At 69.7% G+C, this 56069-nt stretch carries 54 protein-coding genes, 2 pseudogenes and 1 riboswitch; of the genes and pseudogenes, 30 read left to right on the top strand and 26 right to left on the bottom strand.

Annotated features, from left to right (window positions below; all coding sequences use genetic code 11):
* The first annotated feature begins 24 nt into the window (after nt 1–24).
* Genes ACGFY9_RS31040 through ACGFY9_RS31025 form a run of 4 tightly spaced genes read left to right on the top strand, consistent with a single transcriptional unit; the run spans nt 25 to nt 5603 of the window.
* Nucleotides 25–1554, top strand: a complete 1530-nt coding sequence (locus tag ACGFY9_RS31040; RefSeq protein WP_393759628.1) for a GMC family oxidoreductase — start codon at nt 25–27, stop codon at nt 1552–1554.
* A 59-nt stretch (nt 1555–1613) separates the two neighbouring features.
* On the top strand, nt 1614–2681 hold the full coding sequence (locus tag ACGFY9_RS31035; RefSeq protein WP_393759626.1) for a glycine betaine/L-proline ABC transporter ATP-binding protein: 1068 nt from the start codon (nt 1614–1616) through the stop codon (nt 2679–2681).
* The gene (locus tag ACGFY9_RS31030) at nt 2681–4645 is read left to right on the top strand and encodes an ABC transporter permease (protein ID WP_393759624.1); all 1965 of its coding nucleotides are present in this window, start codon (nt 2681–2683) and stop codon (nt 4643–4645) included. The genes ACGFY9_RS31035 and ACGFY9_RS31030 overlap by 1 nt, the downstream gene beginning before the upstream one ends.
* Nucleotide 4646: 1 nt before the next feature.
* The gene (locus tag ACGFY9_RS31025) at nt 4647–5603 is read left to right on the top strand and encodes an ABC transporter substrate-binding protein (RefSeq protein WP_393759622.1); all 957 of its coding nucleotides are present in this window, start codon (nt 4647–4649) and stop codon (nt 5601–5603) included.
* A gap of 6 nt (nt 5604–5609) precedes the next feature.
* On the opposite strand, the gene ACGFY9_RS31020 is transcribed toward ACGFY9_RS31025, so the two are convergent.
* Both ACGFY9_RS31020 and ACGFY9_RS31015 read right to left on the bottom strand, forming a co-directional pair.
* On the bottom strand, nt 5610–6332 hold the full coding sequence (locus tag ACGFY9_RS31020; RefSeq protein WP_393759620.1) for an isocitrate lyase/phosphoenolpyruvate mutase family protein: 723 nt from the start codon (nt 6330–6332) through the stop codon (nt 5610–5612).
* Nucleotides 6333–6378: 46 nt separating this feature from the next.
* Entirely contained in the window at nt 6379–6876 is a 498-nt protein-coding gene (locus ACGFY9_RS31015; RefSeq protein WP_393759618.1) for a carboxymuconolactone decarboxylase family protein, read from the bottom strand.
* Between the two features lie 46 nt (nt 6877–6922).
* Between ACGFY9_RS31015 and ACGFY9_RS31010 the strand changes: the two genes are divergently transcribed.
* Entirely contained in the window at nt 6923–8314 is a 1392-nt protein-coding gene (locus ACGFY9_RS31010; protein WP_393759616.1) for a PLP-dependent aminotransferase family protein, read from the top strand.
* A gap of 29 nt (nt 8315–8343) precedes the next feature.
* Here ACGFY9_RS31010 and ACGFY9_RS31005 read toward each other — a convergent pair whose 3' ends face one another.
* Complete coding sequence (locus ACGFY9_RS31005; RefSeq protein ID WP_393760012.1) at nt 8344–9189, bottom strand: hypothetical protein; 846 nt, start codon at nt 9187–9189, stop codon at nt 8344–8346.
* 101 nt (nt 9190–9290) lie between these two features.
* Nucleotides 9291–10496 (bottom strand): ornithine--oxo-acid transaminase, encoded by a 1206-nt coding sequence (gene rocD / locus ACGFY9_RS31000; protein WP_393759614.1) that lies wholly within the window; start codon nt 10494–10496, stop codon nt 9291–9293.
* Between the two features lie 91 nt (nt 10497–10587).
* Nucleotides 10588–10677: riboswitch (ZMP/ZTP riboswitch) on the top strand.
* A gap of 31 nt (nt 10678–10708) precedes the next feature.
* On the opposite strand from rocD, the gene ACGFY9_RS30995 reads away from it, so the two are divergent.
* On the top strand, nt 10709–12163 hold the full coding sequence (locus tag ACGFY9_RS30995; protein WP_393759612.1) for a glycine hydroxymethyltransferase: 1455 nt from the start codon (nt 10709–10711) through the stop codon (nt 12161–12163).
* Between the two features lie 40 nt (nt 12164–12203).
* Here the strand turns inward: ACGFY9_RS30995 and ACGFY9_RS30990 are convergent, their stop codons facing one another.
* From ACGFY9_RS30990 to ACGFY9_RS30975, 4 genes are all read right to left on the bottom strand, one after another.
* Complete coding sequence (locus ACGFY9_RS30990) at nt 12204–12893, bottom strand: hypothetical protein (protein WP_393759610.1); 690 nt, start codon at nt 12891–12893, stop codon at nt 12204–12206.
* A 27-nt stretch (nt 12894–12920) separates the two neighbouring features.
* Complete coding sequence (locus ACGFY9_RS30985) at nt 12921–13784, bottom strand: hypothetical protein (RefSeq protein WP_393759608.1); 864 nt, start codon at nt 13782–13784, stop codon at nt 12921–12923.
* 99 nt (nt 13785–13883) lie between these two features.
* Entirely contained in the window at nt 13884–14849 is a 966-nt protein-coding gene (locus tag ACGFY9_RS30980; protein WP_393759606.1) for a hypothetical protein, read from the bottom strand.
* Complete coding sequence (locus ACGFY9_RS30975; protein ID WP_393759604.1) at nt 14836–15396, bottom strand: RNA polymerase sigma factor; 561 nt, start codon at nt 15394–15396, stop codon at nt 14836–14838. Before ACGFY9_RS30975 ends, ACGFY9_RS30980 begins: the two co-directional genes overlap by 14 nt.
* 142 nt (nt 15397–15538) lie before the next feature.
* On the opposite strand from ACGFY9_RS30975, the gene trpS reads away from it, so the two are divergent.
* Together trpS and ACGFY9_RS30965 are read left to right on the top strand one after the other, a co-directional pair.
* On the top strand, nt 15539–16552 hold the full coding sequence (gene trpS / locus ACGFY9_RS30970) for a tryptophan--tRNA ligase (RefSeq protein ID WP_393759602.1): 1014 nt from the start codon (nt 15539–15541) through the stop codon (nt 16550–16552).
* A 174-nt stretch (nt 16553–16726) separates the two neighbouring features.
* Nucleotides 16727–17308, top strand: a complete 582-nt coding sequence (locus tag ACGFY9_RS30965; RefSeq protein ID WP_393760010.1) for a 2'-5' RNA ligase family protein — start codon at nt 16727–16729, stop codon at nt 17306–17308.
* A 32-nt stretch (nt 17309–17340) separates the two neighbouring features.
* Here the strand turns inward: ACGFY9_RS30965 and ACGFY9_RS30960 are convergent, their stop codons facing one another.
* Nucleotides 17341–18084: a decaprenylphospho-beta-D-erythro-pentofuranosid-2-ulose 2-reductase gene (locus ACGFY9_RS30960; RefSeq protein ID WP_393759600.1), complete on the bottom strand. Its 744-nt coding sequence runs from the start codon at nt 18082–18084 to the stop codon at nt 17341–17343.
* 160 nt (nt 18085–18244) lie between these two features.
* Here ACGFY9_RS30960 and ACGFY9_RS30955 point away from each other — a divergent pair, with 160 nt between their 5' ends.
* Nucleotides 18245–19195 (top strand): YihY/virulence factor BrkB family protein, encoded by a 951-nt coding sequence (locus tag ACGFY9_RS30955; RefSeq protein ID WP_393759598.1) that lies wholly within the window; start codon nt 18245–18247, stop codon nt 19193–19195.
* On the opposite strand, the gene ACGFY9_RS30950 is transcribed toward ACGFY9_RS30955, so the two are convergent.
* Nucleotides 19146–20456 carry a D-alanyl-D-alanine carboxypeptidase family protein gene (locus ACGFY9_RS30950; RefSeq protein ID WP_393759596.1) on the bottom strand — a complete coding sequence of 437 codons (1311 nt, stop codon included), beginning with the start codon at nt 20454–20456 and terminating at the stop codon, nt 19146–19148. The genes ACGFY9_RS30955 and ACGFY9_RS30950 overlap by 50 nt on opposite strands.
* Before the next feature lie 91 nt (nt 20457–20547).
* Here ACGFY9_RS30950 and ACGFY9_RS30945 point away from each other — a divergent pair, with 91 nt between their 5' ends.
* The 4 genes from ACGFY9_RS30945 (at nt 20548) to ACGFY9_RS30930 (ending at nt 24344) form a co-directional block, all read left to right on the top strand.
* Entirely contained in the window at nt 20548–20787 is a 240-nt protein-coding gene (locus ACGFY9_RS30945; protein ID WP_033280279.1) for an SCO4848 family membrane protein, read from the top strand.
* A gap of 4 nt (nt 20788–20791) precedes the next feature.
* Nucleotides 20792–22060 (top strand): metallophosphoesterase, encoded by a 1269-nt coding sequence (locus ACGFY9_RS30940; RefSeq protein ID WP_393759594.1) that lies wholly within the window; start codon nt 20792–20794, stop codon nt 22058–22060.
* 196 nt (nt 22061–22256) lie between these two features.
* Nucleotides 22257–23813 (top strand): ABC transporter substrate-binding protein, encoded by a 1557-nt coding sequence (locus ACGFY9_RS30935; RefSeq protein WP_393759592.1) that lies wholly within the window; start codon nt 22257–22259, stop codon nt 23811–23813.
* A gap of 126 nt (nt 23814–23939) precedes the next feature.
* Nucleotides 23940–24344, top strand: coding sequence for an ATP-binding protein (locus ACGFY9_RS30930; protein WP_393759590.1), 405 nt, complete (start codon nt 23940–23942; stop codon nt 24342–24344).
* Nucleotides 24345–24357: 13 nt separating this feature from the next.
* Here the strand turns inward: ACGFY9_RS30930 and ACGFY9_RS30925 are convergent, their stop codons facing one another.
* Nucleotides 24358–25812, bottom strand: coding sequence for a sensor histidine kinase (locus ACGFY9_RS30925; protein ID WP_393759588.1), 1455 nt, complete (start codon nt 25810–25812; stop codon nt 24358–24360).
* The gene (locus ACGFY9_RS30920) at nt 25809–26495 is read right to left on the bottom strand and encodes a response regulator transcription factor (protein ID WP_366489322.1); all 687 of its coding nucleotides are present in this window, start codon (nt 26493–26495) and stop codon (nt 25809–25811) included. Before ACGFY9_RS30920 ends, ACGFY9_RS30925 begins: the two co-directional genes overlap by 4 nt.
* Nucleotides 26496–26683: 188 nt before the next feature.
* Between ACGFY9_RS30920 and ACGFY9_RS30915 the strand changes: the two genes are divergently transcribed.
* A complete protein-coding gene (locus tag ACGFY9_RS30915) occupies nt 26684–29086 on the top strand; it encodes an MMPL family transporter (protein ID WP_393760008.1) in 2403 nt (800 codons plus the stop codon).
* Nucleotides 29087–29090: 4 nt separating this feature from the next.
* Here the strand turns inward: ACGFY9_RS30915 and ACGFY9_RS30910 are convergent, their stop codons facing one another.
* From ACGFY9_RS30910 to ACGFY9_RS30895, 4 genes are all read right to left on the bottom strand, one after another.
* Nucleotides 29091–29891 carry a TetR family transcriptional regulator gene (locus ACGFY9_RS30910; RefSeq protein WP_393759586.1) on the bottom strand — a complete coding sequence of 267 codons (801 nt, stop codon included), beginning with the start codon at nt 29889–29891 and terminating at the stop codon, nt 29091–29093.
* Between the two features lie 11 nt (nt 29892–29902).
* Nucleotides 29903–30424: a thiol-disulfide oxidoreductase DCC family protein gene (locus tag ACGFY9_RS30905; protein ID WP_393759584.1), complete on the bottom strand. Its 522-nt coding sequence runs from the start codon at nt 30422–30424 to the stop codon at nt 29903–29905.
* On the bottom strand, nt 30421–30828 hold the full coding sequence (locus ACGFY9_RS30900) for a hypothetical protein (protein ID WP_393759582.1): 408 nt from the start codon (nt 30826–30828) through the stop codon (nt 30421–30423). Before ACGFY9_RS30900 ends, ACGFY9_RS30905 begins: the two co-directional genes overlap by 4 nt.
* 96 nt (nt 30829–30924) lie before the next feature.
* Nucleotides 30925–31335 (bottom strand): VOC family protein, encoded by a 411-nt coding sequence (locus tag ACGFY9_RS30895; RefSeq protein ID WP_393759580.1) that lies wholly within the window; start codon nt 31333–31335, stop codon nt 30925–30927.
* Between the two features lie 96 nt (nt 31336–31431).
* Here ACGFY9_RS30895 and ACGFY9_RS30890 point away from each other — a divergent pair, with 96 nt between their 5' ends.
* Nucleotides 31432–32154 carry a hypothetical protein gene (locus ACGFY9_RS30890; RefSeq protein ID WP_393759578.1) on the top strand — a complete coding sequence of 241 codons (723 nt, stop codon included), beginning with the start codon at nt 31432–31434 and terminating at the stop codon, nt 32152–32154.
* Nucleotides 32155–32161: 7 nt separating this feature from the next.
* Here ACGFY9_RS30890 and ACGFY9_RS30885 read toward each other — a convergent pair whose 3' ends face one another.
* From ACGFY9_RS30885 to ACGFY9_RS30860, 6 genes are all read right to left on the bottom strand, one after another.
* Complete coding sequence (locus ACGFY9_RS30885) at nt 32162–33178, bottom strand: hypothetical protein (protein ID WP_393759576.1); 1017 nt, start codon at nt 33176–33178, stop codon at nt 32162–32164.
* Nucleotides 33179–33722: 544 nt separating this feature from the next.
* On the bottom strand, nt 33723–34502 hold the full coding sequence (locus ACGFY9_RS30880) for a succinate dehydrogenase iron-sulfur subunit (RefSeq protein WP_043677140.1): 780 nt from the start codon (nt 34500–34502) through the stop codon (nt 33723–33725).
* Complete coding sequence (sdhA, locus tag ACGFY9_RS30875; RefSeq protein ID WP_393036195.1) at nt 34502–36256, bottom strand: succinate dehydrogenase flavoprotein subunit; 1755 nt, start codon at nt 36254–36256, stop codon at nt 34502–34504. Before sdhA ends, ACGFY9_RS30880 begins: the two co-directional genes overlap by 1 nt.
* A gap of 30 nt (nt 36257–36286) precedes the next feature.
* On the bottom strand, nt 36287–36769 hold the full coding sequence (locus ACGFY9_RS30870; RefSeq protein ID WP_026150201.1) for a succinate dehydrogenase hydrophobic membrane anchor subunit: 483 nt from the start codon (nt 36767–36769) through the stop codon (nt 36287–36289).
* 5 nt (nt 36770–36774) lie between these two features.
* Nucleotides 36775–37155: a succinate dehydrogenase, cytochrome b556 subunit gene (gene sdhC, locus ACGFY9_RS30865; protein ID WP_366489326.1), complete on the bottom strand. Its 381-nt coding sequence runs from the start codon at nt 37153–37155 to the stop codon at nt 36775–36777.
* A 262-nt stretch (nt 37156–37417) separates the two neighbouring features.
* Nucleotides 37418–38053 (bottom strand): 2-oxo-4-hydroxy-4-carboxy-5-ureidoimidazoline decarboxylase, encoded by a 636-nt coding sequence (locus tag ACGFY9_RS30860; protein WP_393759573.1) that lies wholly within the window; start codon nt 38051–38053, stop codon nt 37418–37420.
* A gap of 96 nt (nt 38054–38149) precedes the next feature.
* Between ACGFY9_RS30860 and ACGFY9_RS30855 the strand changes: the two genes are divergently transcribed.
* The 5 genes from ACGFY9_RS30855 (at nt 38150) to ACGFY9_RS30835 (ending at nt 43495) form a co-directional block, all read left to right on the top strand.
* Nucleotides 38150–39829, top strand: a complete 1680-nt coding sequence (locus tag ACGFY9_RS30855; RefSeq protein WP_393759571.1) for a glycoside hydrolase family 20 protein — start codon at nt 38150–38152, stop codon at nt 39827–39829.
* 131 nt (nt 39830–39960) lie between these two features.
* Nucleotides 39961–40620: a DUF4328 domain-containing protein gene (locus ACGFY9_RS30850; protein ID WP_393759569.1), complete on the top strand. Its 660-nt coding sequence runs from the start codon at nt 39961–39963 to the stop codon at nt 40618–40620.
* Between the two features lie 145 nt (nt 40621–40765).
* The gene (locus ACGFY9_RS30845; protein WP_393759567.1) at nt 40766–41353 is read left to right on the top strand and encodes a hypothetical protein; all 588 of its coding nucleotides are present in this window, start codon (nt 40766–40768) and stop codon (nt 41351–41353) included.
* 124 nt (nt 41354–41477) lie between these two features.
* The gene (locus tag ACGFY9_RS30840) at nt 41478–41879 is read left to right on the top strand and encodes a hypothetical protein (protein WP_393759565.1); all 402 of its coding nucleotides are present in this window, start codon (nt 41478–41480) and stop codon (nt 41877–41879) included.
* A 140-nt stretch (nt 41880–42019) separates the two neighbouring features.
* Nucleotides 42020–43495 carry an MFS transporter gene (locus tag ACGFY9_RS30835; RefSeq protein WP_393759563.1) on the top strand — a complete coding sequence of 492 codons (1476 nt, stop codon included), beginning with the start codon at nt 42020–42022 and terminating at the stop codon, nt 43493–43495.
* A gap of 37 nt (nt 43496–43532) precedes the next feature.
* Here ACGFY9_RS30835 and ACGFY9_RS30830 read toward each other — a convergent pair whose 3' ends face one another.
* A complete protein-coding gene (locus tag ACGFY9_RS30830) occupies nt 43533–44723 on the bottom strand; it encodes a Gfo/Idh/MocA family protein (RefSeq protein ID WP_393759561.1) in 1191 nt (396 codons plus the stop codon).
* Between the two features lie 218 nt (nt 44724–44941).
* On the opposite strand from ACGFY9_RS30830, the gene ACGFY9_RS30825 reads away from it, so the two are divergent.
* A complete protein-coding gene (locus ACGFY9_RS30825) occupies nt 44942–45553 on the top strand; it encodes an RNA polymerase sigma factor (protein ID WP_393759559.1) in 612 nt (203 codons plus the stop codon).
* Nucleotides 45546–45737, top strand: coding sequence for a hypothetical protein (locus tag ACGFY9_RS30820; RefSeq protein ID WP_393759557.1), 192 nt, complete (start codon nt 45546–45548; stop codon nt 45735–45737). Before ACGFY9_RS30825 ends, ACGFY9_RS30820 begins: the two co-directional genes overlap by 8 nt.
* 63 nt (nt 45738–45800) lie before the next feature.
* Here ACGFY9_RS30820 and ACGFY9_RS30815 read toward each other — a convergent pair.
* Nucleotides 45801–45938: pseudogene (locus ACGFY9_RS30815) on the bottom strand (RICIN domain-containing protein); the annotation flags it as partial.
* 2 nt (nt 45939–45940) lie between these two features.
* Here ACGFY9_RS30815 and ACGFY9_RS30810 point away from each other — a divergent pair.
* From ACGFY9_RS30810 to ACGFY9_RS30800, 3 genes and pseudogenes are all read left to right on the top strand, one after another.
* Nucleotides 45941–46309: pseudogene (locus ACGFY9_RS30810) on the top strand (expansin EXLX1 family cellulose-binding protein); the annotation flags it as partial.
* Nucleotides 46310–46637: 328 nt separating this feature from the next.
* A complete protein-coding gene (locus tag ACGFY9_RS30805) occupies nt 46638–47300 on the top strand; it encodes an RNA polymerase sigma factor (RefSeq protein WP_393759555.1) in 663 nt (220 codons plus the stop codon).
* Entirely contained in the window at nt 47300–48469 is a 1170-nt protein-coding gene (locus ACGFY9_RS30800; RefSeq protein ID WP_393759553.1) for a hypothetical protein, read from the top strand. Before ACGFY9_RS30805 ends, ACGFY9_RS30800 begins: the two co-directional genes overlap by 1 nt.
* A gap of 208 nt (nt 48470–48677) precedes the next feature.
* Here ACGFY9_RS30800 and ACGFY9_RS30795 read toward each other — a convergent pair whose 3' ends face one another.
* Nucleotides 48678–49538, bottom strand: a complete 861-nt coding sequence (locus ACGFY9_RS30795) for a L,D-transpeptidase family protein (RefSeq protein WP_393759551.1) — start codon at nt 49536–49538, stop codon at nt 48678–48680.
* Between the two features lie 100 nt (nt 49539–49638).
* Here ACGFY9_RS30795 and ACGFY9_RS30790 point away from each other — a divergent pair, with 100 nt between their 5' ends.
* The 5 genes from ACGFY9_RS30790 (at nt 49639) to ACGFY9_RS30770 (ending at nt 53867) form a co-directional block, all read left to right on the top strand.
* Nucleotides 49639–51219, top strand: coding sequence for a methylmalonyl-CoA mutase (locus tag ACGFY9_RS30790; protein WP_393759549.1), 1581 nt, complete (start codon nt 49639–49641; stop codon nt 51217–51219).
* A gap of 60 nt (nt 51220–51279) precedes the next feature.
* Nucleotides 51280–51927 (top strand): leucine efflux protein LeuE, encoded by a 648-nt coding sequence (leuE, locus tag ACGFY9_RS30785; RefSeq protein WP_393759547.1) that lies wholly within the window; start codon nt 51280–51282, stop codon nt 51925–51927.
* Nucleotides 51928–52332: 405 nt separating this feature from the next.
* Nucleotides 52333–52539 (top strand): hypothetical protein, encoded by a 207-nt coding sequence (locus tag ACGFY9_RS30780; protein WP_393759545.1) that lies wholly within the window; start codon nt 52333–52335, stop codon nt 52537–52539.
* Nucleotides 52523–53044, top strand: a complete 522-nt coding sequence (locus ACGFY9_RS30775) for a DUF6879 family protein (RefSeq protein ID WP_393759543.1) — start codon at nt 52523–52525, stop codon at nt 53042–53044. The genes ACGFY9_RS30780 and ACGFY9_RS30775 overlap by 17 nt, the downstream gene beginning before the upstream one ends.
* Nucleotides 53034–53867: a helix-turn-helix domain-containing protein gene (locus ACGFY9_RS30770; protein ID WP_393759541.1), complete on the top strand. Its 834-nt coding sequence runs from the start codon at nt 53034–53036 to the stop codon at nt 53865–53867. Before ACGFY9_RS30775 ends, ACGFY9_RS30770 begins: the two co-directional genes overlap by 11 nt.
* Before the next feature lie 887 nt (nt 53868–54754).
* On the opposite strand, the gene ACGFY9_RS30765 is transcribed toward ACGFY9_RS30770, so the two are convergent.
* Nucleotides 54755–55978 carry a phage major capsid protein gene (locus tag ACGFY9_RS30765; protein ID WP_393759539.1) on the bottom strand — a complete coding sequence of 408 codons (1224 nt, stop codon included), beginning with the start codon at nt 55976–55978 and terminating at the stop codon, nt 54755–54757.
* Nucleotides 55979–56069 lie beyond the last annotated feature (91 nt).

The raw sequence follows: 56069 nt of genomic DNA, 5'->3' as shown, positions 1-56069 counted from the left end.
GCCCCCACTGGAGTGAGTACCCCCATGCCCGACAACGAGTACGACTATGACTACGTCGTCATCGGCGGCGGCACCGCAGGATCCGTCATCGCCTCCCGCCTCACCGAGAACCCCGACGTCACCGTCGCCGTCATCGAAGGCGGCCCCAGCGACGTCGGCCGCGAGGACGTACTGACCCTGCGCCGCTGGATGGGCCTCCTCGGCGGCGAGCTGGACTACGACTACCCGACCACCGAACAGCCGCGCGGCAACTCCCACATCCGGCACAGCCGCGCCCGCGTCCTCGGCGGCTGCTCCTCGCACAACACCCTCATCGCCTTCAAGCCGCTGCCGTCCGACTGGGACGAGTGGGAGGCGGCCGGCGCCAAGGGCTGGGGCGCGATCTCGATGGAGGCGTACTACGCCCGCCTCCTCAACAACATCGTCCCCGTCGACGAGAAGGACCGGAACGCCATCGCCCGCGACTTCGTCGACGCTGCCCAGGAGGCGCTCGGCGTCCCGCGCGTCGAGGGCTTCAACAAGGCACCCTTCACCGACGGCGTCGGCTTCTTCGACCTCGCCTACCACCCCGAGAACAACAAGCGGTCCAGCGCGTCCGTCGCGTATCTCCACCCGGTGATGGACGAGCGCCCCAATCTCCGTATCTTCCTTGAGACTTGGGCATACCGGCTGGAGCTGAACGGCACCCGTGCGGAAGGCGTCCACGTCCGCACCAAGGACGGCGAGGAACTCCTCGTCCGCGCCCGCCGCGAGGTCGTCCTGTGCGCCGGCGCCGTCGACTCCCCGCGGCTGCTCCTGCACTCGGGCATCGGCCCCCGCAAGGACCTCGAAGCGCTCGGCATCCCCGTCGCCGTCGACCTCCCGGGCGTCGGCGAGAACCTCCTCGACCACCCCGAGTCGGTGATCGTCTGGGAGACCAACGGGCCGATCCCGGAGAACTCCGCGATGGACTCCGACGCGGGCCTGTTCGTGCGCCGCGACCCCCAGCACCAGGGCCCGGACCTGATGTTCCACTTCTACCAGGTTCCCTTCACGGACAACCCCGAGCGCCTCGGCTACGAACGCCCCGAGTTCGGCGTCTCCATGACCCCGAACATCCCCAAGCCGAAGAGCCGCGGCCGCCTGTACCTGGAGAGCGCCGACCCGGCCGTCAAACCCGCCCTGGACTTCCGGTACTTCACCGACGAGGACGACTACGACGGCCGCACCCTCGTCGACGGCATCCGCATCGCCCGCGAGATCGCGAAGACCGAACCACTCGCCGGCTGGCTGAAGCGGGAGGTGTGCCCCGGCCCGGAGATCCTCGGCGACGCGGAACTCAGCGAGTACGCCCGCAAGGTCGCCCACACCGTCTACCACCCGGCCGGCACCTGCCGCATGGGCGCCGACACCGACGAACTGGCCGTGGTCGACCCCGGGTTGAGGGTCCGCGGCCTGGACGGCATCCGGATCGCCGATGCCTCCGTCTTCCCGACCATGCCCGCCGTGAACCCGATGATCGGGGTGCTCATGGTCGGCGAGAGGGCTGTCGACCTGATCGGAGGTGGTGCGTGATGAGTACCCTCAGTACGCCCAACGGCCTTGGTACGCCCGGAAGTTCCACGAACACGAGCATGAGCACGGGTACCTCCGGTGACCCCGTGTTCTCGGTGGACGGCCTCTGGAAGGTCTTCGGCCCGAAGGCCGACCAGGTCCCCGCCGACCCCGAACTCACCGCCCTGGACGCCGCCGAGCTGCGTACCCGCACCGGCTGCACCGCCGCCGTCCGCGACGTCTCCTTCGACGTCCGCAAGGGCGAGGTCTTCGTGGTGATGGGCCTGTCCGGCTCCGGCAAGTCCACCCTGGTCCGCTGTCTCACCCGCCTCATCGAACCCACCGCGGGCACCATCGCCATCGACGGCGAGGACGTCCGCGCCATGGACAAGTCCCGGCTGCGCGAACTCCGCCGCCACCGCGCCGCGATGGTCTTCCAGCACTTCGGCCTCCTCCCGCACCGCACGGTCCTCGACAACGTCGCCTACGGCCTGGAGATCCAGGGCGTCGGCAAGGCAGAGCGCCGCCGCCGGGCCGCCGAGGTCGTCACCAAGGTCGGCCTGGAAGGCATGGAGCAGCGCCGCCCCGGCCAGCTCTCCGGCGGCCAGCGCCAACGCGTCGGCCTCGCCCGGGCGTTGGCGGTCGACCCCCAGGTCCTCCTGTTCGACGAGCCGTTCAGCGCGCTCGACCCGCTGATCCGGCGCGACATGCAGGAGGAGGTCGTCCGGCTGCACCGCGAGGAGGGCCGCACGATGGTCTTCATCACCCACGACCTGAACGAGGCGCTGAAGCTCGGCGACCGCATCGCCCTGATGCGCGACGGCCGCATCGTCCAGCTCGGCACCCCCGAGGAGATCGTCGGCTCACCCGCCGACGACTACGTCCGCGAGTTCGTACGCGACGTCCCGCACGCGGACGTCATGACCGTCCGTACGGCGATGCGCCCAGGAGACTGCGGAGGCCGGGAACACCCCGGTGCGCTCGCGGCCGACGCGGTCGTCGCCGAGGCGATCAAGGTCGTGTCCCGCAGCGGAAAGCCCGCCTGCGTCGTCGAGGACGGCCGCTGTCTGGGCGTGGTCGACCACGCACGGCTGCTGGACGTCGTGGCGGGGGCGGAGCTCGCCGATATCGGCAAGGAGGCGGTCTGATGGCAACGGTCACCGCACCCGCCCCCCGCCTCGCCCTCCCCGGAATCCTCCGGCACCGGGCCGCGCACAAGCTCCTGCTGCTCGCGCTCGCCGCCGCGGTCCTCGTACCGCTCGCCAACGCGCACTGGGCCAGCGGGAGTTGGCCGCACGCACTCACCGTCGACCTGTCCGGTCCGCTCGGCCGGGCCAACGACTGGATCATCGACAACCGCGACAGCTCCCCGCTGTTCCTCTACTTCTTCGGCTACATCAGCAACGCCGTCGTCCTCTCCGTACGCGCCGTCTACCTGGTCCTGCTCGCCGCGGGCTGGGCGGGCGTCACCGCGTTCGGCGCCCTCGTCGCCTGGCGGGTGGCGGGCGTACGGCTCGCGATCGGGACGGGCGTCGCCTTCCTCGCCTGCGGTCTGCTCGGCATGTGGGTGCCGACCATGCAGACCCTCGCCCTGATGGTGGTCGCGGTACTCACCTCGGTCGTCGTGGGCGCGCTGCTCGGCCTGGCCGGCGGCCTCTCCGAGCGGACCGACCGCGCGCTGCGCCCGGTCCTGGACACCATGCAGGTGCTCCCGGCCTTCGCCTACCTCCTCCCCGTGGTCCTGGTCTTCGGCATCGGCGTGCCCGCCGCCGTCCTCGCCACCGTCGTCTACGCCGCCCCGCCCATGGCCCGCCTCACCGCGCTCGGCCTGCGCAACGCCGACCCGGAGGTCCTCGAAGCCGTCGAGTCCCTGGGCGCCACCGGACGCCAACGCCTGTTGACCGCACGGCTCCCGCTGGCCCGCAGGCAACTCCTCCTCGGCCTCAACCAGACGATCATGATGGCCCTCTCCATGGCCGTCATCGCCTCCGTCATCGGCGCCGGAGGCCTCGGCGACCGCGTCTACCAGGCCCTCGCCTCCGTGGACGTCGGCGCCGCCCTGGCCGCCGGCATCCCGATCGTGCTCCTGGCCGTCGTACTGGACCGCGTCACCGCGGCCGCGGGCGAACAGTCCGAGCAGACCGACGAGTCCGCGGGGGAGCCGGGGTCGGGCCTCCGCCCGTGGCTGTACGCACTCGGCGCCACCGTCGCCGTGGCGGTCGCCGCCCGTCTCGCCGGCGCCCTGGACTGGCCATCCGGCTGGACCCTGGACATCGCCGAACCGGTGAACCGGGTCGTCGACTGGATGACCGCCCACCTCTACTCCGGCGTCCCCTACCTCGGCGGCACCGCCGACTGGGCCGGCCACTTCACCACCTGGGTCCTGGACCCCGTACGCGACGGACTGCAGTGGCTGCCCTGGTGGTCGGTGCTGCTGATCGTCGCCGCCCTCGCCTGGGTGATCGGCACCTGGCGCACCGCGCTCACCGCCGTCCTCGCCATGGCCGCGATCGGCGTGCTCGGGGTGTGGAAGCCGTCGCTGGACACGCTGTCTCAGGTGCTGGCCGCCGTGGCCGTCACCCTCGTCCTCGGCTTCGCGACCGGCATCGCCGCCGCCCGCAGCGACCGCTTCGAACGGGCCCTGCGCCCCGTCCTCGACGTCTGCCAGACGATGCCGCAGTTCGTGTACCTGATCCCGGTCGTCGCCCTCTTCGGCGTCGGCCGCGCCCCCGCCGTCGCGGCGGCCGTCGTCTACGCCCTCCCCGCGGTCGTCCGCATCACCACGCAGGGCCTGCGCCAGGTCGACCCGGCCGCCCTGGAGTCGGCCCGCTCGCTCGGCGCGACCAGCGCCCAGCAGCTGCGGCAGATCCAACTCCCGCTCGCCCGCCCGGCGTTGATGCTCGCCGTCAACCAGGGCGTGGTCCTCGTCCTCGCCGTCGTCATCATCGGCGGCCTGGTCGGCGGCGGCGCCCTCGGCTACGACGCCGTGTTCGGCCTCGCCCAGGGCGACCTGGCGACCGGACTCGTTGCGGGCGCCGCGATCGTCTGCCTCGGCCTGATGCTCGACCGGGTGACCCAGCCGACGCAACGCCGCACCAAGAAGGGAGCGTGACATGCGAGTTCGTACGGCTTATGCAGTGGCCGCGGTGACGTCCCTCGCCCTGCTCTCGGGCTGTGGCGCCGCCGACATGACCAAGCAGGCCTCGCCCTTCGCCAACGCGCAGGGCGCCAAGACCGTGACCCTCTCCGTCCAGTCCTGGGTGGGCGCACAGGCCAACGTGGCCGTCGCGCAGTACCTGTTGGAGCACAAGCTCGGCTACCGCGTCGACACCGTCCAGGTCGACGAGGTCCCCGCGTGGGACGCGCTCAGTCAGGGCCGGGTCGACGCGATCCTGGAGGACTGGGGCCACCCCGACCAGGAGAAGCGCTACGTCGACGACAAGAAGACGATCACGCGGGCGGGCGGCCTCGGGGTGACCGGGCACATCGGCTGGTACGTCCCGACCTACCTGGTCAAGCAGCACCCGGACATCACGAACTGGAAGAACCTCAACAAGTACTCCTCGCTGTTCCGCACCGCCGAGAGCGGCAGCAAGGGCCAGTTGATGGACGGCTCGCCCTCCTACGTCACCAACGACAAGGCCCTGGTGACGAACCTGAAGCTCAACTACCAGGTGGTGTTCGCCGGTTCGGAGGCCGCGCAGATCACCCAGATGAAGCAGTTCGCCAAGGAGAAGAAGCCCTTCCTCACCTACTGGTACGCCCCCCAGTGGCTCTTCAAGAAGGTCCCCATGACGGAGGTCGAACTCCCCGCCTACAAGGAGGGTTGCGACGCCGACGCCGCCAAGGTCGCCTGCGCCTACCCCCACACCCCGCTGCAGAAGTACCTCAACACGGACTTCGCCAAGCGCGGCGGCAAGGCGGCGGCCTTCCTGAAGAAGTTCACGTGGACGACCGAGGACCAGAACGAGGTCTCCCTGATGATCGCCGACCAGAAACTGTCCCCGGCCGACGCCGCGAAGAAGTGGGTGGACAGCCACCCCTCCACCTGGAAGGCCTGGCTGTCCTGACCCCGCTCACCGCTTCAGCTCCACGGCCCTCTCCTTGAGCGCGAGTGCCGCCCAGCGCTGGAGCCCCGGCCCGAACGTGATGCGCGTGGCCCCGAGTTCACCGAGTGCGGTGGGCGAGGGGCCCTCGCCTTCCAGCCGCGCGAGCACGTTGACCGGCCCCTGGATACCGGACCGCAGCAACGGCAGCACATCCGCCGGAGCCATGATCGGATAGACGCAGTCGGCGCCCGCCGCGACGTACAACGCGGCCCGCTCGATGGCCCGTTCGGGGTTCCCGTCACCGTGCAGGAAGGTGTCGACGCGCGCGTTGACGAACAACCGCTCCGCCGCCACCGCCCGCACCTCGGCCAGCCAGTCCGCGTGCCGCCGCGGGTCCTTGAGCACACCGCCGTCGGAGTCCTCAAGGTTGCACCCCACCGCCCCCGCCTCCAGCAGCCGCTCCACCAGCTCCTTCGGCGCGAGCCCGTACCCGCCCTCGACATCCGCCGACACCGGCACGTCCACGGCCCGCACGATCCGGGCGACCGCCGCGAACATCTCGTCCGCCGGCGTCGCCCCGTCCTCGTACCCGAGCGAGGCGGCCACCCCGGCGCTGGGCGTGGCGAGCGCCGTGAACCCGGCCTCCACGAACACCCGCGCACTCACCGCGTCCCAGGGCCCGGGCAGCACCAGCGGATCACCGGGCAGCCGCCGCCGATGCAGACTCCGGAACAGCTCGACCTTGCTCACGGCCGACACCCCCGGACTTCACGGCCCAACACCCGTGCGGGCGACGTCACTTGAACTGTCCCGCCTTGTAGTGCCCCGGCACCATCCGCGTGCTCACCCCGAACCGGTTCCACGCGTTGATCACCGTGATCGCGGCGATCAGCTGAGCCAGCTCGGCCTCCTCGAACTGCTCGGCCGCCCGCGCGTACACCTCGTCCGGCACAAAACCGTCCGTGATGACGGTGACCGCCTCGGTCAGCTCGATCGCCGCCAGCTCCTTCTCGGTGTAGAAGTGCCGCGACTCCTCCCACGCGCCGAGCTGAATGATCCGCTCCACACTCTCGCCCGCCGCGAGCGCGTCCTTGGTGTGCATGTCGAGGCAGTACGCGCAGTGGTTGAGCTGCGAGGCGCGGATCTTCACCAGTTCCAGCAGCTTCGGGTCGAGGCCCCGCCGGGCGGCGATGTCGAGACGGACCATCGCCTTGTAGACCTCGGGCGCATGCTCGGCCCAGTTCAGGCGGGGGCTGTGCTCGTGGGCGTAAGGAGTTTCCTGTGCTGTGGTCATGTCTCGACTCTAGAAGTCAGGCAGCCCAGGAGTATGGTCCATTTCCATGGCGAAATCTTGGGCCACTTACGGCGTCGACCTGCATGTCGAACCGACCGCCACCAGCACCGGCGTCCGCCGCGGCCTCACGGACGCCCTGCGCGACGCCGTCCGCACCGGCCGCCTCGCCCCCGGCACCCGGCTGCCCTCCTCCCGCTCCCTCGCCACCGACCTGGGCATCGCCCGCAACACGGTCGCCGACGCGTACGCCGACCTGGTCGCCGAGGGCTGGCTCACCGCCCGCCAGGGCTCAGGTACCCGCGTCGCCGAACGCGCCATCGTCCCGCCTACGGACACGACCCCGCCCCGCCGCCTCCGCAACAGCCCCACCTACGACCTCGTCCCCGGCACCCCCGACCTCGCCGCCTTCCCTCGCACCGAGTGGCTCAAGGCCGCCCGCCGCGCCCTCACCAACGCCCCCTACCAGGCCCTCGGCTACGGCGACCCACGCGGCCGCGTCGAACTCCGCACCGCCCTCGCCGCCTACCTCTCCCGCGCCCGCGGCGTACGCGCCGACCCCGAGCACATCCTGATCAGCGCGGGCATCTCCAGCGGCCTGCGCCTCCTCGGCGCCGTCCTGCGCACCCGCGGCGCCCACACGATCGCGGTGGAGTCCTACGGCCTCGCCGTCCACTGGCAGATCCTGAACGAGGCCGGCCTGCGCACCCGCCCGCTCCCCCTCGACGAACTGGGCACGAACCCAGGCCAGTTGACGGACGAAGCGGCGGTCCTCCTGACCCCCGCCCACCAGTTCCCCATGGGCGTCCCCCTCCACCACGACCGCCGCTCCGCCGCCGTCGACTGGGCCCGACGCACCGGCAGCCTGGTCCTGGAGGACGACTACGACGGCGAGTTCCGCTACGACCGCCAGCCCATCGGCGCCCTCCAGGGCCTCGACCCGAACCACGTCGTCTACCTCGGCACCGCCAGCAAGTCCCTCGCCCCCGGCCTCCGCCTCGCCTGGATGGTCCTGCCCCCCTCACTGATGGAGGAGGTCGCGCAGGCGAAGGGCGGCATCGACACCTGCGGCGTCCTGGACCAGCTGACCCTCGCCGAGTTCATCACCTCCGGCGCCTACGACCGCCACGTCCGCGCCGCCCGCCTGCGCTACCGCCGCCGCCGCGACACCCTGGTCGACGCCCTCGCCCAGCACGCCCCCGACGTCCACGTCACCGGCATCGCGGCCGGCTTCCACGCCGTCCTGAGCCTCCCGCCCGGCACCGAACAGTCCGTGGTCCAAGCCGCCGCCTGGCAGGGCCTTGCCCTCCACTCCCTGTCCTTCTACCGCCACGAACAGGCCCTCGCCGACCCACTGGACGCCCTGGTGGTGGGCTACGGCACGCCGCCGGACCATGCGTGGGCGGGGGCGGTGGAGGCGCTGTGCAGGGTGCTGCCGTGACCTACGCCGCCGTCTTCCCCTGGCCTGGCCTACGCCGTTTCCACGGGAGCTTCGTCGGCTGCTTCCGCCGGCGCCTCACCAAAACGCGCCAACGCCAACGCCCCCGCCACAGCCACCAGGAACCCCAGCACCGCCAGCCACTCCAACCCGTCCCGCGTACGGTCCCCGAGCCACACCACCCCCACCAGCGCCGGACCGATCGTCTCCCCGATCACCAGCCCGGCGGTGGCCGTCGTCACCGACCCCCGCTGCAGGGCCGTCGTCAGCAGCAGAAACGCGGCGCCCCCACCGACGAGCAGCGCGTACGTCGCCGGATTGCCGACCAGTGTCGAGGGCTTCAACGAGTCGATCAACCGAACCGCCACCTCGACCACCCCGAACCCGAACCCGGCCCCCAGCCCCAGCGTCAACGCCCGCCCCCGCTCCGGCAGTCGCCCCCCGACCAGCCCGAGCAGCAACACCGCCACCGCCGTCGCCAACATCGCCCACTTCAACGCCGTGGACCCGTCCTGGTGCCCCTCCGCCCCGGATGCCAGCCCCAGCATCGCCAGTCCCGCGCACACCACGCCGACGGCTCCCCACTCCACGCCGCTGAGCCGTACCTTCAGCAGCCGCGCGGCCACCACCGCCGTCACCGCGAGGCTCGAAGCCAGCGCCGCCCCGACCGCGTAGATCGGAAGCGACCGCAGCGCCGCGATCTGGAACACGAACCCCAGACCGTCCAGCCCCAGCCCCGCCAGATACCGCCACTGCCGCAGCGCCCGCAGCAACAGCGCCGCGTCCCCGCCCCCACCCGCCGTGGCCGCCCGCGCGGCGACCGCCTGCAGCACCGTCGCCGTACCGAAGCAGACCGCCGCGCCGAGCGCGCACACCATTCCAAAGAGCACAAAGTGACTCTAGGGGAGGGGAGATCGCCACGGGCCTTCTGTGCGGGGCCTCTCACCGATCTCTGGAGATGCCCCGGACCCGCACGGTCCTAGATCCCCAACACCGCCCGTAGTTGGGCCAGCCCCCAGTCCAGGTCCTCCTGGCTGATCATCAGCGGCGGCGCGATCCGGATCGTCGACCCGTGAGTGTCCTTCACCAGGACGCCCCGGTCCATCAACCTCTCCGAGATCTCCCGGCCCGTCCCGACCGCCGGGGCGATGTCGACCCCCGCCCACAGACCCCGCCCGCGCACCGCCGTCACCCGGCCGGTACCGGTCAACTGCCGCAATTCCCGGTGCAGATGCTCCCCGAGCTCCGCGGCCCGCGCCTGGTACTCGCCCGTCCGCAGCATCGCGATCACCTCCAGCGCCACCGCACACGCCAGCGGATTCCCGCCGAACGTCGACCCGTGCTCCCCGGGCCGGAACACCCCCAGCACCTCCGCACTCGACACCACCGCCGACACCGGCACCACCCCACCGCCCAGCGCCTTCCCGAGCACATACATGTCGGGCACCACCCCCTCGTGCTCGCACGCGAACGTCCGCCCCGTCCGCCCGAGCCCCGACTGGATCTCGTCGGCGACGAAGAGCACGTTCCGCTCCCGCGTCAACTCCCGTACCCCCGCCAGATATCCGGCTGGCGGCACCAGCACCCCCGCCTCGCCCTGGATCGGCTCCAACAGCACGGCCACCGTGTTCTCACTGACCGCCGCCCGCATCGCGGTGAGATCCCCGTACGGCACGATCTCGAAGCCCGGCGTGTACGGCCCGAAGTCCGCCCGCGCCTCCGGGTCGGTCGAGAAGCTGATGATTGTCGTCGTACGGCCGTGGAAGTTGTTGCCCGCCACCACGATCTTCGCCCGCCCTTCAGGCACGCCCTTGACCTGGTACCCCCACTTCCTAGCCGTCTTCAGCGCGGTATCCACCGCCTCCGCGCCCGTGTTCATCGGCAGCACCAGCTCCATGCCGCACAGCTCGGCCAACTGCTCGCAGAACGCGCCGAACCGGTCGTGGTGGAATGCCCTCGACGTCAGCGTCACCCGCTCCAACTGCGCCTTCGCCGCCGCGATCAGCCGCGGGTTGCCGTGCCCGAAATTGAGCGCCGAATAGCCGGCCAGCAGATCGAGACAGCGCCTCCCCTCCACGTCCGTCATCCACGCACCGTCGGCGGTGGCGACGACCAACGGCAGCGGGTGGTAGGTGTGCGCGGTGTGCGCGTCGGCGGCGGCGATGAGTGCTTCGGTACTGGTCACGGCGTCTCCCGGGGGTGAGGGTGCCCCTTTCCTATCCTCGCCCGCATGGTGGACGCAGGAGCCGCACCGTCCGGCACGCCCGGTAGGCTGACCGGCGGGCCGTGACTGGCGCGCTGGGATGGGACCGACCATCGGGGAGCGGCCCGAGCTGGAATGTGTGCCGTGCGCCTGGGCCGTACCGAGAACGCCGAACGCCACGTCCGGAGGTCCCCATGCCCGACAATTCCGCGCCCCTTTCCAACGAGTCCACCGCCTTCCGCGCCGCCCTCGATGTGATCCGCGCCGTCGAGCCGCGCGTCGCCGACGCCATCGGCCAGGAAGTCGCCGACCAGCGCGAGATGCTCAAGCTGATCGCCTCCGAGAACTACGCCTCCCCGGCCACCCTCCTGGCCATGGGCAACTGGTTCAGCGACAAGTACGCCGAAGGCACCATCGGCCGCCGTTTCTACGCCGGCTGCCGCAACGTCGACACCGTCGAGTCCCTCGCCGCCGAGCACGCGCGCGAACTCTTCGGCGCCCGCCACGCCTACGTCCAGCCGCACTCCGGCATCGACGCCAACCTCGTCGCCTTCTGGTCGATCCTCGCCGACCGCGTCGAGGCCCCGGCCCTCGCGAAGGCGGGCGTCCGCCAGGTCAACGACCTCTCCGACGCCGACTGGGCCGAACTCCGCCAGGCCTTCGGCAACCAGCGCATGCTCGGCATGTCCCTGGACGCCGGCGGCCACCTCACCCACGGCTTCCGCCCCAACATCTCCGGCAAGATGTTCGACCAGCGCTCCTACGGCACCGACCCCGTCACCGGCCTCATCGACTACGAGGCACTGCGCGCCTCCGCCCGTGAGTTCAAGCCGCTGATCATCGTCGGCGGCTACTCCGCCTACCCGCGCCTGGTGAACTTCCGCATCATGCGCGAGATCGCCGACGAGGTCGGGGCGACCCTGATGGTGGACATGGCGCACTTCGCCGGTCTGGTCGCGGGCAAGGTGCTGACCGGCGACTTCGACCCGGTCCCGCACGCCCAGATCGTCACCACCACCACCCACAAGTCGCTGCGCGGCCCGCGTGGCGGCATGGTCCTGTGCGACGACTCCCTCAAGGACCAGGTCGACCGCGGCTGCCCGATGGTCCTCGGCGGCCCGCTCCCGCACGTCATGGCAGCCAAGGCCGTCGCCCTCGCCGAGGCCAGGCAGCCCTCCTTCCAGGACTACGCCCAGCGCATCGTCGACAACTCCCGTGCGCTGGCGGGCGGTCTGATGCGCCGGGGCGCCACCCTCGTCACCGGCGGTACCGACAACCACCTCAACCTGATCGACGTCGCCTCCTCCTACGGCCTCACCGGCCGCCAGGCCGAGGCCGCCCTGCTCGACTCGGGCATCGTCACCAACCGCAACGCCATCCCCGCCGACCCCAACGGCGCCTGGTACACCTCCGGCATCCGCATCGGCACTCCCGCCCTCACCACCCGCGGCCTGGGCACCGCAGAGATGGACGAGGTCGCCGGCCTCATCGACCGCGTCCTCACCACCACGGAACCCGGCACCACCAGCAAGGGCGCGCCGTCCAAGGCCCAGCACATCCTCGACCCGAAGGTCGCGGACGAGATCTCCCACCGCGCCACGGACCTCGTCGCCGGCTTCCCCCTGTACCCGGAGATCGACCTCGGCTGACCCACGCTCACTCTTTTGAGTTGTCAAAGACCGGCGACTCTCACAGATCGATGAGTTCCTGTCGTGGTTCCTCGCGCGGCGGTCCGGCCTCACGCCGGGCCGCCGCGCGGCGTATCAGCAGCGTGCCGCCGATCCCGACGGCCGCACCCGCCGCCGCCCACCAGACAGGCTCGGTAAGCCCCGCAGATTGAGGCCGACCCCCAACTGCCTTGCCCTCGGCGCCGGTTCCGCCGAGCACCCCCGCCCGATCCAACTGCGCGAAGACCGCGCGCGGCGCCCGATGCCAGCGGATGTCGTCGTCCGCCACCTCCGGAGCGGGATCCGTCCGCACCCACGGTGTGCCGTCCGAGGCCACGAACAACTGGTCCTCCCGCTCCACCGCCGCATCACCACCCGGAGCCCGACTCGTCCGCGGCCAGCCCCCGACCCCGGTCAGCCCCCACACCACGGTGATCCGCACCGCCGGATACCGGCCCGCCTCCCACTCCTGCGACACCCGCTCCGTCCCCGCGTACGTCGGCTGCAACAACGTCCACAGGCGGGCGAACGACGACTCCCCGGAGCGCCACGTCTCGGTCCGGCCGGTGTCACCCGCCACGACCAGCGCCAGATCAGGGATGTCCCGGAGCGGAGCCGCTTGGACCTGGTGCATCCCGACGAGGGCCACCAGCACCGGCCCGGCCACGAGGCACAGACTCCGCAACCTCGCCCGTCCCCTCCCGAGTTCCATTCCTCCCCCTCCGTCTCCTGCCGCCCCTCACACGTCCCGCAACTCCTGCCTGGGCCCCGGCTCCCGCCCCTTCCGCCACCGGTCCAACGCCAGCCGCGAGGCGAACGGCCGCAGAACCAAGGCCAGTGCCCCTCCGGCCGCCGCACCCGGTATCGCCCACCACCAGTCGGTGCGGTGTCCCTTGTCCGGCAGGGAGACTCGCACCGTGGTGGTCCCCGTCCCCGCTCCCGTCCCCGTGTCGGCGTCAGGTGCGACAGTTGCCGGAGCGGGCTCGGTCGACTGCCACGGCGCCGGGAAGATGCCGGAGTATCCGTCGCCGGTGCCCTTGCCCGTCACGCCCAACTTCTTCAAGAGGGCGCGCAGTTGGGCGGGTTGCCCGGCCCGGTGCCAATAGCCGTTCAGGTTCGTGTTCTCCGACACGTCGGCCGCCGTGTGGATCCAGACCGCCTGCGGCCGGGACTCGACGGGAAAGACCCGGTCGATCCGCCAGGGTGATATGTCGTGCGCCAGCCAGGTGACGTTGATCTGGCGGGCGTGGGCCAGATCGGCCTCGGGCGGCTTGTCGCGGGTGCCCTTGCCCTCCGGCCCGAGCAACTGCTGGAGTTCTCCGTACTGTTCGTCCGAGTAGTACAGCGCGGTGGCCTGCCCGCTCTCCGGCGAGGTCACGAGCACGCTCGTCGGTCCACCCGCCGCCGCATCCGACGCACCCCACACCATCAGGGCCAGCGTCATCGCCAACGCCCCGCTCAGCGCCGCCAGTTCACGAACCCCACCCGCACTCCCGCGCGTCGCGCCCGTGACCCCGCCCGCCCCGCCCGTACTTCCGCCTCCGTACACCCGAACCCCCAACCAGCCGATCCCCGTACGGCCCGCCCGCGAGCCGCCTGTCACTTCTGGTACACCGCTCGACCCGCCGAGGTTCCCACCCCACCCGCGCTGTCTGAACTACCCGCGCTACTCGCACAGTTCGCGCCACTTGCACAGGTCGCCCTACCCGCGCCGGTCGAGCGACCGCGCGATCTCCAAGGCCCGCCGCTTCGACCCCACGCCCTCCAGACGGAACGTCAGATCCCCGCCGGGAACCCCACCGACCGCATGGGTCCACAGCAGCGTCGGCCCCGCCGTCCGCTCCTCCCGCGTATAACGGTCCCCCTCCGCGTCCACCAGCCAGAAGCTCAGCAGATGCGGTCGCGCGAACCACAGCGCCGGGTCCTGTATGCCGTCCGGCGAGACGGTCCCGCCCAGCGACAGCCACTCCGGCGGTTCGCGCACCGTCTTCACGAAGCCAGGGTCCAGCCGCGCCGGATACTCGTCGACCCGGACCGTGTGCCCGTCCTCCCGCCAGCACAGGCTCACCAGAAAGCGTCCCTGCGGCTCGCCGGTCACCGTCACCGCGTCCGGCACGCCCAACGCGTCCGGCACCACCGGCTCGAACCCCGCCCGCTGACGGGCCTGCGCCGGCGTCACCGACCGCCCGCACCCGGGCACCTCGGCCCCGGCCGAGGGCACCGCCGACGGGTCGTACCGCACCTCGACCCCGCCGAAGCCGAACCAGTCGAAGACCGCCGCCCGTACGGGAGGCGTGAGCACGAGCACCGTCAGCACACCGCACAGGGCCGCCACCAGCGCCCGCCGCCGCAGCCGCATCCAGCGCCGGACGGCGTGCAGCCGCGCCCGGATCCCGGTCGGCCCGGACTCCTGCACGGGGACCGGGATCTGCTCGGCCAATATCTGCGCCAGCACCCGCTCAACCATCGACTCGGATCCGGCGGCCTCGCCCTCGCCACCGCCCCGCGCGTCCAGCGAACGCCCCAACGCCCGCAGCTCCGAGGGCAACCGAGCGGCATCCGTGCGCCCATCGCGGCCCACCCGCCGGCACCCGGCGCCCTCACCCGCATCGGCACCTTCACCGGCGCCCTCACCGTCGTAGGACTCCCGCCCGTCACTCACCCTCATCACCCCCTTCCCGAGGCTGGAAATCCGGCAGCAACCGCCCGAGTTTCCTCAGCGCGCGGTTCAGCCGGGACTTCACCGTGCCGCGTGGCCAGCCCAGGGCCTGGGCCGTCTCCGGTTCGTCCATCTCCAGGAGATAGCGGTAGGTCACGACCAGGCGGTGCTCCTCGCTCAGCTGGTCCAGGGCGGAGAGCAGGGCCGCGCGGCGCTCCGTCTCCAGCGTGGCGACCGCGGGGTCCGCCGATTCCGGTATCAGCGGCTCGGCCTCCGCGAACGCCGCCTCCCGGCCGGCGAGCGTGCGCTGACGCGCCGCCGTACGCACTGTGTTCCTCGTCTCATTGGCGACGATCGACAGCAGCCACGGCTTGAACGCCGCACCGTCCCGGAACCTGCCCAGCGCGCAGTACGCCTTGACGAAGGCCTGCTGCACCACGTCCTCCGCGTCCGCTCCCGCCCCGAGTGCCGCGGCCGCCCTGAGTGCGATGCCCGTGTGGGCCCGCACCAGCTCCGCGTACGCCTCCGGCTCTCCGGCGCGTACGCGTGCGATCACCGCGGCCTCATCGACGATGCGGCCCCCCTCCCGCGTCTCCACACATTTGGTACACCGCCCGAGCCGGATCGGTTCCCACCCGCGTCACAACTCTTCCGAACCAGTTCCGGACCGGGTCCCAAGACCTGAGAGAATGGTGAACATGGCTTCTGACCGACCCCGCGTGCTCTCCGGAATCCAGCCCACAGCAGGCTCGTTCCACCTCGGCAACTACCTCGGCGCCGTCCGCCAGTGGGTGGCCCTGCAGGAGTCCCACGACGCGTTCTACATGGTCGTCGACCTGCACGCGATCACGGTCCCGCAGGACCCGGCGGACCTGCGCGCCAACACCCGGCTCGCCACCGCACAGCTGCTGGCCGCCGGGCTCGACCCGGAGCGCTGCACGCTCTTCGTCCAGAGCCATGTCCCCGAGCACGCCCAGCTCGCCTGGGTCATGAACTGCCTGACCGGCTTCGGTGAGGCGTCCCGCATGACCCAGTTCAAGGACAAGTCCGCCAAGCAGGGCGCCGACCGCGCCAGCGTCGGCCTGTTCACTTACCCGATCCTCCAGGTCGCCGACATCCTGCTGTACCAGGCGCACGAGGTGCCGGTCGGCGAGGACCAGCGCCAGCACATCGAGCTGACCCGGGACCTCGCCGAGCGCTTCAACGGCCGCTACGGCGAGACCTTCACGATCCCGAAGCCGTACATCCTCAAGGAGACGGCGAAGATCTACGACCTTCAGGACCCGTCGATCAAGATGAGCAAGTCGGCGTCGACTCCGAAGGGCCTCATCAACCTTCTCGACGATCCGAAGGCGACCGCCAAGAAGGTCAAGAGCGCGGTCACCGACACGGACACCGTGATCCGCTACGACGCCGTGGACAAGCCGGGTGTCAGCAACCTGCTCACGATCTACTCGACCCTCACCGGCAAGTCGATCGCGCAGCTGGAGCAGGAGTACGAGGGCAAGATGTACGGCGCGCTCAAGACGGACCTCGCCGAGGTCATGGTCGAGTTCGTGACGCCCTTCAGGGAGCGCACCCAGCAGTATCTGGACGACCCGGAGACGCTCGACTCGATCCTGGCCAAGGGCGCGGAGAAGGCGCGAGCCGTCGCGGCCGAGACCCTCGCCCAGGTGTACGACCGGGTCGGCTTCCTGCCCGCCAAGCACTGAGGCGTACGACCGCACTGAAGTACCACTGGACAGAGCGCTGCACATCACTACGGTTGCGCCTGCCCACAACTCAGTCGTGGCCGTACAGTCGATAGCCGGGTGGCCGCACGCGTGGCCGCCCCGCTCGCCATCAAGACCACCATCAGGACCATCGACAGGACGACAGGAGACGACGTGGGGACCGTAACGATCGGCGTGTCGATCGCGGTCCCGGAGCCTCACGGCAGCCTGCTCCAGGAGCGGCGCGCGGGCTTCGGCGACGCCGCGGCTCACGGCATCCCCACGCACGTCACGCTGTTGCCGCCGACCGAGGTGGACGCCTCGCAACTGCCCGCGATCGAGGCCCACCTGGTCGACGTCGCCGCCGCCGGGCGCCCCTTCCCGATGCGGCTCTCCGGCACCGGGACCTTCCGGCCGCTGTCCCCGGTCGTCTACGTCCAGGTCGTCGAGGGCGCCTCCGCCTGCACCTGGCTGCAGAAGCAGATCCGCGACGCCTCCGGTCCGGTGGCACGCGACCTGCACTTCCCGTACCACCCGCACGTCACCGTGGCGCACGGCATCGACGACGAGCTGATGGACCGCGCCTACGAAGCGCTCGCCGACTACCGCGCGGAGTGGTCGTGCACCGGCTTCGCGCTCTACGAACAGGGCCCGGACGGCGTCTGGCGCAAGATGCGCGAGTTCGCCTTCGGCGGAGCCGTCGTACCGCCCCAGGCGGCCCACACCGAGCGCGGCACGATCCCCAGCCACCAGTAGGCAGTCACCAGGGCGGATTCACCCGCCTGTGCTCACAGCGGCAGCCGCCGGAACAGCGCCCGCGGCACGTGCCGCAGCGCCGACATCACCACGCGCAGCGTCCCGGGCACCCACACGGCCTCCGAGCTTCGGCGCAGGCCCAGTTCGATGGCCGTGGCGACGGCTTCCGGAGTCGTCGCGAAGGGCGCCCTGTCCGGGCCGGCCGTCGGCTTCGACCGTACGAACCCCGGTCGTACGACCATGACGTGCACGCCCGTGCCGTGCAGTGCGTCGCCCAGCCCCTGGGTGAACGTGTCCAGGCCGGCCTTGCTGGAGCCGTAGATGAAGTCCGCGCGGCGGGCCCGTTCGCCGGCGACGGAGGAGAGCACCACCAGGGAGCCGTGTCCCTGGGTCTGCAACGCCCGCGCGCTGACCAGGCCGGCCGCCACGGCACCGATGTAGTTGGTCCGCGCGACGCGCACCGCGGCGGCCGGTTCGCGCTCGTCCCGCGCCTGGTCGCCGAGGATGCCGAAGGCGAGCAGCACCATGTCGACGTCGCCCTCCGCGAAGACCTTGCCGAGCACGGTCTCGTGGGAGTCGGGGTCGAGCGCGTCGAAGGCGACGGTGTGCACCTCGGCCCCCAGGACACGCAGTTCCGAAGCGGCACTCTCCAGGGCGGCCGACGGACGGCCCGCCAGCCACACCGTGCGGGTACGGCGCGCGATCATCCGGCGGGCGGTGGCCAACGCGATCTCTGAGGTACCGCCGAGGACAAGGAGGGACTGTGGAGGACGCATACAGGTGACCGTATCGTCCCTTTATGGGCGTTCAGTTGTGCGGCATCGACCCCCTCCCTGAAATGGGCGATTAATCGGATGCCGCCGACCATGACGGCACGCGCGCGTGTTTGCGGGGTACCCGCACATCGGTCTCCCCGGAGGAGGGCAGAATCGGATCATGGACTGGCTGAAGAAGCTCCCCTCCATCGGGCCGCTGGTGGCGCGCCTGATGCTCACGCACGCGTGGCGGTCGTACGAGCGGCTGGACCGGGTGAAGTGGTCGCAGCTGGCCGCCGCCATGACGTTCATCAGCTTCATCGCGCTGTTCCCGCTGCTGACCGTGGCCGCCGCGATCGCCGCCGCCACGCTGAGCACCGACCAGCAGCACCAGCTGCAGGACAAGATCGCCGAGCAGGTCCCCGGCATCTCCGACCAGCTCGACATCGGCTCCCTGGTGGACAACGCGGGCACCATCGGTCTCATCGCCGGTGCCGTCCTGCTGTTCACCGGCATCGGCTGGGTCGGCTCGATGCGGGAGTGCCTGCGCGCGGTGTGGGAGCTGCCCGACCGGGACGAGAATCCTCTCCTGCGCAAACTCATCGACACCGGGGTGCTGATCGGCCTGGGCGGCGCCGTCCTCGTGACGATCGCCGTCTCCACCGTCGCCTCCGCCCTGGTCGACTGGATCAGCCGCGAACTGGGCCTGGTGCAGGGCGGCTGGGGCGGGGTGCTGCTGCGCATCGCGGCGTTCGCCGTCGCCGTGTTGGTCGACTTCCTGCTTCTGCTGTACGTCCTGACGCTGCTGCCCGGCGTCGAACCCCCGCGCCGCCGGCTCTTCGTGGCCGCGCTGATCGGCGCGGTCGGCTTCGAACTGCTGAAGCTGCTGCTCAGCGGCTACATCCAGGGCGTCGCCGCGAAGAGCATGTACGGCGCGTTCGGTGTCCCCGTGGCACTGCTCCTGTGGATGAACTTCACCTCGAAGCTGGTCCTGTTCTGCGCCGCCTGGACGGCGACGCCGAGCAAGGACGACCCCGAGGACGACGAGTACGACCCGGCCGACGAGACCGAGAACCCCAAGGTCAGGGACGACGGCGCCGGACCAGATCCGGCAGCGGCCAGCGCCGGTTGACCAGGAAGACACCGGCCGCGAGCAGCACCAGCAGCCCGCCGGTGACCGCGAGCGCGATCCCGACCCCGCTCGAACCGTCGTCCTCCGAGGCCGTCGCGGAGGCCGACCCACTGGCGCTCGGCTTCGTGGACGTGTCGCCGCCCGCCTCCCCGGAGGCCGTCGCACCCGGCTGTGCGCTCGCCTGCGGGACGTTCTTGGGCGCGACGAGCTCACCCACCGGCTGCACCTTCCCGTCCGCCTGGAAGCCCCAGTCGAGGATCTTCGCGGCCTCCTTGTAGACCTCGTTGTGCTCGTCCTTCTCCGGGTTCATGACCGTCACCAGCAGCACCTTGCCGTTGCGCTCGGCGACGCCGGTGAAAGTGGCGCCCGCGTTGGTGGTGTTGCCGTTCTTGACGCCCGCGATGCCCGGGTACACCGAGACGTCCGAGTCACCGCTCAACAGCCGGTTGGTGTTCTGGATCTCGAAGGTCCCGCGGACCGACTTGCCTTTCTTCTTCGTCGTCTCGCCCGGGAACTTCGCGCTCACCGTCGAGCAGTACTCCCGGAAGTCCTTCTTCTGCAGCCCGGAGCGCGCGAACAGCGTCAGGTCGTACGCCGACGAGACCTGCCCCGGCTCGTCGTATCCGTCCGGCGTCACCACGCGCGTGTCCAGCGCCTGGAGGTCCTGGGCGTGCGCGTTCATGTCGGAGACGGTCCTGGCGACGCCCCCGTTCATGTGGGACAGGACGTGCACCGCGTCGTTGCCGGAGCGCAGGAAGACACCGAGCCACAGGTCGTGGACCGTGTAGCTCTCGCCCTCCTTTATCCCGACCAGGCTGGAACCGGTGCCCATGCCGGCCAGGTCGGACGCGACGACCTTGTGCTCGGTCGTCTTCGGGAACTTCGGCAGCACGGTGTCCGCGAACAGCATCTTCAGGGTGCTCGCCGGAGGCAGCCGCCAGTGCGCGTTGTGCGAGGCGAGCACCGCGCCCGACTCGGCGTCGCTCACGATCCACGACCGCGCGGTCACGTCCTTCGGCAGCACCGGGACGCCGGACGTCAGATTGACCTGCGTCCCCGCCTGGCCGAGACGGGTACCTCCCACCGACGACATGTCCGCCGGCGGCGTGGCCGTAGGACTCGCGGACGAACTCGGCGTCGTCGTCGGGGTGGGAGTCGGACTCGGGGCCGCGAGGGCGACGGGCGCGGTGAGCGCGAGGGACGACAGGGCGGCGGAAAGCACCAGCAGGGGTCGCCTGATGGTCTGCAGTGGAGCGGGCACGGACGAGAACGTACATGCCGGGGGACCCGAAGTCCCGTCACCGGCCCCACCCCGGACACGGGCCCCCGGGGACGACGGCGATACTGGACTCATGAAGCTCAGCCGCCCCGTCTCCTGGTTCCTGCTCGCCTTCGGGGTGTGGAGCTGGGTCATCTGGGTCACTTTCGTCAAGAACCTGGTCAAGGACACGAGCGGGCTGGCCTTCGACGACGGCCATCCGACGGCGTACTTCTGGGTGCATCTGACCCTCGCCGTCGTCTCCTTCGTATTGGGGACGGTCATCGGGGGCCTCGGGTTGCGTGGACTGCGCGCACTGCGTGAGACGTCATAAAGAAGTGGCCATCGTCGTCATCGCCCTCGTGGTCCTGGTCGCCGTCGCCGTCGCCGTCCTCGGCGGGCTGCACTGGTACGTCTGGCGCCGCCTCGTCCGCGACACCACGCGCGCGTGGGGCCCCGCCCGCATCACCGGCACGGCCGTGATCGTCGCCGGCCCGGTCCTGATGATCGCGGCCCTGGCCGCCGAGCGCGGTGGCGCGCCCTTCTGGCTCCAGCAAGTCCTGGGCTGGCCCGGCTTCCTGTGGATGGCCTTCGCGATCTACCTCCTGCTGGCCGTCCTCGCGGGCGAGGTCTTACGGCCACTGCTGCGCCGGTTCCTCGAACGGCGTGGGCGGGCCGGGACGGCCGTAGAAGAGCGCGAGGCACCGGCCTTCGCGACGGTCCCCGAAGCGGCCTCTGAGGCGGCGCCTGAAGCGCTGCGGCGGAGTGCTCCGCTCGCCGTTCCCTCCCGCCGTCTCTTCGTCTCCCGTGTCGTCGGGGGCGCGGCCGCCGCCGCGGCCGTCGGGACCGTCGGGTACGGCACCTACGGGGTTCTGCGGGGACCGGGCGTCAAGCGGGTCACCGTGCCGTTGGCCAAGCTGCCGCGGTCCGCGCACGGGTTCAGGATCGCGGTCGTCAGTGACATCCACCTGGGGCCGCTCCTGGGGCGCGGGTTCGCGCAGAAGGTCGTCGACACGATCAACGCGACCCAGCCCGATCTGATCGCGGTCGTCGGAGACCTGGTCGACGGGAGCGTCAAGAACCTGGGGCCCGCGGCGGCTCCCCTGGCTCAACTGCGGGCGCGGCACGGGTCGTTCTTCGTCACCGGTAATCATGAGTACTTCTCCGGTGCCGCCGCCTGGGTCGAGGAAGTGCGGCGACTCGGCATCCACCCCCTGGAGAACGCCCGCACCGAACTGGCCGGATTCGACCTCGCCGGGGTCAACGACCTCCAGGGCGAGAGCGAGGGGCAGGGGCCCGACTTCGGGAAGGCGCTCGGGGACCGTGACACCACGCGCGCGTGCGTGCTGCTCGCGCACCAGCCCGTGCAGATCCACGAGGCCGTGAAGCACGACGTCGACCTCCAGCTCTCCGGGCACACCCACGGTGGCCAGTTGTGGCCCGGCAACTTCGTCGCGGCGGCGGCCAACCCGACGGTCGCGGGCCTGGAGCGGTACGGCGACACCGAGTTGTACGTCAGCCGGGGCGCGGGCGCCTGGGGGCCACCCACGCGCGTGGGGGCGCCGTCGGACATCACGGTCGTCGAACTGGCGTCGAAACAGGCTTAGCCGTCGGCCTGGGGGCACGTTTGCGAACTGGCTGAGAATCGGCTGTGAAACGGGCAATTAACACCCGTCGGTAAGTTCTTTCTCATCTCGGCAGAACCCTCTTCCCCCGGATGAAACTCCTGTGGTTAGGTGATCCGCGCCACTAGGGGAGTGGCATATGCGAGGGGCCCGGGAAGGCCCTTGGGAGGGCACACCGATGCGGTCGGTTCGCATACGGATTCTCGCGACGCTGCTGGTTCTGGCGGCCGTGGGAGTCGGGGGCTGGCAGTTGCTGCCCTCGGACGGGAGCAAGGACAGGACGATCACGGTCGGGACGACGGACGCTGTCACGTCCCTCGACCCGGCCGCCGCGTACGACGCCGGTTCCTGGGCGCTGTACAGCAACGTCTTCCAGTCGCTGATGACGTTCGACTCGGGCGGCACGACACCCGTGCCGGACGCGGCCAAGAGCTGCGCGTTCGTGGGCGGCGGGCTGACGACGTACCGCTGTGTGGTGCGCTCGGGGCTCACCTTCCCGAGCGGGCGCGCGATGACCGCCGAGGACGTGAAGTTCTCCTTCGACCGGGTCAAGAAGATCAACTCCGATGTGGGTCCCTCGTCGTTGCTCTCCACGCTCGGCTCGGTCGACGCCTCCGGGATGACGGTCACCTTCCATCTGTCGTCCCCGGACGCCACGTTCCCGTTCAAGGTGGCCACCGGCGCCGGTGCGATCGTCGACAGCACCAAGTACCCCAAGGACGCCCCGCGCAACGGCTACCAGGTCGACGGCACCGGGCCGTACACCCTGACCACGTATACGAAGGACAAGAAGGCGGTCCTTTCGCCGAACAGCCACTACAAGGGGGCCGTCAAGAACAGCGGCAGCCCGATCGAGCTGCGGTACTACGCCGACTCGGACACGCTGCAGAAGGCGTACAAGGCGAAGCAAGTCCAGGTGGCCACCCGCCAGTTGCCGCCGAAGATGCTCTCCGGGCTCTCCGCGAGCGACCCCAATCAGCGCGTGTCGGAGGCGGACAGCTCCGAGACCCGCAACCTGTACCTCAACACCCGTAAGGGCACACCCCTGCACGACGTCCTCGTCCGGCGGGCCATGGCCTGGCTGATCAACCGCGAACAGCTGGCCGCCACCGTGTACGACGGCACGGTCGACCCGCTGTACTCGCTGATCCCCACCGGCATCGTCGGCCACACGACGTCCTTCTTCGACGACTACCCCTCCCAGAACGTCGAAAAAGCGAAGGCACTCCTCGAAGAGGCCGACGTTTCCGTCCCGGTCCACTTCACGTACGGCTACGGCATCGGGCACGGTTCCGGCAAGGAGGAGGCCGCCGAGCTGAAGAAGCAGCTGGAGGCGAGCGGGCTCTTCAAGGTGGACGTCAAGGGCTACGAGTGGACCGACTTCCAGAAGCGCTGGGCCACCGGCAAGCTGGACGCGTACGCCGTCGGCTGGGTCGCCGACTACCCCGACCCGGACACCTTCGGCTCCCCGCTCGTGGGCACCGGCTCCACCATGAACACCGGCTACAGCAACAAGATCGTCGACCAACTGATCCTCAGCAGCCAGAAGTTCGCCGACCGCAGCCGCGTCGACGACGACTTCCGCGACCTGCAGTCGGACGTGGCCGCGGACGTGCCGCTGATCCCGCTGTGGCAGCGCAAGGAGTACGTGGTGAGCAGCGAGGACGTCGGCGGCATCTCCTATCTCACGGACGGCACCGGTGTGTTCCGGCTGTGGGCGCTGGACTGGATCTGACGCGGTCCCGTGCCGTCGGACGTGATCCCCTTCCGTTGACCTTCGTTCGATCTTCTGTCCGAGTGACGCCGGTGGGCCATCGCACGCAGCACCATGTGACGGAGGTGTGTGGGGTGAGGAGCCGACGTGGTCAGACGCAACGCCTTCCGGCTGCCCCGGCACCCGGCTTCCGTGGGTCTCGCCCGGCGCCGGGTCCGGGACCATCTGGCCGACTGGGGACACCGGAGTGACGATCCGGCGCTCCAGGACGCCGTACTGCTGGTGTCAGAGCTGGCGACCAACGTCGTACGCCACGGGCCGCTCCTGGAGCGGGAGTTCGAGGTGGCGGTGACGGCCCTCGCGGACGGCTCCTGCCTCATAGAGGTGTCGGACGAGGGCCGCCTCGAACCCCGTCTGCGGGTCGTGACGGCCCTGGAGGAGGCCGGCCGGGGCCTGCACCTCGTGGAGGGCATCGCGGCCGCCTGGGGCGTCTGGAGCCGCGGCACACACGGCAAGACGGTGTGGGCCCTGGTCCAGGCCGACACCCCCTGACACAGGCGCTGTTCTACGACGGCACGGGCGTCCGCGTCGGCAGCGTCACCGTCACCGCGAGCCCCTCGCCCGGCGCCGTCCGCACCGCCACGTCGCCTCCGTGCGCCGTGACGACGCCCTGCACGATCGCCAGCCCCAGACCGCTGCCCGCGCCGCCGCCCGCCCGGAAGAAGCGGTCGAAGATGCGCGCCGCGTCGTCCTCGCAGAGCCCGGGACCCTGGTCCGCGACACACAGCCGTACGACCCCGTCCTCGCGCTCCACACCGAGCCGCACCGGCACGTCGGCGGGCGTGTGGGTGCGGACGTTGGTCACCAGGTTGCCGAGTATCTGGCGCAGGCCCGACTCGTCGGCGCGCACCAGGAGGGAGCCGTCGGCGCCGACCGTGACGGGCCGCTCCGGCTGCTGCACCCGCAGGTCCTCGGCGGCGTCGCGCACCAGGCGGCTCAGATCGACGCTGCGGAAGCGCAGTTCGGGCCGCTGGTCCAGGCGGGCCAGCATGAGGAGTTCGTCGACGAGGCGGCCCATGCGGTCCGCCTCCGCGTTCATCCGGTCCCAGGCCCGCTTGCGCTCGTCGGGCTCGGTCAGCATGCCCTTGTCGTACAGCTGGAGGTAGCCGCGTATCGCCGACAGCGGGGTGCGCAGCTCGTGCGAGGCGTCGGCGACGAAGCGGCGCAGCTGGGCCGCCGTACGCTCGCGCGTGCGGTACGCCGACTCCACCTGGTGGAGCATGGAGTTGAGGGCGACCCGCAGCTGCTCGACCTCCTGCGTCGGATGGTGGCTGGAGGGCACGCGCCGGGTCAGATCGCCCTCGGCGATGGCCGTGGAGGTCTCGACCATGTCCTCCAGGGGCAGCATCCGCCGGCGCACGCTCATCATGGTCAGCGCGGCGAGCAGCACGAGCAGCAGGCTGCCGAAGGCGAGGTCCAGCTTGAGGGCCTTGGCCATGGCGTGGTGGAGGCCGCCGGTGGAGGCGGCGATCAGGATGTACGTGCCGTCGGCGAGCCGGGTTCCGATCGCGCGGTACGGGTCGTCGCTCAGCGAGATGTCGCGCGGCGTGCCGTCGGCGGCCAGCGCGGCCGGGTCGCTGAAGAGGGCGGCGAGCGCCCGCTGGTCGGCGGTCGGGGCGAAGCCGGCGATGGTGAGCACCTTGCCCCGGGAGTCGACCGCCGCGAACACCTTGTCCGGGTTCGACGAGGCGGCGTTCTTCTGGGGCATCAGATGGTCGCCGATGCCGGACAGGGTGCTCAGCATGTTGAGCTGCTCCATGGTGAGCTGCGAACCGCTCAGCGAGTCACGGGACTTGTTCAGCTCGGTGTCGACCTGGGCGAGCAGATAGTGCCGCATGCCCATCAGGCTGACGGCGGTGGCCATGACGATGCCGAGCGCCAGCAGCGCGAGGTTGGCCAGGGTCAGCTTGGCGCGCAGGGAGTGGGCCCCGCGCTCGCAGTTCGGCAGCCGGATGTTCATGCGAGCCCGTATCCGACGCCCCGCCGCGTGGTGATCACGGGCGGTCCCAGGGTCTCCAGCTTGCGCCGCAGATAGCTGATGTAGGTCTCGACGACGGTCGACTCCGGCGGGGTGTGCTCGTACTGCCAGACGTGGCGCAGGAGTTGCTCCTTGGGCACGACCCGGCCGCCGTTGCGCACCAGGAAGCGCAGCAGGGCGTACTCGGTGGGGGTCAGCTCGACCGAGCGGCCCGCGCGGTGCACCGAGTACGTCGTCTCGTCCAGCTCCAGGTCGCCGTAGCGCAGGGGCGGGCGCTGGGGGAGGACGTCGGCGGGGCGGGTGCGGCGCAGGACGGCGGTGATGCGGGCGACGACCACGTCGATGTCGAAGGGCTTGGTGATGTAGTCGTCGCCGAAGCCGAGGGCGCCGACGATCTCGGCCGGCGCGTCCCGCGCGGTGAGGAAGACGACCGCCAGGTCCGGCCTGCGGGCGCGCAGTTCGTGCCCCAGGGCGCGGCCGTCGCCGTCCGGGAGCATCACGTCGAGCAGGGCGCAGTCCGGGCGGGTGCGCTCGGCGAGGGCGAGCGCCTCGCGCACGGTGCCCGCGACCATCACCTCGAAGCGGTGGTAGCGCAGCGCGATGGCGAGGACGTCCGCGATGCTCGGTTCGTCCTCCACCACCAGCACGGTTCCTGGAGCCGTCATGCCCCCAGTATCGGCCGGGGTACTGACAGTCGGGCCGGTTCGGTCTTTGGAGTTCCTTGAGAGTCATGGCCGATACGTGTCCACGCGTGCGTGCCGCCGCCAATTCTGTAGCCCAGGACCTGGGGGACCATCCGACCGATCGACCGAGTCAACTCGGTTTCGAATAAGGAGCGTTGAGCGTGGCGGCATTGGCACGGTGGTGCTATCGGCACCGGCTGGTGGTCCTGTTGCTGTGGGTGGGGGCGTTGTTCGGTCTGGGCTTGTCGGCCTCGACGGCCGGGACGGACTACGCGAACGTCTTCTCCCTCCCGGACACGGACTCCAAGAGCGCGTACGACCAGATGGCGAAGGCCTTCCCGAACACCTCGGGCGACACCGACACGGTGGTCTGGAAGGTCGACTCGGGTTCGGTGAAGGACCCGTCCGTACGGTCCCGGATCCAGCCGGCGCTCGACAAGATCGCCGGCATGAAGGGCGTCGGCGGAGTCACCGGCCCCTACTCCGGTGCCCGGGGCGCGGGGCAGATCAGTTCCGACGGGACGATCGCGTACGCGCAGATCACCTTCGCCGAGCAGGCGAACGCCGTCCCCAAGGACCTCGTCCAGAAGGTCGTCGACACCGCTCAGGACGCCGGAGGCAAGGGCCTCCAGGTCGAGCTGGGCGGCCAGGCCGTGCAGCGCGTGGAGGAACCGCCGGGCGGCATAGCCGAAGGGGTCGGCATCCTCGCGGCGGCCGTCGTCCTGTTCCTGGCCTTCGGCTCGTTCTACGCGATGCTGCTCCCGATCGGCATCGCGATCTTCGGCGTCGGCACGGGCCTGTTCTCCACCCAGCTCCTCAGCCACACCACCGACATCCCCGACCTGGCCCCGCTGCTGGCCACCCTGATCGGCCTCGGCGTCGGCATCGACTACGCCCTGTTCATCGTCACCCGCCACCGGCGCGGCGTCCAACGCGGCCTGGATCCCGAGGAGTCGGCGGTCATCGCCCTCAACACCTCGGGGCGCGCGGTGCTGTTCGCGGGCGGCACGGTGTGCATCGCGCTCGCCGGGATGCTGGTGACGAACCTGCGCTTCCTGGACGGCGTCGTCATCGGCACCTCGCTCACGGTGGTCCTGAGCGTGCTCGCGGCCACGACGCTGCTGCCCGCCCTGCTCGGCTTCCTGGGCGTGCGGGTGCTCAGCCGCAAGCAGCGCCGCAAGCTGGCCGCCACCGGGTCCGAGCCGGAGCGCACCGACAACCTCGCGGCACGCTGGTCGGCCGCCGTGCAGAAGCGCCCGCGCCGGATCGCCGTGTTCGCCCTCGTCGTCATGGCCGTCCTCGCCTTCCCCATCCTGTCGCTGCGCCTCGGCGCCACCGACCAGGGCAACGACGACACGTCGACGACCACCAGGCAGGCCTACGACCTGCTCGCCGACGGCTTCGGACCGGGCTTCAACGGCCCCCTCCAGGTGGTCACTTCGGGCGGCGACACCGCCACGCTGGTCGAGGACATCCGGGCGACGAAGGACGTGGCCCAGGTCGCCGCGCTGCCGCCCGCGCACGGCGTGACCGTGATCCAGGTCGTCCCGAAGACCTCACCGCAGTCCGTGGAGACGGACGACCTGATCGACACCCTGCGCGACAAGGTGATACCCGGGGCCGGCGTGAACGGTCACGTCGGCGGCGTGACAGCGATCTCGAAGGACTTCGCGACCGTCACGGGCGACCGCCTCCCGCTCTTCGTCGCGACGATCATCGGCCTGAGCTTCCTGCTGCTCCTGCTCGCGTTCCGCTCGCTCGTGGTGCCGCTGACGGCCGCCCTGATGAACCTCATCGCGGCGGCGGCCTCCTTCGGTGTCCTGGTGGCGATCTTCCAGTGGGGCTGGGGCCTGGACATGCTCGGCCTCGGCAAGGAGGGCCCGATCAACGCCTTCCTGCCGGTCATCATGCTGTCCCTGCTGTTCGGCCTCTCCATGGACTACCAGGTGTTCCTGGTGAGCCGTATGCACGAGGAGTGGGTGCACACCAAGGACAACGCCCGCGCGGTCCGCGTCGGCCTCGCGGAGACCAGCCGCGTCATCAACAGCGCGGCCCTGATCATGGTCTGCGTCTTCCTGGCCTTCGTCCTCAGCGGCAACTCCGGCGCGGCGACGGCGGGCGTCGGCCTGGCCGCCGCGGTCGCCCTCGACGCCTTCATCCTGCGTACGGCCCTGGTACCGGCCGCGATGCACCTGTTGGGCACGTCCAACTGGTGGCTGCCCGGCTGGCTGGACAAGGCGCTGCCGCACCTCGCGGTGGAACCCGCCGAGGAGCCGGTACAGGCCGCTCCAGAAGGCCCGGCGTCGGCTGTCCACGGTTTCGTCCGTACGGCCGAGGGCGAGCCCGTGGAGGGCGCCGCGGTGACGCTCCTGTCGGCGGGCGGACGCCAGCTGGACCGCGTCGAGTCCCTGGCGGACGGCTCGTACATCGTGTCGGTGCCGGGCCCGGGGACCTACCTCCTGGCGACGACGGCCACGTCGTACGGCTCGATCGCCCGCCATGTGGCGGTGACGGACGGTCCGCTGGTCTACGACGTCGAGCTCGCGGAGGGCGAGGTGGACGCCGTCAACTGAGCGTTCAGGGGCGCCCGTTGTCGTCAGGCACGTCGGCGGGCGCCCCGCGCTTCTCCTGCTTCTTCTTCGCCTTCGCCGGATCGGGCAGCCCGTTGGTCATGCCCGGCAGGAAGTCCGTGAACAGCTCGTGCACCTCCAGGACGAGCGGCCGCAGCACCCTGAAGCGCGCGAGTGACACCCCGCGCGCGGTGAGGCGGGCGCCGCGCTCCGCGAGCCGGTAACTCCGCTCGCGGCCCTCGGTCCGGTCGAACACCCAGTACAGGACGAGCCCCATCTGGGAGAGCCACATCAACTCCGGGAGCACGTCCCGCAGTTCCGGCGCCACCTTGGTCTTCGCGCCGAACAGCACCTCCTTGTGGACGCCGATGGCCTGCACACGGGCGTGCTCGCTCTCCGCGGAGAACGGGCTGAGCGGGCTGTCCGGGTCGGCGGCGTTCTTGAAGAACTGCACCGCGAACTCGTGGTACGGCTTCGCGAGGTCGAGCCACACCTGCAGCACGCCCGCGAGCCGCGCCTCCAGATCGGTCTCCCGGTCCAGCACCTCGCGGACCGCGATCCGGTGCTCCTCGGCGAGCCGGTCGTAGAAGCCCTGGATCAGGTGCTCCTTGCCGGCGAAGTAGTAGTACGCGTTGCCGACCGAGACGCCCGCCTCCTTGGCGATCGCCCGCATCGTCGTCTTGTCGTAGCCGTGCTCCTGGAACAGCCGCATGGCCGTCTCCAGGATCAGCGCACGGGTCTGCTCGGACTTCGCGGACCTGGCGGGCGTACCGCCGTCCTCTTCTGGGCTGTCGTTCTTCGCGGGCACGGAAAGAGAGCCTATCCAGTGGGGCAGGAACCGTCGGCGCAGCCCGGCGCGGTGTAGGTCCACCCCTGGTGCGGGTCGTACGACCAGCCGTCCCCCTGCCGGTACACCCCGCCGCCCCACCGCCCGGCGCCCCACTGCGCCCCGCGCCACTTCGCGGCGGCGAGCACGGCGCCCCTGGCGAGGCGGGCCCCGGCCGGGGTGTTCAACCGGTGGGCCAGGGGCCGCTGTTCGCGCAGGGCCCACAGGGTGACGATCCAGGCGGCGGCGCCCCGGTAGACCTGCCCGGAGTCGCCGACGACGGTGACCTCGTCGAGGGTGGCGCGGTGGTCGAGCCCGGGAAAGCGCTGCCGGGCCTCTTCGGAGGACGCCGGTACCAGCTCCAGGGGCACCAGCTGCGGCTGCCGTACGAGCCAGTCGCGCACGAAGGTGCACAGGGAGCAGTCGGCGTCGTAGAGGACGGTGAGCCCGTGGACCGGGACGCGCGAGGCGTCCCGGTCCTGGGTCCCGCCGAGGGCCGGGGCCACCCCCGTCACGCCCCGGCCGTCGGCGGAACCCAGCCCTGCGGCGCGACGGGCGGCACCTGCTCCCGCTCCATGACCCCCCGCCGCCGGATCTTGTTCAGCACGAACACGTTCCCCAGGTGCATCACCCCGAGCACCAGCAGCACCACGCCCACCTTCTTCGACAGGGCTTCGAAGATGCCCCGGGTGTCGTCGATGGTGCCGTCGCCGCTGAGGTACAGGGCGACGAACCCGAGGTTGACGAGGTAGAAGCCCACCACCAGGAGGTGGTTCACGGCCTCCGCGAGTTTTTCGTTCCCCTGGAGGACGTCGGCGAGGAAGATCCGTCCGTTGCGGCTGAGCGTGCGGGCCACCCAGACGGTGAGTCCGATGCTGACGATGAGATAGATGACGTAGGCGATGACCGTGCGGTCCATGCGCCTCCCCCTTCTTGAACACGTTCAAAAGTGCCGACAGGAAGAACTGTAGGAGCATTTTTGAACGTGTTCAACTTGGCTGCGCTGGGACCTGCGTCACACCCGCCGCGCCAACTCCGGCCGCTTCGAGTAGTCGGTGAACCCGATGACGTTGCCCCAGGGGTCGGCGATCTCGACGGTCCACCCGGTGGCCACGGAGAACGGCGGATCGAGCAGCGCGATACCGGCGTCGCCGAGGTGCTGCGCGGCCTTCCGCGCGTCCGGCACCTCCAGCCACACGCGCGGCGAGGGCCACGGCGGCGGCCGGTGCCCCAGCCCCTCCTCCAGGCGCAGCAGGACCCCGGGTGTCTCTCCGCCGACCTTCAGGATCGCGATACCGGCCTCGTCGAGCCGGAACCCGACGGTGAACCCGGCACGTTCGTAGAAGGGGACCGCCTCGGCGAGGTCCCCTACGGGGAGGAGGACGTTGTCGAAGCCGAGCAGTTCGTACGACTCTTCATCTGACATGCCGTCAGATTAGAGCGATGATCGGCGCAGGCCCGGGATTGTCGGCGGCTTCAGTACTCTTCAGGCTGAATGCGGGAGGGGGAGCAGGTGGGCCGTGTGCGAACTGTCGTTGGGCTGCTGGCGGTTGTGGTCGGCACGGCGTGGTTGCTCGGAGGCCCCGAGGCGCTGCGGTCCGGAGCGCGAGTGGCGCTGGTGTCGGCCCCGTACCTTCTGATGACGTTCGCGGCGGTACTCATCGTCCGCACGGCTCTCCCGAAGGGGGCGGCGCTCGGCCCCCTCGTCCTGCTCGTGGGTGGTGGGCTGTGGGCTCTGGCCGGACAGGGTGGGCTGAGCGATGTGTGGCAGAGCAGGGTGGTGCCGCTTGCGGTGATCGCTCTGGGGGCCCTGATCGCGCTCAGCCGTTCGGGCGGGGTCGCTGACGATGTGGTGATCCCGATACGGCGGTACGGGAGCCTCTTCGTTCCCGCGCACGCGAAGTTGCTTCCGTCTGAGGGTGGTGTTCGGCGTATCGTCGTCCGGGCGATCTTCGGGTCACTGCGTGTCGATCTGTCGGAGGCGGTGTTTCCGCAGGACGACGAGGCGCGGGGTGTGCTGTACGCGGATGTGACCGTGCTGTTCGGGCGGGTCGAGTTCGTGCTCGGGGAGGGCTGTGCGGTGGTCCTGGCTGGTGAAATCCATACGTTCGGCACGTCCCTGACCGAACGGGTCCCTGTCTTCGGTGGTCTGGGCGCGTACAACCGGACGTCCTCGACGTTCAATCGGCGTCTGGAGGTCAGCCTGGTTGGCGCCGGCGGAGCGGTCCAGCTGGACCCCGCGTAACACTGGGTCAGGGCGTGGGCGGGTTCGCTCCGGGATGTTTCAACGGCTCGCTCTTGAGCTTGGGGTGGTCGGCGAGCGGCGCATTGTCGTTCAAGAACTCAGTGATCCGCTGATTCAGTTCCCGCTCGGCGGCCGCGTCCGTCGGCAGTTCATAGTGCAGAGCTGCCGCCAAATCGAAGCGGTGCACGTCGAAAACAGCCTTCATCAGGTGTTCGTGATCCTGTGCCGCTCGTTGAGCCCCCCGGTACGCCGCGGCTGACGCCACCATTGCCACAGGTATCACCAGTGTCCACCAGTTCATGCGGAGGATCAGCGGCGAGGCTGCCAGCGACACCGCTCCGAACGCCAAGCACAGTGATGAAGTGATGGAGATGAGGTCCAACTGTTCCTCGATGGCCTGGCGGAACTCCGGCGCCACGGAAGGGTAGATACGTCGGTATGCGTTCAGTACGTCAAGCCCGTAGCGGCGCCCCGTCCGTTCTTCCACGTTCTTCAGGATGTTGCCAAGCGCGGTGGGCATGAGGTGGTTGTCGTCCGGGGGGTACTTGGCCTTCGTGCGTTCGGCCCGGTCCTTGATGCGAGCCTCGCGGGCCAATACCCGGTCCAGACGGGCGAGTTGGGCGAGCGATGGGTTGTCCGGCGGTTCGACGACGTCGATTCCTTCCGCGAGGGTGATCGCCTGATCGCGGCGTCGCCTGTGCCTTTCCACGGCGATTGGACGCACCCTTCCCCGCAGGGTTCCCGCAGGCCAGTAGCCTTCCAGTAATTGCACGAGCGCGATTTCGAAAGGCCGTAGCAGCACCCCGCCCAGGAAAGCGACCACAGCGCCGAAACCGAGGGTGACGAACTTGTGGTCGGCGGGCAGAGCGTCTCCCAAGTCCATGCTTCTCCCCGGCTCATAGGCATGGGCCCCCGCGAGGACGGTGACAGCTGTGATGACGATGGCACCCGGGAGCACGCTCAGCAGGCTGAACCGGTCGCCTCCGAGTGCTCTCGTCCCCGCCTGGGCGAGCCCGCCAAGCACGATGCCTCCTCGTTACCTCGGTGCCACGGCCAACACGGTCTCGCCGGAACGTCCTTTGTGCCTGAAGCCGTCGCATAGAGCATGTGCGCGGGGTGATCGTTCCCGTAGAGGTCGCTTGCGACAAGTGCGGGTCCGGCAGACGTAGATCCAGAGCCCATCGGAGGCGCGCGCTACGTCGGGAACGCCGGGAGGGGTCGGCACGCACACGGGGTGACGTGGGCCGTGGTCGGGGCATCCCGGCGGCGTGGGTTTCTCGGCCGACTGCCGGGTCAACTGAAGTTCGCAGCCTTCGGTCAGACACAGGTAGACCCACTCCCCGGACTCGGGCTCCCCCTCGGCGCTGATTCTCACCCTGCGCTCGCCGCTTGGATAGGCGGCGAGGACACGGCTCAGAACGAGAAGTCGCCCGCGCACCCCCATCGCTCCCCCCAAGCCCGGTGTCCGTCGAGTATGCGCTCAACTCCCCGTCCCGCACACCATGTACACGACGAGGGCCCCGCTCCCACCCGGGAACGGGGCCCTCGCACACGTACGGCCAAGAACCTCAGAAGCGCCGCGTGATCAGCGCCCGCTTCACTTCCTGGATCGCCTTCGTGACCTCGATGCCGCGCGGGCACGCGTCCGTGCAGTTGAAGGTCGTGCGGCAACGCCACACGCCGTCACGGTCGTTGAGGATCTCCAGGCGCTGCTCGCCCGCCTCGTCACGCGAGTCGAAGATGAAGCGGTGGGCGTTGACGATGGCGGCCGGGCCGAAGTACTGGCCGTCGTTCCAGAAGACCGGGCACGAGGACGTGCACGCGGCGCACAGGATGCACTTCGTGGTGTCGTCGAAGCGCTCGCGGTCCTCGGCCGACTGGAGGCGTTCCCGGGTCGGCTCGTTCGTGTCCTTCGTGATGAGGAAGGGCATGACGTCTCGGTACGCCTGGAAGAACGGGTCCATGTCGACGACCAGGTCCTTCAGGACCGTCAGACCCTTGATCGGCTCGACCGTGATCGGCTTCTCGGGGTTGAGGTCCTTGATCAGGGTCTTGCAGGCGAGACGGTTCTTGCCGTTGATCCGCATCGCGTCCGAACCGCAGATGCCGTGCGCGCACGAGCGGCGGAAGGTCAGCGTGCCGTCGATGTCCCACTTGATCTTGTGGAGACCGTCGAGGACGCGCTCCTTGGGGTCGATCTCCAGCTGGAAGTCTTCCCAGACCGCCTCCGCCGAGACCTCGGAGTTGAAGCGGCGGACCCGGAAGGTGACCGTGATGTAGGGGGAGTCGGCGAAGCCGGGCTCGGGCTGGCCGGCCGCTTCCGCCTTGTCCAGAACAGGGGTAGCCATCAGTACTTACGCTCCATCGGCTGGTAGCGGGTCTGGACGACCGGCTTGTAGTCGAGACGGATGGACTCGGTGCCGTCGTCGCCGACCTCGCGGTACGCCATGGTGTGGCGCATGAAGTTGACGTCGTCGCGGTTCGGGTAGTCCTCGCGGTAGTGACCGCCGCGGGACTCCTTGCGGGCGAGCGCCGAGACCGCCATGACCTCGGCGAGGTCGAGCAGGTTGCCCAGCTCGATGGCCTCAAGGAGGTCGGTGTTGAACCGGCGGCCCTTGTCCTGGATCGAGACGTTGCGGTAGCGCTCGCGCAGCTCCGCGATCTTCTCGACAGCCGTCTTGATGGTCTGCTCGGTGCGGAACACCATGACGTTCGCGTCCATGGTCTCCTGCAGCTCGCGGCGGATGACCGCCACGCGCTCGGTGCCCGTGGAGTTGCGCAGGTGCTCGACCTGGTCGATGACCTGCTGCGCCGGGTCCTCGGGCAGCTCGACGTACGACGCCTTCTGGCTGTACTCCGCCGCCGCGATGCCCGCCCGGCGCCCGAACACGTTGATGTCCAGGAGGGAGTTGGTGCCGAGGCGGTTCGCGCCGTGCACGGAGACGCAGGCGACCTCGCCGGCCGCGTACAGGCCCGGGACGACGGTGGTGTTGTCGGTGAGGACCTCACCCTCGACGTTCGTCGGGATGCCGCCCATCGCGTAGTGCGCGGTGGGCTGGATCGGGATCGGGTCCGTGTACGGCTCGATACCGAGGTAGGTGCGCGCGAACTCCGTGATGTCGGGCAGCTTGGCGTCCAGCTGCTCCGGCGGGAGGTGCGTCAGGTCCAGGTACACGTGGTCGCCCTCGGGACCGCAGCCGCGGCCCTCCCGGATCTCCGTGTAGATGGAGCGCGAGACGACGTCACGGGACGCCAGGTCCTTCATGACCGGCGCGTACTTCTCCATGAAGCGCTCGCCGTCCTTGTTGCGGAGGATGCCGCCCTCACCGCGGGCGCCCTCCGTCAGCAGGATGCCCATGCGCCAGATGCCGGTCGGGTGGAACTGGAAGAACTCCATGTCCTCCAGCGGCAGCCCGCGCCGGTACACGGCGGCCTGGCCGTCGCCGGTCAGGGTGTGCGCGTTCGACGTCACCTTGAAGAACTTGCCGCAGCCGCCGGACGCGTAGATCACGGCCTTCGCCTGGAAGACGTGGATCTCGCCGGTCGCCAGCTCGTACGCGACGACGCCCACCGACGTCTTCACGCCGTCGACGTCGGCGATCAGCTGGTCGAGGACGTAGAACTCGTTGAAGAACTCCACGCCCTCCTTCACGCAGTTCTGGTACAGCGTCTGGAGGATCATGTGGCCGGTGCGGTCGGCCGCGTAGCAGGACCGGCGGACCGGGGCCTCGCCGTGGTTACGGCTGTGACCGCCGAAGCGGCGCTGGTCGATCGTGCCGTTCGGCGTGCGGTTGAACGGCAGGCCCATCTTCTCCAGGTCGAGGACGGAGTCGATGGCCTCCTTCGCCAGGATCTCGGCGGCGTCCTGGTCGACCAGGTAGTCGCCGCCCTTGATCGTGTCGAAGGTGTGCCACTCCCAGTTGTCCTCCTCCACGTTGGCGAGCGCGGCGGCCATACCGCCCTGCGCCGCGCCCGTGTGGGAGCGGGTGGGGTAGAGCTTCGTCAGGACCGCGGTGCGGCTGCGCTTCGTCGACTCGATCGCGGCGCGCATACCGGCGCCGCCGGCGCCGACGATGACGGTGTCGTATTTGTGGATCTTCATCAGAATTCCTCAGTCCCTCAGCCCGGTGGCCTAGCGGATGTTCGGGTCGAAGGTGAAGATCACCAGCGTGCCCAGCAGGATGGTGAACACCGTGGCGGTGTAGAGCAGGCCCTTGAGCCACAGCCGGGTGTTCGCGCGCTCCGCGTAGTCGTTGATGACCGTGCGCAGGCCGTTGGCGCCGTGCAGCATCGCCAGCCAGAGCATCAGCAGGTCCCAGACCTGCCAGAACGGCGAGGCCCAGCGGCCCGCCACGAAGGCGAAGCCGATCTTGGAGACACCGCCGTCCAGCACGAGCTGGATCAGCAGGTGGCCGAGGACCAGGACGACCAGCACGACACCGGACAGGCGCATGAAGAGCCAGCCGTACATCTCGAAGTTGCCCCGGGTCGACTTCGGGGTCTTCTTGGTGCGCTTGCGGGGGGCCTCGATGAGGGGCGCGGGGTTGTCCACGGTGTAGACGGACGCGCTCTCCACGGGGCCGATGCCCGACGCTGCGGTTTCAGTCGTAGACATCTGTGTCAGCTCCCGAAGAGAACACGAGCGGCGTGGCCGAGCACGGGGTAGATCGCCCCGATCATCAGCACCAGCCACAGGCCGACGACGGACCAGAGCATCTGCTTCTGGTAGCGCGGGCCCTTCGACCAGAAGTCGACGGCGATGACGCGCAGGCCGTTGAGGGCGTGGAACAGGATGGCGGCGACGAGGCCGTACTCCAGCAGACCCACGATCGGCGTCTTGTAGGTGGCTACGACCTTGTCGTAGTCCTCGGGGGAGACACGCACGAGAGCGGTGTCCAGCACGTGTACGAACAGGAAGAAGAAGATGAGGACGCCGGTGACTCGATGAGCCACCCAGGACCACATTCCTTCCCGGCCGCGGTACAGCGTTCCAGCCGGCACGGAAGAACCCTCCGGGAGCGGGGATTTAGGGCCGCGCCGGCTTCTCTGTCGGTCGGGCCCGGCCGGGTACGGTCCACCGGCCCTCAGCATCGTATCCAGGCGCTGACGCGGGTCTTACGGCGGGCCTGCTGGTGTGATCAAAATGGCACCCAAAGGTGCACGTACGGGCTAGTTTCGGGCGGCTAGTGGGGTGGGGGATTGTGTTGAATGCCGGGTGCGGGTCGGTTGTGGCTGGTCGCGCCCCGCGGCGGAGCCGCAAATGTCACAGCCCCGCGCCCCTAAAAGCGTCCAGCAAGCGTCCTCTTGCAAGGCGCCGGAGTTCCTCTGCCACCACTACCCGTTCCTCCTCCGGGTCGTTCGTCAATCGTGACCGGATGCCTGCCAGTACGTGGTCCATGACCTCGTCCGGGGCAATGCCGTCCACGCAGATGACGAACACGTGGCCGAAGCGGGCCTCGTACGCCGCGTGGGCCGCGTCCAGGGCCATGTGGGCGGCCTCGTAGGTGTCGTCCGGCAGGACCGGCAGCGACTCGCCGGCCAATGCCTCCGCCAGATCCCCCGCCGTCAGGTCGTACGACGCCTCGTCGGATGCGGCGAGTAGGGAGTCGAGGTCGGGGTAGGGGCGGTGGTCGGTGAGGCGGTGGGACCAGTGGAGGCTGTGGAGGCAGGTGAGGAGGGTGCGGCGGGCGTTCTCGGGGGACGCGGCGTTGAACCCCGCGAGCGCATTCGGGGACGGCGAGGTGCGGGACTGCTCGGGCAGCGCCGGTATGGCCACGCGGCCGGGGAGGTGGGGGAGGCGGTGCGCAGGCAGGGTGGATCCTCGCGTCACGGACGGTGCGGCAGGGGATGCGGTGCTGAAGAGTGAGAAGTGCGTCACCACGTTATCGGGAGTGGTCATGAGGTGTCCGACAGATGCCCGAATTTCACCCGGACGGGAGAGTTTCGGAACGCGTGGTGGACACCCGCGATCCACCCGGGGCCGTAGGTTGGCGCCGTGAGCCAGCACAGGCGCCGCTCGTCGGCGAAGCAGGTGAAGCAGACCAAGCAGAGGCGCGGGCTGATCGCCGCCGCCGCTGCCACCGCGGTGGTCGCGGGCGGGGTGGGCCTCGGGCTGTGGGCCGCGTCCGGGGACGAGGGGGGTTCCGGGGGTGCGGCGGTCGGGTCCGCCGACGAGACCTCCGCCGCCTCGCGCGGCGCGGCCTCCCGTTCCGCGTCCCCGACGCCGAGTCCGAGTCCGACCCGGTCGTATCCCTTGTCGCGGACGCCCCGCACCATTCCCGCCGTGCGGTCCCACACCCCCGCGCGCGGTCCCGGCTGGCGGCCCGCCAAGGGGAACCGGGTCGTCGTCGAGGACGCCGATCTCGTCGACGAGGGGCGGCTGATCGCCAGGGAGCTGGGGCTGACGTACGGCGGCGAGTCGAGCGACGTGCGCGCCGGGGACGTACGGCTGGCGCTGAACGACGACGAGGGCGCGAACCCGGAGTCGTACGCGATGACCGTGCGCGGCGGGCGGGTCAACATCAGCGGGCCCTCGGACGCCGGGGTGTTCTACGGCACCCGGACGCTCAAGCAGGAAGTGCACGGGGGCGGTACGGCGCCGGAGGGCGTCGTGCACGACCAACCGGCCAAGCCGCGGCGCGGGTTCATGCTGGACATCGCGCGCAAGCCGTTCACCGCGGCCTGGATCGAGGACCGGGTGCGGGAGTTGGGCGACCTCAAGTTCAACGAACTGGGGCTGCACTTCTCCGACGACCAGGGCTTTCGGATCGAGTCCACCAGCCACCCGGAAGTCGTGTCGAAGGATCACCTCACCAAGGCGCAGGTCAAGCAGATCGTCGATCTCGCGGCCAGCCGGCACATCACCGTCGTGCCCGAGATCGACTCGCCGGGGCACCTCGGTGCGGTGCTCGCCGCCCATCCGGATCTTCAGCTGCGGAACGTGTCGGGTGTCGCCACGCGCGGTGCGATCGACATCTCCAAGGACGCGTCCGCCGCGGTCGTCGACGAACTCCTCGACGAGTACGCCGGGTTGTTCCCCGGTGACCAGTGGCACCTCGGCGGCGACGAGTACCAGGCGCTGACCGTCGCCAACCCCCAGGCGTCGTTCCCTCAGTTGGCGGCCGAGGCCACGAAGGCCTACGGCTCCGGCGGCACCGTCGCCGACCTCACCACCGGCTGGCTCAACGACCGCGCCGACACCGTCCGCAACCACGACCGCACGATGCGGGTGTGGAACGACGGCTTCCTCAAGGGGACTTCGGTGGCGGCGGCCAAGGACCTCCAAGTCGCGTACTGGACGGGCAAGGAGATCGGCGCCCGGCAGCCCGTCGCGTATCTGAGCGCGGGGCGCAAGGTCCTCAACTACAACGACGAGTACCTGTACTACGTCCTCGGCGAGCCGCAGACCTTCGTCTATCCGACGGGACGGCGGATCTACGAACAGTGGACCCCGCGCGTGCTGCGCGGCACTACGGCGGTCCCGGCGAAGTACGACGGCCAGATCCTCGGCGGGTCGTTCGCGGTCTGGTGCGACCTCGCCAACTCGCAGACGCAGAACCAGGTCGCGGCGGGTATTCGTATGCCGCTGCGGGCCACGGTCCAGAAGCTGTGGGACCCGGGGACGCCCGCGTTGACCTGGACGCAGTTCAAGTCCCTTGCGGACAAGGTGGGTTGAGCGGGGCGGTTGGCGCGGCTGGGCAGCCGCTGGACTTCCGGGATCGGCGGATCGTATGTTCCCCCTCCTGTTCACACTCGGGGGGTTGCCGCATCGTGTCCGTTCCCGCGCCTGGTCCCATACCCGGGCCCGTGCCCTGTCTGCGTTCGCCGATCGGCCTTGGCCGGGCCGCCGCCGCGCTGCTCGGGCTTCTCATCGCCGTCAATCTGTTCGCCGTCTACGCCGATCTTGCCCTGTACGACGTGACAGGCGACCTAATGAACGGCTCGGTCGGCGGTGCCGTGTTCCGGCGTGCGGACTCCGTGCAGTCGCTCCACGCGGTGGCCGGCCACGTCCGGGCGGTTTCGAGCGTGGTGTGCGCCGTCGTGTACCTGTGCTGGTTCGTGCGGGTGCGGGGCAATGCCGGGGTGTTCGATCCGGCCGAGCAGAGTATGCAGCCCTGGTGGGCTGTCGGCGGGTGGTTCGTGCCGTTCCTGAACTTCTGGTATCCGCGCCGGATTGCCCTCGAAGTCTGGGACGCCAGCAGCCCCGCGGGCACGCGTAGGTCGCACGCGCTGGTCAACATCTGGTGGACGCTGTGGACCCTCTCGCTCCTCGTCGGCTGGCTGGGTGGCCTGGACTTCGGGAAATCCGCCACGGCCGACGAGATCCACACGGCCACCTTCCTGGCGATGTTCGTCGACGTCGCCCGCATCGCGGCCGGCGTGCCCGCGATCCTCGTCGTCCTGCGCCTGACCCGCATGCAGCACGAGAAGGCGCTGGCGAGGGCGGGCGTTCCGGCCGGGGCCTGAGGGATCCTGTTCCGTTGGCCGAAAACCTGTTCTTCCGTTTTCCCTGCCTGCTCGGGGGTGTCCCGTGTGACACTCCCGGGGTGGAGCACGCAGTCAGGGGAAACGCGGGCTCCATAGGGGAGGGGCCCCGCCGAGGGAGGTCTGGATGAGTCTGGTGGAACTGATCGCGCAGGCCGACGAACGCGCGCTGGCTGCCAGTGGACTGGCTTGTTTGGATCGGTGCGTGCCGCTGCTGGGCGGTGACGACGAGGTGCTGCGCCCGCTGTGGACCAGCCTCGCGGAGGGCGCCGCGGGGGAGGCGTGGGGCGAGTCCCTGGAGCAGGCCCGCGCCAAGCTCCCGGCCCTCTTCGAGGAACCCGGTGAGGATCGCGCCGTTCAACTCGCCCGGCAGATGCTCGCGACCGCACCGGCCGAACCGGTGGGCACTCCGGTACGGGAGTGGGCCGACGCCTGCTCGGTCGCCTCGCTGCGGATCCACCGGCTCCTGGAGGTCATGGCCCCCGCCGGCGACGCGGACGGCGCCGATGACATCGACTCCCGCCGTGAAGGTCGTACGGACGGAATGTCACCCCTGGTCGCCGCCGAACTGCGGCGCCAGATCAGCGTCCTTGAGCTGCTCGCCGGAACCGGGACCGGAACCGGCGGCGGACTGCGCCAGGTGCTCGCGGTGTCGACGGAGGGGCGCCGGGTGCTCCGCGCGGTCGTCTCGCGCCGGGCGCGCGGCCGGAGTTGAGAACGGGAGCGCATCGGGACCTTGTGACCGTCGTGCGGCGGAGGTGGGTCGGTCCTGCGCCGGTCCGCGGAAATGTCCGGATCGGGATGCCGGAACACCGTCCCACCATGCTTTTCCTGGTGCGATGACACACGTGATGACAGCGCGGGAGCACCGGCCCTCCGCCGCCACCCGGCCCGTGCGGTGGGCGGCGGACGCGGTGGCGACGATGCGCGAGGGGGCCCGGGTCCGTCTCGACTACTCGGCGCAGAGCCTGTGGCGGGTCGACCGGATGATCGAGGAGATACGGCGGGACGGGGCGCCGTTCGCCGCCGTCGAGAGCGAGTTGCGCGGGTTCGGGGCGTACGCCGGTGAGGTGATCGCGCGGCAGACCGGCGGGGAGTGGTGGGCGACCGGGGGTGAGCACTGGCTGCGTACTCCGGAGGGGCGGCTGTGGGACCCCATCGACGAGGCGCGGCGGTGTTTCGGCGGACACGGGTCGCTGCGCCTGCTGTGCCGGGACGCGGTGAACGGCGTGCGCCGGTAGGGGAGTTCGGCCTCCCCCTCCCGCACTCGGCACGCGGCGGGTCGCGGTCGGCAAAATCGGCGTAATAAGAGACGGTAGCGTTCCCAAGGGGCCGGGTGCGGGAGGACGATGAGGACGTTCGCCGGACCCGGGGAGGATCCATGGCCGAGAACCGTCGTTGGTGGGCGCTGGTCGTCATCGCGCTCGCGCAGTTGATGGTCGTCCTCGACATGACCATCGTCAACATCGCACTGCCGTCCGCCCAGACCGACCTCGGCATGTCGGACGGCAACCGGCAGTGGGTCATCACCGCCTACACGCTCGCCTTCGGCGGGCTGTTGCTGCTCGGCGGCCGGATCGCCGACCTCGCCGGGCGCAAGAACACCTTCATGATCGGGCTGATCGGCTTCGCCGCCGCCTCCGCGCTCGGCGGTGCCGCCGCCAACCAGGGCATGCTGTTCGGCGCCCGAGCACTGCAAGGTGTCTTCGCCGCCCTGCTGGCCCCCTCCGCGCTGTCGCTGCTCACGACGACGTTCACCGACCCGAAGGACCGCAGCAAGGCCTTCGGTGTGTTCGGCGCAATTGTCGGCGCGGGCGCGGCCGTCGGGCTGCTGGCCGGCGGGTTTCTCACCCAGTACCTGGACTGGCGCTGGTGTCTGTACGTCAACGTGCCCATCGCGCTGGTCGCGTTCGCCGGTGCCTGGGTCCTGCTCAGCGACAGCTCCCGGCACCCGGACGCCCACCTCGACATACCCGGCGCGCTCCTCGGCTCCCTCGGCATGCTGACGCTGGTGTACGGCTTCTCCGAGGCGGAGTCGCGGAGTTGGGGCGACGGGCTGGTCCTGACCCTGCTCGCCGCCGGGGTCGTCCTGCTCGGCGCCTTCGGGTTCTGGCAGACCCGGGCGAAGGTTCCGCTGCTGCCGATGTCGGTGGTGAAGGACCGTCAGCGGGTCGGCGCGTTCCTGACCATCCTGTTCGTCACCATCGGCATGTTCGGCGTGTTCCTCTTCCTCACCTACTACATGCAGCGCGTCCTCGGATACTCGCCGGTCAAGACGGGCGTCGCCTATCTCCCCATCACCGTCGGCATGATCACCGGCTCGACCCAGGTCGCGGCCCGGCTGCTGCACCGGGTCCCGCCGCGCACCCTGATGGTCCCCGGTCTCCTGATCGCGGCGGGCGCGCTCGCGCTGATCGCGCAGGTCGGGGTGGAGCCCGCGTACGCCACGTACATCCTGCCCGGCATGCTGATGCTCGGCCTCGGCATGGGGACGGCGATGATGACCTCGGTCTCCCTGGCCACCGGAGGCGTCGCACCCCGCGACTCCGGCGCGGCCTCCGCCACCTTCAACACGGCCCAGCAGGTGGGCGGTTCGATCGGTACGGCCCTCCTCAACACGATCGCCGCCACGGTCACCACCCGCTACGCCACCGCCCACGCGGGCCCCGGCGTGAACAAGCGGCTGCTGGAGGCGAAGGCCGCCGTGCACGGCTTCAACGTCGCCACCTGGTGGGCGATGGCCTCGATTCTGCTCGCCGCCCTCATCGCGGGCGTCCTGGTGAACGCTGACCGGGTGCCCACACCGGGCGCGGTGGCGAAGGAGACCCCGCAGCAGCCGGTGGAGACCTCCATCTAGACCTACGGCCTCCATGGTTTCGCAGTCCCAACCAGCCCTACGACTCCTGCACTTGACCCCGCTCGAAGTAGGCGACGAGTTCCGGATCGAGGGGCGGCACCTCGCGCGGGGTGCCGCCGTCCCGCAGTGACTCGGTGGCCCCGGACCCCGCGGCCACCGCCATGCGCGCGGCGACGGGCGAGGTGTCGGTGCGCGCGCCGTGCCGTACGAACCGCAGGAACTCGTCGATCAACAGCGGGTCGGCGCCGCCGTGTTCGCCGTCCTGCTCGGTGTCCGGGACCCGGTACTCGGCGTCGGCGTGCTCCCGGTGTCCCGAGCGGCGGCTGTTCCAGACCTTCACCACCGCGCCGGGCCCGTCGCCGAAGTTCTCCAGCCGGCCCGCGTCGCCGATGACGGTGTAGTTGCGCCAGTAGTCCGGGGTGAAGTGGCACTGCTGGTAGGCGGCCAACACCCCGTTGTCCAGGCGCATGTTGACCAGCGACACGTCCTCGACGTCGATGACCGGGTTGAGCGCCCGCTGGGTGTGCGGCGGCCAGTGTCCGTCCTTGGTGTACCAGTCGGCGGTCTTCGGCTCGCCGGGTGCGCGCCGGTGCGGGAGGCCGCCGTAGACCAACAGGTCGCCGAACGCCTGCACTTGGCGGGTGTAGCCGCCGGCCAGCCAGTGGATCACGTCGAGATCGTGGGCCGCCTTCTGGAGCAACAGGCCTGTGCTGTAGCGGCGTTCGGCGTGCCAGTCCTTGAAGTACCAGTCGCCGCCGTAGCCGACGAAGTGCCGTACCCACACCGTCTTCACGGTGCCGATCGCGCCGGCCTCGACGAGGTCGCGCATCAGGCGGATCACCGGCATGTGGCGCATGTTGTGGCCGACGTAGAGGCGGGTGCCGGTCTCGTGGGCCGTACGCAGGACGTGGTCGCAGCGTTCGACGGTGATGTCGAGCGGCTTCTCGACGAGGACGGGCCTGCCCGCGCGCAGCGCCTCGCAGGCGAGGTCGGCGTGGGTGTGGTCGGGGGTGAGGACGAGGACCGCGTCGACGTGGGGGGACAGGACAACTTCCCGGTGGTCGGCGGTTGTTGACGCACCCGGGAAGTCGCGGGCCGCCGTCTCCCGGGCCGCCGGGTCGGGGTCCGCGAGGGCGGTGACACGGGAGCCCGCGCCGGGGCGGTGGGCGACGCGGGCGAGGCTGCCGCGCAGGCCGTACCCGAGGACACCGATACGGAGGTCGGACATGGGTCTCCTTCGTTCGCGGGGACGCCACGGGCGGACGTACACCGGGGCCAGAGGGACCGTGCCCCGTCGGCGGGCCGGGGATGTGCCGGGCGGGCCGCGGGCTGTGACGTTTCTGTGAGGGGCGGCGCTGATGGCGATGGGGGGTGCGGGGGATCGCCGAGGGGGACCGCCGTGCCCGTACGGATTCTTCGCGCACTCGGTACGGACGAGGACAGTCCTTGGGCCAGACAGGCGAGCCCCGGCGCGGGCACGCGCACGACGGGGAACTGGGCGCGGCCGTCGCGCGGGCCCAGGAGGGCGACGACGGCGCTTTCGCGGTCGCGTACCGGATCGTGCAGCCCGGGCTGCTCGGATATCTGCGCGGGCTCGTCGGCGACGACGCCGAGGACGTGGCGTCCGACGCGTGGCTGGAGATCGCCCGCGACCTGGGCCGGTTCCGCGGCGACGGGGCGGGCTTCCGCGGCTGGACGGCGACCATCGCCCGGCACCGGGCGCTCGACCATCTGCGCAGACAGCGGGTACGTCCGAGACCAGCGACGCTCGAACAGGACGTACTCGAACTGCCGGGCCCGCACAGCACCCACGACCAGGCGCTGGAGTCCCTCTCCACGGAGTACGCGCTCGGCCTGGTGCGGGGGCTGCCGCAGGACCAGGCCGAGGCCGTGCTGCTCCGGGTGGTCGTGGGGCTGGACGGGCCCGGCGCCGCGCGGGTGTTGGGCAAGCGGCCGGGGGCGGTGCGTACGGCCGCCTATCGGGGGCTGAAGCGGCTGGCGCGCGAACTGGGCGTGACGGACGGCGTGACGGAAAGGGATGGAGACGGACATGGCTGAACGCGACACGGGCCTGCCCGGCCTCCCAGGCCTGCTGGGCGCGGCTCTCCGCGAGGGTGATGCGGACGGCGAGGCCGAGCGGCGGGCGGTGGCGGCGTTCCGGGCGGCGCGGGACGCGGGGGTCCAGGCGGCGCCGACGCGGAGGCAGGACGACTGGCGGCCGAGGGGCAGTGGGGCCCTGTAAGGATGTCGCGCTTGCGTCACCCGTGCCCAACCTCCGGGTGACGCACGTCGGTCCACTCGCCCGTCAGCCGACCGGCCTGAACGTCCACATCAGGTTGGTGCTCCGCGTCCACGTCCACTGCTTGGTCCCGGACCCTGCGGGGACCATGCCGCCGCCGTCGAGGACCAGTCCCGTGCCGCGGTTGGCGATCGAGTACAGGCCGGCTCAGCGAACAGGCCTTCGCCGAACTGGCCCCCGTCTCGACCGGCCGGCTCGCGATCACCTGGAGCCTGCTGAGCCCCGACACGTCGGGCACGATCTCGATCCGCTACAAGACCGGGTCAAGCCCCTACTGGTGCGGCATTCAGGCGATCGGCCACCGCAACCCGCTCGCCCGGCTGGAGGTCCGCAGCGGCGGCAGTTGGCGCCGGCTGGCGCGAACCGGCTACAACTACTTCCTCTCCCCGGACGGCAGCGCGTGCGGCGGCGCCATCAGGCTCACCGACATCTACGGACAACAACTCACCGTCGACGGGATCGCGGTGCGGCCCGAAGTCGTGCAGCCCACACGGGTCCAGTTCGCCCGGCACTGACCCGACCGCCCGGTCGGAGTCGAAGCCGTTGCGGGCGAGGGGAGCGTTCACGTTGGACGTCGGCACCCGGTGGTCGCCCAGGTCGGAGCCGTGGACCGCGGAGACGGCCGGGGCCGCCACCCCCCACAGGAGAGGCCCCGGCCGTCGCGCTGTACGGGCCGCGCGGCGGCCCGTACTTTCTACAGCGCCGGGAGTGCGTTTTCTGTCACACCGCGGGCCCGAACCACGTAGTTGCATCTTGTACGGACATGGACGAGGAACAGTTTCAGGTCGTAACGTGCCTTTCGCGCCGGAGTGAGGACGCGACCAACACCATTCGAGGGACCACGTGCTGGGGGACGACGCGGAGCTGACCACCGCGGTGCTTGCGGCACAGGACGGGGACGAGACCGCGTTCCGGACTGTGTACCGCACGGTGCACCCGCGGTTGCTCGGATACGTACGGACGCTGGTAGGCGATCCGGACGCCGAGGACGTCGCGTCCGAGGCCTGGCTGCAGATCGCCCGTGACCTGGACCGGTTCAGCGGGGACGCGGACCGGTTCCGCGGATGGGCGGCCCGGATCGCCCGCAACCGCGCCCTTGACCACATACGGATGCGCGGCCGCCGCCCCGCGACAGTCGCCGACGAGACCGAACTCACCGGCCGCGCCGCCGAGTCCGACACCGCCGGTGAGGCCATCGAGGCCCTGGCCACCGACAACACCCTCTCCCTCATCGCCCAGCTGCCGCAGGACCAGGCCGAGGCCGTCGTCCTGCGGGTGGTCATGGGCCTCGACGCCAAGACCGCCGCGGAGACCCTCGGCAAGCGGCCCGGCGCCGTCCGCACGGCCGCGCACCGCGGGCTGAAACGGCTGGCGGAACTGCTCGGCGGCGACCCGGAATCGGCCGCGGCCCTCGACGCCCTGCCGCCCCAGCGAGACCCGCGCGACCGCGCGGTGACGTCCGCCACTGTGACGCATACGCGTGCGCGGACGCAGAAGGACATGTGATGGCCGACGAGCGCTCTGCTTTTCCGGGGGACACCCCTCGGACCCCCGGCCGATGGCTGGACCGTGAGACCGCCGAGCTGCTGCTGCGCGGCGAGTCCCTGGACGCCGTCGGCCCGGCCGCCCGCGCCCAGGCCGAGCGGCTCGCCAGGACCCTCGGCGCGCTGTCCGTGGAACCCTCGCAGACCAAGGTCGAACTCCCGGGCGAGGAAGCCGCGTTGGCCGCCTTCCGGGCCGCGCGCAACGGCAACGATGTCGAGCGGGCCGCCCTCGCCCGGCGCGGCCGCGGGCCGTCCTCCGACGCCGGTCTCGTCCGGCTCGGGCGGCCGGTCGTCGCGACCGTCCCGGGGCCACGCTGGGGAAGACCCGTACGGGTCGGCCTGACCGCGGCGCTCGCCGTCGGCATGCTCGGCGGGGTCGCGGCCGCCGTCGGCACGGGAGCCCTTCCGACCCCGTTCTACGACGACCCGACGCCCGCCTCCTCCATCTCCGCCGCCGTGACATCGCCCGACCACACCCTCGTCTCGCCCTCGCCGAGCGGCACCGGCGGCCCGGGCACGCCCACGGCGGGCGGCGGCTCCGACGACTCCTCCGGCGAGGCGGCCGGCAGCGGCACGAACCCCACGCCCTCCGCCGGTACCGGTGACGACAAGTCCTTCGGCTCGGGCGGCTGGTGGAAAGGTGTCACCTCGTCCTGCCGTGCCGTGCGCGACGGCAAGCCCCTGGCCCCCGGCCGCAAGCGCACCTTGGAGGACGCGGCGGGCGGCACGTCCCACGTGTGGACGTACTGCAAGGGTCTCCTCCAGCACACCGGCACCGGCACCGGATCCGGCACGGACGACAAGAACGCCGACGGCAAGGGCGGCAGCGGCGGCAGCGGCAGCGGCGACGGGCAGAACGCCGGCGGTCAGGGCGGCGACCAGAACGGTTCGGACGGGCAGGCCGGCGGCCAGGGCGGCGGCGGGAACCTGGCCCCGATCGCCCCGGGCGGCGGCAGCGGCAGCAGTGGTGACGGCAACGGCGGCGGTTACCAGAACAACGGCGCCTCCACCTCCGGCCCCACGGTCTTCACCCCGCTCGCCCGGCACCAGCCGCCGTCCGCCCCGGCCCCGTCGCACACCACCGACACCCGGCAGACCCCGTCGCCGAGCCCGACGTACAGCGTGCTCTGAACCGATCGCGCGCCGCTGACCTGCGCTTTCGCGGTTCGTGGAAATTTCTTCGCGGCAGGTGTGACATTTTCGGCCGTCGTGGCGCAGTACTGAGTGAGCCGACTGGTCATCGGCCAACGCACAGAGCCGGGGTTCCCCCCGTACCTACGGCTCGTGCACACGGCGCGGGTGGGACACGTTCCCCCGGTCCCGCCCGCGCCTCATACACCTACTGGTAAACGACGACCTTGTCGCCGGTCCGCACCTGGGCGAAGAGACTCGCGATCGCCGCCTCGTCCCGTACGTTGACGCAGCCGTGCGAGCCGCCCGCGTAACCCCACATCGAGAAGTCGTACGAGTAGTGCACCGCCTGGCCGCCGCTGAAGAACATCGCGTACGGCATGGGGGAGTGGTAGAGCGTGGACACCCAGTTCCGGGCCTTCCAGTAGACCTGGAACACGCCGTCGCGGGTCGGGGTGTACTGCGCGCCGAACCGTACCGACATAGTCGACACCGTCCGCCCGTCGATCATCCAGCGCAGGGTCCGGCTCGTCTTGTCGATGCACAGGACCCGGCCGGTGAGACAGCGCGGGTCGGGCGCGCCGGCCGGCTGGCCGCCCATCAGGTACAGGTCCCATTTGCCCGGCTCGTGCGTCATCTTCAGCAGCCGTTGCCAGGTGACGCTGTCGGTCTCGCCGGTCTTCGGCAGCCCGCGCTTGCCCTGGAAACCCGCGACGGCCTGCTCGGTGAGGTCGTCGTAGGTCCCGGTCGGCCCGTCGAAGAGCCAGTCGACCTGCCGTAGCCGCGCCTGCAGTTCGCGCACGTCGCCGCCGCTGTCGCCGCGCGACCACAGGACGTTCGCGGCGCGGGCGGTGCTCGGGGAAGCGGAGGACTTCCCGTCACCGGTGCCGCCACCGCTACTGCTCTTGCTGCCGGGAAGCTTGATGTGGACGGGCAGATGGTGCCCGCCGTCCGCGTCGGTGCCCTGCACCGTGCAGCCGCACACCGCCACCAGTGCCGACAGGACCGCCGCGACGGCGATCACTCGCGCCCTGCCCGTAGTACGCCTCCCCATACCCGTAGTACGCATCGCGGACCCCCGTCGTCTCACCGGCCTCGTACCCCGGAGACGTACCCCCGGATGACGGGTCGCGAACGGCGGGGCATCGTGGGGAGCGGAGGTGCCCACCATGGTGCGAGAGTCGGAGTCGGGGCTGCCCGTCGAACCCGTCTACGGTCCCGAGGCCCTCGTCGGCTGGGACCCGGCCGAGGAGCTGGGCGAACCCGGGAAGTACCCCTTCACACGGGGCGTGTACCCGTCCATGTACACGGGACGGCCCTGGACGATGCGCCAGTACGCCGGTTTCGGCACGGCGGCCGAGTCCAACGCCCGCTACCGGCAGCTGATCGCCCACGGCACGACCGGTCTGTCCGTCGCCTTCGACCTGCCCACCCAGATGGGCCACGACTCCGACGCGGCCCTCGCGCACGGCGAGGTCGGCAAGGTGGGCGTGGCCGTCGACTCGGTCGACGACATGCGGGCCCTGTTCGACGGCATCCCCCTCGACCAGGTCTCCACCTCGATGACGATCAACGCCCCCGCCGCCCTCCTCCTGCTGATGTACCAGCTCGTCGGCGAGGAACAGGGCGTACCGGCAGGGCAGTTGACGGGCACCATCCAGAACGACGTACTCAAGGAGTACATCGCTCGCGGGACGTACATCTTCCCGCCGAAGCCCTCGCTGCGGCTGACCGCCGACATCTTCAAGTACTGCGGCGCCGAGATCCCGAAGTGGAACACCATCTCCATCTCCGGCTACCACATGGCGGAGGCCGGCGCCTCGCCCGCGCAGGAGATCGCCTTCACCCTCGCCGACGGCATCGAGTACGTCCGTACGGCGGTCGCGGCCGGCATGGACGTCGACGACTTCGCACCCCGGCTCTCCTTCTTCTTCGTGGCGCGTACGACGATCCTCGAAGAGGTCGCCAAGTTCCGTGCGGCCAGGCGCATGTGGGCCCGGGTGATGCGGGACGAGTTCGGCGCGCGGAACCCGAAGTCCCTGATGCTGCGCTTCCACACCCAGACCGCCGGGGTCCAGCTCACCGCCCAGCAGCCGGAGGTGAACCTCGTCCGGGTCGCCGTCCAGGGGCTGGCCGCGGTGCTCGGCGGCACCCAGTCGCTGCACACGAACTCCTTCGACGAGGCGATCGCGCTGCCGACGGACAAGAGCGCGCGCCTCGCGCTGCGCACCCAGCAGGTGCTGGCCCACGAGACGGACGTGACCGCGACCGTGGACCCCTTCGCGGGGTCCTACGCCGTCGAGACGATGACGGACGACGTCGAGCGGGCCGCGGTCCGACTGATGCGGCGGGTCGAGGAGTTGGGCGGAGCGGTCGGCGCCGTCGAACACGGCTTCCAGAAGGGCGAGATCGAGCGCAACGCCTACCGCATCGCCCAGGAGACCGACTCCGGCGACCGGGTCGTGGTCGGCGTCAACCGCTTCCGCCTGGACGCGGAGGAACCGTACGAGCCCCTCCGCGTCGACCCCGCCATCGAGGCCCGGCAGACCGAACGCCTCGCACGGCTCCGCGCCGAACGGGACCGGAAGGCGGTGGACTCGGCGCTCGCCGCGCTGCGGACGGCGGCGGAGGGCACGGACAACGTGCTGTACCCGATGAAGGAGGCGCTGCGGGCGCGGGCGACGGTGGGGGAGGTGTGCGACGCGCTGCGGGGGGTGTGGGGGACGTATGTGCCGACGGACGCCTTCTGAACCGTCCGCCCCCGTAAAACGCCTTCTGGGCGGCGCGCCCCGCGTGCGACACTCGTTCTCATGTTCGGTGTCATAGACCTTCCCACCTACCTGGCCGGCCTCGTCCTGATCGTCCTGCTGCCCGGGCCCAACTCGCTGTACGTCCTCTCGGTCGCCGCCCGGCGCGGCACCCGGGCCGGGTACACGGCCGCCGCCGGTGTCTGGTGCGGGGACACCGTGCTGATGACGCTCTCCGCGGCCGGGGTCGCCTCGCTGCTCCAGGCCAACGCCCTGCTGTTCGGGATCGTGAAGTACGCGGGGGCCGGCTATCTGACCTGGCTGGCGTTCGGGATGCTGCGGGCCGCGTGGGCGATGTGGCGCAGCCGCAAGGAGCGGGCGGCCATGGAACCGGCTCCCGCCGCGGAGGCGGCCGAGGAACGGCCGTACCGCCGTGCCTTCGTCGTGAGCCTGTTCAACCCGAAGGCGATCCTGTTCTTCGTCGCCTTCTTCGTGCAGTTCGTGTCGGAATCCAACCCGGTCGTGGGCTTCCTGACCTTGGGCGTACTCGCCCAGTTGGTAAGCGTGTTGTACCTGTCCGCGCTCATCTTCGGCGGGTCTCGTCTGGCTGCTGCGTTCCGTCGTCGGAGGACGCTCAGCGCAGGGGCCACCTCGGCCGCCGGGGTGCTCTTCCTGGGGTTCGCCGTCAAGCTGTCTCTGGCAAGCGTGTAGGGGCTGAAATGTCTCAACTTGAAGACGCTGCGGCCCTGTTCGCCCGCATGAGCCTCCAAGACCAGCATGAGGCACTGGGAGCCCTCGGCTTGCCCGAGAGGCTCCCCATGGAGTCCCAGGAGCCCTCCAAGGTCACCCCGTTCTCTGCCCTTGCCAGCACGCCCAGCAGGCGGAAGCGACAGCCACTCACCGTCAAGGCCGTGCGTAGCCCCGAGACGTCCTGAGGTTCTCAGGCCGCAGGATGTATGTACCCGTGCCTTTCCCGGACCGTGTGAGCCCCTGCGCGTCCACCTGCCCGTACCCGACAACGCGAATATTGGCGATGCCGCATAGACGACCCTGAGCGACCCCCGTACGGTCGTGTTCAAGGGCCCCAACTGGGGCCGGACACAAGGGGGTTTCGGCATGGTCCGCGAAGAACTGACCCGCCTTACCGGCAACGGCAACGGTGAGTGCAATCAGAACGACTGCCCCAACGTGTACCGAACCGCAAGCGGCTCCATCATCGTCCAGGGCGACCTGTCCGAGGCTTTCAAGCCTCCGCAGGGTGAGTCCCTGGTAGAGATCCCGGAATCGGTACTCAGGGAGGCTGTTCGTGCTCTTGGATGGTGAAGCGTGGCAAGCCAAGTTCCGGGACTTTCAAAGCGAGGCATGGCGACTTGAGACCCTGCCCGAGTACAGGGTCCCGCAAGAAGAGGAAGAGATCCGGGCTTTTCTAGCGGGCGACCGCATTGACCCCCACACGCACTCGAACTCCTACACCGAAGACCTCAAGAGAGTGCGCCGGGAAGGAAAGAGCAAGGGGCGCGTACACATCGTGACTCGCCCCCTGTCGGCATACCTCCGGTACGAGTTCATGTATTACCGGCCGCACGTATGGGCCGGAGAAGACATTCGAATCATGGACGTGACCGATCGGGAAAATTCTCTGGCGGGTGTCCAAGACTTCTGGATGTTCGACAAAAAGGAAGTCGTCCTCATGAACTATGAGGACGACGGCACGCAGATCGGCCGGGAAGTGTACGAGGGCGACGTGGCGCGGTACCTCGAATATCAGCGCATTGCACTGACCGCGTCGGTACCTTTTGAGGAGTACGTGAAGGGTCTTGACGTTTGAGCCAGAGGAGATGGGGCAGTCCAAGGCGGACCTAGCCGACACTCTCAAGATGCTCCGAAAGCGAGCCGGGATCACACAGACCCGGCTCGCTCGGCTATGCAACATGAGTCAAACAAAGATCAGCAATATCGAAGGAGGGAAACTAACTCCCACTCTAGTTGATGTTGAGCTAATTCTAAGAGCCCTGGACGCACCTCCGGAACTCGTTTCACGAGTCGCAGCCCTGGCGCGCAATGCAAACAGTGAATGGCAAGACGTTTGGAACCAGCGCCGAACCGGTCTAGAGAAGAAGCAGAACGAGCTAGCCGGGTTCGAGCAGTCGTCCACAGAATTCCGGTACTTCCTGCTGTCGATGATTACCGGGCTGCTGGCAACGCCCGAGTATGTGAGAGCGAGTCTCGCCCACATCCCTGGAGATCACAGCAAGGCGATTGCCAAGAAGCTAGAGCGACAGGCGGTTCTATACGATACGTCGAAACGCTTCACGTTCATTCTTACTGAGCAGGCCGTTAGGTGGCCATTCCTACCCTCGGCAGCCATGGCGATGCAGGTTGACCGACTGGCATCGATTTCCTTGCTGCCGAACGTTCACCTCGGGGTCATCCCGCTTGAAGGTCATATGTCGGTAGGGCCGTTGAACACCTTCACCGTATATGACACGCGGATCGTGACCGTCGAGACGCAGACGGGCGCAATGGTATTCAGGGACCACCGGGATGTATCGGCATACCTAGATGAGTTTGCCGTATATGAAGGCTTGGCGTTGTTCGGGGATCAATGCAGGGGACGTCTGTTCGAGTGGGCCGAAAGGTTCCGCTCGTGATTCCTACCCGCCAACGCAAATAAAGATCGTTCGACTGCATGCTTCGCGGCACCATTACATGACAGACGTGGAGCCGAGGGGCGATCGATGCTTGAGGACAAGTCGGAGGCTGAATCCAGTTCCGGGCCAGTAGCGAGGAGCATTCAAGGACTTGAACCTGTTGGTGCCGATGGGTGCATGACGTGCGCCGCACTCGGTCATTCCCGCGAAGTGGCCCGTGAAGCAGGTGTGCCGGACGCTGTGGCGAGTGCCAATCAGCAGATCAGCAACCATCCACACAGCGCCATAGGCCAAGGGAGAGAGCTTCCCGTGGCGACGGTGTGGGGAGTGCCCGTATGAGGCCACCTAGCTACCCGAGCGAAGCCGTCGACCTACCCCTAGACGATTGGCTGTACGAAGCCAAGCCGCGCGAAGGGTGCCACCAGTGCGCGGAGTCCCTTGCTGAATTGACAGCGGCCAAGAAGGCCGGTGACGCCTCCGCACGCTTCGAGGCGGCCCGCAAGATTCGACAATGCGCGCACGGCGGCTAGGTCATGGCGACAGCACCAGAAAAGCCGAGGGCTGGTCGGCGGGGCTACGACAACGGCCGCCCTTCCATTATCGAATGGCTGAACGGCGTATCCGCGATCTGTGGAGAGTGTTTCGGGAGCCGTGAAGTCTGGTGCCCTGCGTGCGGTGGATTCGGTGGATGTGGCATCTGCAACGGCCGGGAAAAAGTCCGGTGCACTCAGTGCGCGGGCGGGCGCCTCTCCGGTTATAGGTTTTGAAGGGGCCTTACCCAATTATTCCGACTCCCCGAATGACGACATAAGAGTACTGGATGGAAACGACGAAAATCCCCCGCACCCTGTAGGGTGCGGGGGATTGAATTCGCGGCCGGCCTGGCTTTAGACGGCCTTCACGATCTGCGCCGAAGCGGCCTCAGCCAGTGAAATTCCAGCAACTCGCATGGTGAGCTTGAAACCCACCTGATCGGAATCAAAGCGAGCGTCTTCGGAAACCTTCACCGAGGCATTGCGACGAATACCGACCATGACGCGCGAGCCATCGGCCACCACCACAGTCTTGGTGGGAAGGAAGGCGCTTGGAAGGATCGGTAGACCCCATGCAGTCGGCGCGGGGGCGTCCACCGGGGAGCCACCTTGATAGGTGCCGGAACCGGCGGCCTTCTCCTTCCTCAATGCAGCAGCCATATCCACGGAAGCCCACACGACCGAGGGAGTTCCGTTCATGGCCTCGATCCGGGCCACGGCGTCGGCCAGATCGTCATAGGTGACGGTCACCTTGCCCGCTCCGAGAGTCGTAGAGACACCCTGCGAAAGAATGCCCTTGATCGGATTGGTCCCCGAACCGGTGAATGCATCAGCATCGAACTTCAGAGAAGCATCGCGGAAAAGGTTGTTCGCAATGGCATTGCGCTGATCAACCGCACTGTCTTCGAGTATCTCGACACTGGCCCACTGGATGCGGCCAATCTTCTTCGCCTCAAACTTAACCTCACCCCAAACCATGTCACCCTCGGGAATGGGCTGCCCCTCTTCGACATAGTCCGTACCGGTCGAAGAGATAAGCTGAGGAACAGAGAAGGTAGCCGAATCGAATGGAACAATGTTCTCGGCAGGAATTCCGCGAAGGAAAGTCGACTTGGCCTTCAGTGCATCGACATACTTCGAAGCGGTCCCGGACGGCACCGTGTAACCGCCGCTACTCGGGATGCCCTCGGCAGTAAGCGCCCGATACTCGCCGAGCGACGGCATGAGAGAACGCCAGGACTCTTCATCCTCGGCTTGGCCGCGACGGCTGGACGGAGTAAGCAGGCCCATTGGAGCGCGAGCGATGAGAGCACGAACCTCGTCCTCGCGGTCACGACGTGCCCGCTCTTCGCGAGCGTCTTCGGCCCGCATTTCCATGTGCTCAAGCGTTTCGGCAACGACGGCACGAGTTTCAGGAGAGCTAGCCGCACCGGGGCTATTAACGGCTGCAAGTATCTCGGTCCGTGCCATGCGCTCTTCAACCGGAATCGAGTTGATGACAGCGGCAATCTCCTTGGCGTCGAGACCACGATTTTCGGCCTCGGCGTTCTCAAAAATCTTACGGAGTTCGACCTTCATTGAGCTTCTTCGAGTTGGCCACCGATCAGGTGATGGCCGGTGAAGCGCAACGAGCGAGGCCCCCGGGCTGTTGATCGAGATGTCTGACGTC

Source organism: Streptomyces sp. NPDC048504 (assembly GCF_043200035.1).
Taxonomy (GTDB): domain Bacteria; phylum Actinomycetota; class Actinomycetes; order Streptomycetales; family Streptomycetaceae; genus Streptomyces.
The sequence above is the reverse complement of the archived record's forward strand: the minus strand, read 5'-3'. Positions and strand labels throughout refer to the sequence as shown.

Excerpts from the sequence above, each read along its gene's own strand:
- ACGFY9_RS31040 (WP_393759628.1), top strand. The coding sequence starts at position 25 with ATGCCCGACAACGAGTACGACTATGACTACGTCGTCATCGGCGGCGGC.
- ACGFY9_RS31035 (WP_393759626.1), top strand. The coding sequence starts at position 1,614 with ATGAGCACGGGTACCTCCGGTGACCCCGTGTTCTCGGTGGACGGCCTC.
- ACGFY9_RS31030 (WP_393759624.1), top strand. The coding sequence starts at position 2,681 with ATGGCAACGGTCACCGCACCCGCCCCCCGCCTCGCCCTCCCCGGAATC.
- ACGFY9_RS31025 (WP_393759622.1), top strand. The coding sequence starts at position 4,647 with ATGCGAGTTCGTACGGCTTATGCAGTGGCCGCGGTGACGTCCCTCGCC.
- ACGFY9_RS31015 (WP_393759618.1), bottom strand. The coding sequence starts at position 6,876 with ATGACCACAGCACAGGAAACTCCTTACGCCCACGAGCACAGCCCCCGC.
- ACGFY9_RS31010 (WP_393759616.1), top strand. The coding sequence starts at position 6,923 with ATGGCGAAATCTTGGGCCACTTACGGCGTCGACCTGCATGTCGAACCG.
- ACGFY9_RS31005 (WP_393760012.1), bottom strand. The coding sequence starts at position 9,189 with ATGGTGTGCGCGCTCGGCGCGGCGGTCTGCTTCGGTACGGCGACGGTG.
- ACGFY9_RS30995 (WP_393759612.1), top strand. The coding sequence starts at position 10,709 with ATGCCCGACAATTCCGCGCCCCTTTCCAACGAGTCCACCGCCTTCCGC.
- ACGFY9_RS30990 (WP_393759610.1), bottom strand. The coding sequence starts at position 12,893 with ATGGAACTCGGGAGGGGACGGGCGAGGTTGCGGAGTCTGTGCCTCGTG.
- ACGFY9_RS30980 (WP_393759606.1), bottom strand. The coding sequence starts at position 14,849 with ATGAGGGTGAGTGACGGGCGGGAGTCCTACGACGGTGAGGGCGCCGGT.
- trpS (WP_393759602.1), top strand. The coding sequence starts at position 15,539 with ATGGCTTCTGACCGACCCCGCGTGCTCTCCGGAATCCAGCCCACAGCA.
- ACGFY9_RS30960 (WP_393759600.1), bottom strand. The coding sequence starts at position 18,084 with ATGCGTCCTCCACAGTCCCTCCTTGTCCTCGGCGGTACCTCAGAGATC.
- ACGFY9_RS30955 (WP_393759598.1), top strand. The coding sequence starts at position 18,245 with ATGGACTGGCTGAAGAAGCTCCCCTCCATCGGGCCGCTGGTGGCGCGC.
- ACGFY9_RS30945 (WP_033280279.1), top strand. The coding sequence starts at position 20,548 with ATGAAGCTCAGCCGCCCCGTCTCCTGGTTCCTGCTCGCCTTCGGGGTG.
- ACGFY9_RS30935 (WP_393759592.1), top strand. The coding sequence starts at position 22,257 with ATGCGGTCGGTTCGCATACGGATTCTCGCGACGCTGCTGGTTCTGGCG.
- ACGFY9_RS30925 (WP_393759588.1), bottom strand. The coding sequence starts at position 25,812 with ATGAACATCCGGCTGCCGAACTGCGAGCGCGGGGCCCACTCCCTGCGC.
- ACGFY9_RS30920 (WP_366489322.1), bottom strand. The coding sequence starts at position 26,495 with ATGACGGCTCCAGGAACCGTGCTGGTGGTGGAGGACGAACCGAGCATC.
- ACGFY9_RS30900 (WP_393759582.1), bottom strand. The coding sequence starts at position 30,828 with ATGGACCGCACGGTCATCGCCTACGTCATCTATCTCATCGTCAGCATC.
- ACGFY9_RS30895 (WP_393759580.1), bottom strand. The coding sequence starts at position 31,335 with ATGTCAGATGAAGAGTCGTACGAACTGCTCGGCTTCGACAACGTCCTC.
- ACGFY9_RS30880 (WP_043677140.1), bottom strand. The coding sequence starts at position 34,502 with ATGGCTACCCCTGTTCTGGACAAGGCGGAAGCGGCCGGCCAGCCCGAG.
- sdhA (WP_393036195.1), bottom strand. The coding sequence starts at position 36,256 with ATGAAGATCCACAAATACGACACCGTCATCGTCGGCGCCGGCGGCGCC.
- ACGFY9_RS30870 (WP_026150201.1), bottom strand. The coding sequence starts at position 36,769 with ATGTCTACGACTGAAACCGCAGCGTCGGGCATCGGCCCCGTGGAGAGC.
- ACGFY9_RS30860 (WP_393759573.1), bottom strand. The coding sequence starts at position 38,053 with ATGACCACTCCCGATAACGTGGTGACGCACTTCTCACTCTTCAGCACC.
- ACGFY9_RS30845 (WP_393759567.1), top strand. The coding sequence starts at position 40,766 with ATGAGTCTGGTGGAACTGATCGCGCAGGCCGACGAACGCGCGCTGGCT.
- ACGFY9_RS30840 (WP_393759565.1), top strand. The coding sequence starts at position 41,478 with ATGACACACGTGATGACAGCGCGGGAGCACCGGCCCTCCGCCGCCACC.
- ACGFY9_RS30835 (WP_393759563.1), top strand. The coding sequence starts at position 42,020 with ATGGCCGAGAACCGTCGTTGGTGGGCGCTGGTCGTCATCGCGCTCGCG.
- ACGFY9_RS30830 (WP_393759561.1), bottom strand. The coding sequence starts at position 44,723 with ATGTCCGACCTCCGTATCGGTGTCCTCGGGTACGGCCTGCGCGGCAGC.
- ACGFY9_RS30820 (WP_393759557.1), top strand. The coding sequence starts at position 45,546 with ATGGCTGAACGCGACACGGGCCTGCCCGGCCTCCCAGGCCTGCTGGGC.
- ACGFY9_RS30800 (WP_393759553.1), top strand. The coding sequence starts at position 47,300 with ATGGCCGACGAGCGCTCTGCTTTTCCGGGGGACACCCCTCGGACCCCC.
- ACGFY9_RS30795 (WP_393759551.1), bottom strand. The coding sequence starts at position 49,538 with ATGCGTACTACGGGTATGGGGAGGCGTACTACGGGCAGGGCGCGAGTG.
- ACGFY9_RS30790 (WP_393759549.1), top strand. The coding sequence starts at position 49,639 with ATGGTGCGAGAGTCGGAGTCGGGGCTGCCCGTCGAACCCGTCTACGGT.
- leuE (WP_393759547.1), top strand. The coding sequence starts at position 51,280 with ATGTTCGGTGTCATAGACCTTCCCACCTACCTGGCCGGCCTCGTCCTG.
- ACGFY9_RS30780 (WP_393759545.1), top strand. The coding sequence starts at position 52,333 with ATGGTCCGCGAAGAACTGACCCGCCTTACCGGCAACGGCAACGGTGAG.
- ACGFY9_RS30765 (WP_393759539.1), bottom strand. The coding sequence starts at position 55,978 with ATGAAGGTCGAACTCCGTAAGATTTTTGAGAACGCCGAGGCCGAAAAT.